The 55,473-nt window shown below is 62.1% G+C and carries 57 protein-coding genes and 1 tRNA gene (2 of these 58 only partly in view); 32 read left to right on the forward strand and 26 right to left on the reverse strand.

Annotation, left to right across the window (positions count from 1 at the left end):
• From IB265_RS05985 to hemB, 4 genes are all read right to left on the reverse strand, one after another.
• A protein-coding gene (locus IB265_RS05985) for a DMT family transporter (RefSeq protein WP_057252597.1) crosses the window boundary here: on the reverse strand, positions 1–606 show its 5' portion. The gene continues 291 nt to the left of window position 1, outside the view; 606 of the gene's 897 nt are visible here — the first part of the coding sequence; the start codon lies at positions 604–606; the stop codon falls past the left edge of the window.
• 3 nt (positions 607–609) lie between these two features.
• On the reverse strand, positions 610–1,398 hold the full coding sequence (locus tag IB265_RS05990; protein ID WP_057252595.1) for an arginyltransferase: 789 nt from the start codon (positions 1,396–1,398) through the stop codon (positions 610–612).
• Positions 1,399–1,538: 140 nt separating this feature from the next.
• On the reverse strand, positions 1,539–2,003 hold the full coding sequence (locus tag IB265_RS05995) for an RDD family protein (protein ID WP_057252593.1): 465 nt from the start codon (positions 2,001–2,003) through the stop codon (positions 1,539–1,541).
• Between the two features lie 147 nt (positions 2,004–2,150).
• The gene (hemB, locus tag IB265_RS06000; RefSeq protein WP_057252591.1) at positions 2,151–3,167 is read right to left on the reverse strand and encodes a porphobilinogen synthase; all 1,017 of its coding nucleotides are present in this window, start codon (positions 3,165–3,167) and stop codon (positions 2,151–2,153) included.
• 186 nt (positions 3,168–3,353) lie between these two features.
• Here hemB and IB265_RS06005 point away from each other — a divergent pair, with 186 nt between their 5' ends.
• The 7 genes from IB265_RS06005 (at position 3,354) to IB265_RS06035 (ending at position 10,073) form a co-directional block, all read left to right on the forward strand.
• Entirely contained in the window at positions 3,354–3,791 is a 438-nt protein-coding gene (locus IB265_RS06005) for a DUF6163 family protein (RefSeq protein WP_057252589.1), read from the forward strand.
• A gap of 130 nt (positions 3,792–3,921) precedes the next feature.
• On the forward strand, positions 3,922–4,434 hold the full coding sequence (gene ldtR, locus IB265_RS06010) for a transcriptional regulator LdtR (protein WP_057252587.1): 513 nt from the start codon (positions 3,922–3,924) through the stop codon (positions 4,432–4,434).
• A 600-nt stretch (positions 4,435–5,034) separates the two neighbouring features.
• The gene (locus IB265_RS06015) at positions 5,035–6,360 is read left to right on the forward strand and encodes a murein L,D-transpeptidase (protein WP_057252585.1); all 1,326 of its coding nucleotides are present in this window, start codon (positions 5,035–5,037) and stop codon (positions 6,358–6,360) included.
• A 184-nt stretch (positions 6,361–6,544) separates the two neighbouring features.
• Positions 6,545–7,840: a serine hydroxymethyltransferase gene (gene glyA / locus IB265_RS06020; RefSeq protein WP_057252583.1), complete on the forward strand. Its 1,296-nt coding sequence runs from the start codon at positions 6,545–6,547 to the stop codon at positions 7,838–7,840.
• Between the two features lie 10 nt (positions 7,841–7,850).
• Positions 7,851–8,324, forward strand: a complete 474-nt coding sequence (gene nrdR, locus IB265_RS06025; protein WP_034803756.1) for a transcriptional regulator NrdR — start codon at positions 7,851–7,853, stop codon at positions 8,322–8,324.
• Between the two features lie 19 nt (positions 8,325–8,343).
• Entirely contained in the window at positions 8,344–9,453 is a 1,110-nt protein-coding gene (gene ribD / locus IB265_RS06030) for a bifunctional diaminohydroxyphosphoribosylaminopyrimidine deaminase/5-amino-6-(5-phosphoribosylamino)uracil reductase RibD (RefSeq protein WP_192494659.1), read from the forward strand.
• Positions 9,453–10,073, forward strand: coding sequence for a riboflavin synthase (locus IB265_RS06035; protein ID WP_057252579.1), 621 nt, complete (start codon positions 9,453–9,455; stop codon positions 10,071–10,073). Before ribD ends, IB265_RS06035 begins: the two co-directional genes overlap by 1 nt.
• Positions 10,074–10,164: 91 nt before the next feature.
• Here IB265_RS06035 and IB265_RS06040 read toward each other — a convergent pair whose 3' ends face one another.
• From IB265_RS06040 to IB265_RS06050, 3 genes are all read right to left on the reverse strand, one after another.
• Complete coding sequence (locus IB265_RS06040) at positions 10,165–10,515, reverse strand: hypothetical protein (protein ID WP_057252576.1); 351 nt, start codon at positions 10,513–10,515, stop codon at positions 10,165–10,167.
• Between the two features lie 284 nt (positions 10,516–10,799).
• Positions 10,800–11,366 (reverse strand): GNAT family N-acetyltransferase, encoded by a 567-nt coding sequence (locus IB265_RS06045; RefSeq protein WP_057252574.1) that lies wholly within the window; start codon positions 11,364–11,366, stop codon positions 10,800–10,802.
• Positions 11,367–11,390: 24 nt separating this feature from the next.
• Positions 11,391–11,891, reverse strand: a complete 501-nt coding sequence (locus tag IB265_RS06050; protein ID WP_057252572.1) for a cupin domain-containing protein — start codon at positions 11,889–11,891, stop codon at positions 11,391–11,393.
• 537 nt (positions 11,892–12,428) lie between these two features.
• On the opposite strand from IB265_RS06050, the gene ribH reads away from it, so the two are divergent.
• From ribH to IB265_RS06070, 4 genes are all read left to right on the forward strand, one after another.
• The gene (gene ribH, locus IB265_RS06055; RefSeq protein WP_034803742.1) at positions 12,429–12,890 is read left to right on the forward strand and encodes a 6,7-dimethyl-8-ribityllumazine synthase; all 462 of its coding nucleotides are present in this window, start codon (positions 12,429–12,431) and stop codon (positions 12,888–12,890) included.
• Positions 12,887–13,369 carry a transcription antitermination factor NusB gene (gene nusB, locus IB265_RS06060; protein WP_113398386.1) on the forward strand — a complete coding sequence of 161 codons (483 nt, stop codon included), beginning with the start codon at positions 12,887–12,889 and terminating at the stop codon, positions 13,367–13,369. The genes ribH and nusB overlap by 4 nt, the downstream gene beginning before the upstream one ends.
• Before the next feature lie 5 nt (positions 13,370–13,374).
• Positions 13,375–14,604: an MFS transporter gene (locus tag IB265_RS06065; protein WP_246805867.1), complete on the forward strand. Its 1,230-nt coding sequence runs from the start codon at positions 13,375–13,377 to the stop codon at positions 14,602–14,604.
• Positions 14,605–14,800: 196 nt separating this feature from the next.
• Positions 14,801–16,936, forward strand: coding sequence for a sodium-translocating pyrophosphatase (locus IB265_RS06070; RefSeq protein WP_057252566.1), 2,136 nt, complete (start codon positions 14,801–14,803; stop codon positions 16,934–16,936).
• Between the two features lie 69 nt (positions 16,937–17,005).
• Here the strand turns inward: IB265_RS06070 and IB265_RS06075 are convergent, their stop codons facing one another.
• On the reverse strand, positions 17,006–17,515 hold the full coding sequence (locus IB265_RS06075) for an outer membrane protein assembly factor BamE (RefSeq protein ID WP_057252891.1): 510 nt from the start codon (positions 17,513–17,515) through the stop codon (positions 17,006–17,008).
• 138 nt (positions 17,516–17,653) lie between these two features.
• On the opposite strand from IB265_RS06075, the gene IB265_RS06080 reads away from it, so the two are divergent.
• The 6 genes from IB265_RS06080 (at position 17,654) to IB265_RS06105 (ending at position 22,192) form a co-directional block, all read left to right on the forward strand.
• Positions 17,654–18,193, forward strand: coding sequence for a ubiquinol-cytochrome C chaperone family protein (locus IB265_RS06080; protein WP_057252563.1), 540 nt, complete (start codon positions 17,654–17,656; stop codon positions 18,191–18,193).
• Between the two features lie 104 nt (positions 18,194–18,297).
• Positions 18,298–18,849: a DUF177 domain-containing protein gene (locus tag IB265_RS06085; protein ID WP_057252561.1), complete on the forward strand. Its 552-nt coding sequence runs from the start codon at positions 18,298–18,300 to the stop codon at positions 18,847–18,849.
• A gap of 201 nt (positions 18,850–19,050) precedes the next feature.
• Positions 19,051–20,109 carry a phosphate acyltransferase PlsX gene (gene plsX, locus IB265_RS06090; protein ID WP_057252888.1) on the forward strand — a complete coding sequence of 353 codons (1,059 nt, stop codon included), beginning with the start codon at positions 19,051–19,053 and terminating at the stop codon, positions 20,107–20,109.
• Between the two features lie 4 nt (positions 20,110–20,113).
• Positions 20,114–21,085 carry a beta-ketoacyl-ACP synthase III gene (locus IB265_RS06095; RefSeq protein WP_057252559.1) on the forward strand — a complete coding sequence of 324 codons (972 nt, stop codon included), beginning with the start codon at positions 20,114–20,116 and terminating at the stop codon, positions 21,083–21,085.
• Positions 21,086–21,177: 92 nt separating this feature from the next.
• Entirely contained in the window at positions 21,178–21,516 is a 339-nt protein-coding gene (locus IB265_RS06100; protein ID WP_057252557.1) for an integration host factor subunit alpha, read from the forward strand.
• A 139-nt stretch (positions 21,517–21,655) separates the two neighbouring features.
• On the forward strand, positions 21,656–22,192 hold the full coding sequence (locus IB265_RS06105; RefSeq protein ID WP_057252555.1) for a MerR family transcriptional regulator: 537 nt from the start codon (positions 21,656–21,658) through the stop codon (positions 22,190–22,192).
• A 305-nt stretch (positions 22,193–22,497) separates the two neighbouring features.
• On the opposite strand, the gene IB265_RS06110 is transcribed toward IB265_RS06105, so the two are convergent.
• Positions 22,498–22,662, reverse strand: coding sequence for a hypothetical protein (locus IB265_RS06110; RefSeq protein WP_093232207.1), 165 nt, complete (start codon positions 22,660–22,662; stop codon positions 22,498–22,500).
• A gap of 309 nt (positions 22,663–22,971) precedes the next feature.
• Between IB265_RS06110 and IB265_RS06115 the strand changes: the two genes are divergently transcribed.
• Positions 22,972–23,048, forward strand: a tRNA-Pro gene (locus IB265_RS06115).
• Between the two features lie 64 nt (positions 23,049–23,112).
• Here IB265_RS06115 and IB265_RS06120 read toward each other — a convergent pair.
• The 5 genes from IB265_RS06120 to IB265_RS06140 are packed head-to-tail and all read right to left on the reverse strand — an operon-like array spanning position 23,113 to position 28,925.
• Positions 23,113–24,306, reverse strand: coding sequence for a glycosyltransferase family 4 protein (locus tag IB265_RS06120; protein ID WP_192494660.1), 1,194 nt, complete (start codon positions 24,304–24,306; stop codon positions 23,113–23,115).
• 2 nt (positions 24,307–24,308) lie between these two features.
• The gene (locus IB265_RS06125) at positions 24,309–25,553 is read right to left on the reverse strand and encodes an O-antigen ligase (protein WP_057252406.1); all 1,245 of its coding nucleotides are present in this window, start codon (positions 25,551–25,553) and stop codon (positions 24,309–24,311) included.
• Entirely contained in the window at positions 25,550–27,112 is a 1,563-nt protein-coding gene (locus IB265_RS06130; protein ID WP_057252403.1) for an undecaprenyl-phosphate glucose phosphotransferase, read from the reverse strand. Before IB265_RS06130 ends, IB265_RS06125 begins: the two co-directional genes overlap by 4 nt.
• Positions 27,113–27,171: 59 nt before the next feature.
• The gene (locus tag IB265_RS06135) at positions 27,172–28,344 is read right to left on the reverse strand and encodes a glycosyltransferase family 4 protein (protein WP_057252401.1); all 1,173 of its coding nucleotides are present in this window, start codon (positions 28,342–28,344) and stop codon (positions 27,172–27,174) included.
• 5 nt (positions 28,345–28,349) lie between these two features.
• Positions 28,350–28,925 carry a polysaccharide biosynthesis/export family protein gene (locus IB265_RS06140; RefSeq protein WP_057252881.1) on the reverse strand — a complete coding sequence of 192 codons (576 nt, stop codon included), beginning with the start codon at positions 28,923–28,925 and terminating at the stop codon, positions 28,350–28,352.
• A 204-nt stretch (positions 28,926–29,129) separates the two neighbouring features.
• On the opposite strand from IB265_RS06140, the gene IB265_RS06145 reads away from it, so the two are divergent.
• Entirely contained in the window at positions 29,130–31,319 is a 2,190-nt protein-coding gene (locus tag IB265_RS06145) for an exopolysaccharide transport family protein (RefSeq protein WP_057252399.1), read from the forward strand.
• Positions 31,320–31,374: 55 nt separating this feature from the next.
• Here the strand turns inward: IB265_RS06145 and IB265_RS06150 are convergent, their stop codons facing one another.
• The 3 genes from IB265_RS06150 to IB265_RS06160 all read right to left on the reverse strand — a co-directional run bounded on the left by IB265_RS06150 (position 31,375) and on the right by IB265_RS06160 (position 33,759).
• A complete protein-coding gene (locus tag IB265_RS06150; protein WP_057252879.1) occupies positions 31,375–32,619 on the reverse strand; it encodes a GNAT family N-acetyltransferase in 1,245 nt (414 codons plus the stop codon).
• Positions 32,620–32,772: 153 nt separating this feature from the next.
• The gene (locus tag IB265_RS06155; RefSeq protein ID WP_057252397.1) at positions 32,773–33,513 is read right to left on the reverse strand and encodes a metallophosphoesterase; all 741 of its coding nucleotides are present in this window, start codon (positions 33,511–33,513) and stop codon (positions 32,773–32,775) included.
• Positions 33,514–33,546: 33 nt separating this feature from the next.
• A complete protein-coding gene (locus IB265_RS06160; protein ID WP_057252395.1) occupies positions 33,547–33,759 on the reverse strand; it encodes a DUF2842 domain-containing protein in 213 nt (70 codons plus the stop codon).
• Positions 33,760–33,933: 174 nt separating this feature from the next.
• Between IB265_RS06160 and IB265_RS06165 the strand changes: the two genes are divergently transcribed.
• Positions 33,934–35,037: a COX15/CtaA family protein gene (locus IB265_RS06165; protein WP_057252393.1), complete on the forward strand. Its 1,104-nt coding sequence runs from the start codon at positions 33,934–33,936 to the stop codon at positions 35,035–35,037.
• Between the two features lie 75 nt (positions 35,038–35,112).
• On the opposite strand, the gene argC is transcribed toward IB265_RS06165, so the two are convergent.
• From argC to IB265_RS06180, 3 genes are all read right to left on the reverse strand, one after another.
• Positions 35,113–36,045 carry an N-acetyl-gamma-glutamyl-phosphate reductase gene (gene argC / locus IB265_RS06170; protein ID WP_057252391.1) on the reverse strand — a complete coding sequence of 311 codons (933 nt, stop codon included), beginning with the start codon at positions 36,043–36,045 and terminating at the stop codon, positions 35,113–35,115.
• 151 nt (positions 36,046–36,196) lie between these two features.
• A complete protein-coding gene (gene speB / locus IB265_RS06175) occupies positions 36,197–37,159 on the reverse strand; it encodes an agmatinase (RefSeq protein WP_057252389.1) in 963 nt (320 codons plus the stop codon).
• A gap of 127 nt (positions 37,160–37,286) precedes the next feature.
• The gene (locus IB265_RS06180) at positions 37,287–38,078 is read right to left on the reverse strand and encodes a phenylalanine 4-monooxygenase (RefSeq protein ID WP_058329374.1); all 792 of its coding nucleotides are present in this window, start codon (positions 38,076–38,078) and stop codon (positions 37,287–37,289) included.
• Between the two features lie 115 nt (positions 38,079–38,193).
• Here IB265_RS06180 and IB265_RS06185 point away from each other — a divergent pair, with 115 nt between their 5' ends.
• On the forward strand, positions 38,194–38,667 hold the full coding sequence (locus IB265_RS06185) for an Lrp/AsnC family transcriptional regulator (protein WP_057252385.1): 474 nt from the start codon (positions 38,194–38,196) through the stop codon (positions 38,665–38,667).
• Positions 38,668–38,696: 29 nt separating this feature from the next.
• Here the strand turns inward: IB265_RS06185 and IB265_RS06190 are convergent, their stop codons facing one another.
• From IB265_RS06190 to IB265_RS06205, 4 genes are all read right to left on the reverse strand, one after another.
• Entirely contained in the window at positions 38,697–39,035 is a 339-nt protein-coding gene (locus IB265_RS06190) for an antibiotic biosynthesis monooxygenase (protein ID WP_057252383.1), read from the reverse strand.
• A gap of 104 nt (positions 39,036–39,139) precedes the next feature.
• On the reverse strand, positions 39,140–39,607 hold the full coding sequence (rpsI, locus tag IB265_RS06195; protein ID WP_057252381.1) for a 30S ribosomal protein S9: 468 nt from the start codon (positions 39,605–39,607) through the stop codon (positions 39,140–39,142).
• 2 nt (positions 39,608–39,609) lie between these two features.
• A complete protein-coding gene (gene rplM, locus IB265_RS06200) occupies positions 39,610–40,074 on the reverse strand; it encodes a 50S ribosomal protein L13 (RefSeq protein WP_057252379.1) in 465 nt (154 codons plus the stop codon).
• 225 nt (positions 40,075–40,299) lie between these two features.
• Positions 40,300–40,731 (reverse strand): PaaI family thioesterase, encoded by a 432-nt coding sequence (locus IB265_RS06205; RefSeq protein ID WP_057252377.1) that lies wholly within the window; start codon positions 40,729–40,731, stop codon positions 40,300–40,302.
• Between the two features lie 168 nt (positions 40,732–40,899).
• On the opposite strand from IB265_RS06205, the gene IB265_RS06210 reads away from it, so the two are divergent.
• Positions 40,900–41,721, forward strand: coding sequence for an enoyl-CoA hydratase (locus IB265_RS06210; RefSeq protein WP_057252375.1), 822 nt, complete (start codon positions 40,900–40,902; stop codon positions 41,719–41,721).
• Between the two features lie 12 nt (positions 41,722–41,733).
• On the opposite strand, the gene IB265_RS06215 is transcribed toward IB265_RS06210, so the two are convergent.
• The gene (locus IB265_RS06215; protein WP_057252374.1) at positions 41,734–42,570 is read right to left on the reverse strand and encodes a DMT family transporter; all 837 of its coding nucleotides are present in this window, start codon (positions 42,568–42,570) and stop codon (positions 41,734–41,736) included.
• Positions 42,571–42,749: 179 nt separating this feature from the next.
• Between IB265_RS06215 and IB265_RS06220 the strand changes: the two genes are divergently transcribed.
• The 7 genes from IB265_RS06220 (at position 42,750) to IB265_RS06250 (ending at position 50,781) form a co-directional block, all read left to right on the forward strand.
• Complete coding sequence (locus IB265_RS06220; protein ID WP_057252877.1) at positions 42,750–43,178, forward strand: CoA-binding protein; 429 nt, start codon at positions 42,750–42,752, stop codon at positions 43,176–43,178.
• Positions 43,179–43,382: 204 nt separating this feature from the next.
• Positions 43,383–44,666 (forward strand): O-acetylhomoserine aminocarboxypropyltransferase, encoded by a 1,284-nt coding sequence (locus tag IB265_RS06225; protein ID WP_057252373.1) that lies wholly within the window; start codon positions 43,383–43,385, stop codon positions 44,664–44,666.
• Positions 44,667–44,704: 38 nt separating this feature from the next.
• The gene (locus tag IB265_RS06230) at positions 44,705–45,100 is read left to right on the forward strand and encodes a hypothetical protein (RefSeq protein ID WP_057252875.1); all 396 of its coding nucleotides are present in this window, start codon (positions 44,705–44,707) and stop codon (positions 45,098–45,100) included.
• A gap of 108 nt (positions 45,101–45,208) precedes the next feature.
• Positions 45,209–45,613, forward strand: a complete 405-nt coding sequence (locus IB265_RS06235; protein ID WP_093232246.1) for a FixH family protein — start codon at positions 45,209–45,211, stop codon at positions 45,611–45,613.
• On the forward strand, positions 45,610–47,040 hold the full coding sequence (locus tag IB265_RS06240) for an efflux RND transporter periplasmic adaptor subunit (RefSeq protein WP_057252370.1): 1,431 nt from the start codon (positions 45,610–45,612) through the stop codon (positions 47,038–47,040). The genes IB265_RS06235 and IB265_RS06240 overlap by 4 nt, the downstream gene beginning before the upstream one ends.
• A complete protein-coding gene (locus IB265_RS06245; protein ID WP_057252368.1) occupies positions 47,037–50,225 on the forward strand; it encodes an efflux RND transporter permease subunit in 3,189 nt (1,062 codons plus the stop codon). The genes IB265_RS06240 and IB265_RS06245 overlap by 4 nt, the downstream gene beginning before the upstream one ends.
• 211 nt (positions 50,226–50,436) lie before the next feature.
• Positions 50,437–50,781 (forward strand): cupin domain-containing protein, encoded by a 345-nt coding sequence (locus tag IB265_RS06250; RefSeq protein WP_057252366.1) that lies wholly within the window; start codon positions 50,437–50,439, stop codon positions 50,779–50,781.
• A 38-nt stretch (positions 50,782–50,819) separates the two neighbouring features.
• Here IB265_RS06250 and IB265_RS06255 read toward each other — a convergent pair whose 3' ends face one another.
• A complete protein-coding gene (locus IB265_RS06255) occupies positions 50,820–52,058 on the reverse strand; it encodes a cytochrome P450 (RefSeq protein ID WP_057252364.1) in 1,239 nt (412 codons plus the stop codon).
• A gap of 204 nt (positions 52,059–52,262) precedes the next feature.
• On the opposite strand from IB265_RS06255, the gene IB265_RS06260 reads away from it, so the two are divergent.
• From IB265_RS06260 to IB265_RS06270, 3 genes are all read left to right on the forward strand, one after another.
• Complete coding sequence (locus IB265_RS06260) at positions 52,263–52,910, forward strand: VOC family protein (protein WP_057252362.1); 648 nt, start codon at positions 52,263–52,265, stop codon at positions 52,908–52,910.
• A gap of 162 nt (positions 52,911–53,072) precedes the next feature.
• Positions 53,073–53,930 (forward strand): endonuclease/exonuclease/phosphatase family protein, encoded by an 858-nt coding sequence (locus IB265_RS06265; protein WP_057252360.1) that lies wholly within the window; start codon positions 53,073–53,075, stop codon positions 53,928–53,930.
• A gap of 18 nt (positions 53,931–53,948) precedes the next feature.
• Positions 53,949–55,473, forward strand: partial view of a phospholipase D family protein gene (locus IB265_RS06270; RefSeq protein ID WP_057252358.1) — the 5' portion only. Its footprint extends 35 nt past the window's final position; 1,525 of the gene's 1,560 nt are visible here — the first part of the coding sequence; its start codon is at positions 53,949–53,951; its stop codon lies beyond the right edge, outside the window.

The raw sequence follows: 55,473 nt of genomic DNA on the forward strand, positions 1-55,473 counted from the left end.
CGAAGGGGACAGCATCAACAGAGCGACCGCTGCCGGGAAGATCGCCGTGACCAGCGGCACCAGCGCCATGTCGCGCTTGCTTGCGCGGCTGATCGTGATCGCGCTGGCAAGCAGGAAGGCGGAGGATGCTGCCATCGCATCGCCGAAGAGGTGGCCGCTTTCCAACCCGTCCTGAACGATCAATCCGACGCCGAACACCATGATCAACATCGTCACGAGCGTGGCGTTCGATGGTCGTTCCTTCAGGAAGATCCAGGACAAAATGGCGGCAAACATCGAGGTGAAGGCGAGGATGAAGACCACATTCGCCGTCGAAGTGTTGAAGACGGCGAGCAGGAACGTGCAGGAATTGATGCCGTAGAACAGGCCGACGACGAGCCCGGTCTTGCCCGGCAACAGTGAAATCTTCCGGCCGAACACGCGGTTGATCACGAACCAGGCGCCGAGCGCGATCACGAACGTCGACAGGCTGCGCACCGCGAGCAGCGACCAGACGTCGCCACCGGCGGAACGGATGAGCGGGATATCGAAGGAAAGGGCAAGGCCACCGAGGCCGGTGATGGCAAGGCCGCGCCGGTGCATCACGGCATCAGAAGATGAACTCAATGTCTAACCCGTTTTCGTAGGAGCGGCTTCCAAGGTGGCGTCTCCGCCTTCATAGCGTTCCCAGCCACGGGCCATAAGGTGTTCTTGCGGCAAAAATTTTGTTTTGTACCCCATCTTCCGCGATCCCTTGACCCAATAGCCAAGATAGACGTGGGGAAGGCCGCGCTCGCGGGCGCGACGAATGTGGTCGAGAATCATGAAAGTGCCGAGCGAGCGGTCCTCTCGCGCAGGGTCGAAGTAGGAGTAGACCATCGAAAGACCGTCGCCCATGCGATCGGTCAGCGCTGCTGCGATGAGCGGCCCGCGTGCTTTCTCGCTGATGCCGTCGCCTTCGACCCGCAGGCGATACTCGATGATCTTCGTGTGCACGTGCGTATCTTCGACCATCATTGCGTAGTCGAGCACCGACATGTCCGACATGCCGCCCTTCTGATGCCGGCGGTCGAGATAGCGGCGGAAGAGATTGTACTGTTCGCTGGAAGGCTCAGCCGGATACTCCGCCGAGATCACATCCTGATTGGTGGCAAGCACCCGGCGCATGGAGCGCGTGGGCTTGAACTCGTTGGCAAGAATGCGCACCGAAATGCAGGCGCGACAGGTCTCGCAGGCTGGGCGGTAGGCGATGTTCTGCGACCGGCGGAAGCCGCCCTGTGTCAGGAGATCGTTGAGTTCCGGCGCACGTTCGCCCACCATGTGGGTGAAGACTTTTCGCTCCATCTCGTTCGGCAGATAAGGGCAGGCTGCCGGCGCAGTCAGGTAGAATTGCGGAGACGGTGTGGTCTGTGTGTTCATCGAGTGCGGAGGTCACTCTGCGCGCGGTTGTTCATGACAATAGCATGGCGGAAGAATGGAAAACGTCAACTCACTCGTTTGCAGCTTCCGCCTCCTCCGTCCAGTTATTTTAGCGTTGCCGACAATGGGCCGCGTTCCGGTCAGTACATGTCGCGGCGGACCGTGACGGTGCCAATCAGGAGGTCGTGCAGCAGGCGGCTGCGGTCGGTAAAGAGGCCGATCAGCAGGATCAGCGGCGTCAGCAGAGCGTTGGCGATCCAGAAGATGACGAGGTGGACGATGGCGGTCAGGAAGTCCATCGGGCGCCCGTCTGTGCGGGCAATTGCCAGCCCCATCATGCGCATGCCGGGGGAGGCCTGTTCGCGGCCGCCAACCGTGAGGCCGAAATAGAGCATGGCGACGATCGCAAAGAGCGCCGGGTAAAGCATAAAGCCGAGGCCGAGCGTCAGGATGCCCAGGAAAAAGACGACGACCGCCGCCGGGATCCACAGAACCGCGATGATGGCGTAATCGAGCAGGAAGGCAAAGATGCGTCGCGACAGCACGCCCTGATAGGCGCGCCAGTCATTGCTCGGCAGCCTCAGGTCTTCGTTGTGCATGGTCATCCGTCTAAGCCTCGCTTGGTTGAATGCAGGATATGGGATGGTGATGCCTGCAAAACAAGGATTGGAGGCTCACCACAGCGCCGCGCGTCTTATCAGACGCGCAAAGGTCGCTGTAGAATTTTGATTTCCTGCAACAGAAGCCTGCGCTTAACGGCCTTTGGCAAGGATACGAGCCACCTCGACGGCGAAATAGCTGAGGATACCGTCGCAGCCGGCGCGTTTGAAGGCGAGCAGCGTTTCCAGCATCACCTTCTCGCCGTCGATCCAGCCGTTGGCGGCGGCGGCTTTGACCTGCGAGTATTCGCCGGAGACTTGGTAGGCAAAGACGGGCAGGCCGAAGGCCTCCTTCATGCGCCAGCAGATGTCGAGATAGGGCAGGCCCGGTTTCACCATCAGCATGTCGGCGCCTTCCTCGACGTCGAGGGCAGCATCGCGGATCGCTTCGGTGCCGTTGGCCGGGTCGATGTAATAGGTCTTCTTGTCGCCCTTCAAAAGGCCGCCGGTGCCGATCGCCTCGCGATAGGGGCCGTAGAACCCGGACGCGAACTTTGTCGCATAGGACATGATGCCGACATTCTGGTGCCCGGCGGCATCGAGCGCCTGGCGGATCGCGCCGATGCGGCCATCCATCATGTCGGAGGGGGCGATGATGTCGGAGCCGGCATCCGCCTGGGCGACCGCCGCCCTTGCGATCATCTCGACGGTTTCGTCGTTGACGATCTCGCCGTTGCGAAGGATGCCGTCATGGCCGTGGCTGGTGAAGGGATCGAGAGCGACGTCGGTGATGATGCCGATCTCGGGCACCGCTTTCTTGAAGGCCCGCGTCGCCTGATTGATCAGGTTGTCGGCAGCAAGGCTGTTGGAGCCGGTCTCGTCGCGCAGCCCCATGTCGATGTTCGGGAAGGTCGCAATCGCCGGAATGCCGAGATCGGCCGCTTCCTTGACCGCTTCCACCGCCTTGTCGATGCTCATGCGGTTGACGCCGGGCATCGCCTCGATCGGCTGGACGATGTTGCTGCCCGGCACGATGAAGATCGGCCAGATCAGATCGTCGACGGTCAGGCGGTTTTCCTGCACCAGTCGCCGCGTCCAGTCGGCCTTGCGGTTGCGGCGCATGCGGCGGTGGCCGGTGATCCTGTCCACAAGATTCGTCCTGTCGTTCATCGCGCCCACGCCTTTCCGGTCAAAATCATCGTTAGCCAAGCGCTTTATCATGGGGGGGCGGCAATTGGGAACCGCGCGCCGGGTGAACGAACTGCGGCATTTCTTCTCTTCAAAAAGATAGCTGCAGGAGAGGGGAAACTGCGATCCCGCTGGCGGATGAGGAAGAGCCGCCCTATCTTGCCGGCCATGCTTCATGATTCTGCCCATGTGCTGAAACCATCGCTGACCGAGATCCTCTTCGGTATCTTCCTGCGTCTGGTCTCTGCCTCGTGCATCTGGTTCGCACTTAACTACTGGGCCATGCTGATCGGCTTTTCCCATGGTGGCGCCGGGCGCTTCGATCTGTTGTCGCCGGAGTGGCGCGCGGCTGCGACGGCGCTCGCCGTCGTCTATCCCGTTGCGGCGCTCGGCCTCTGGTTGCTCGTCTCCTGGGGCCCTGTGGTCTGGGTGGTCGCAGCGGCGATCGAGATCGCCATGTATGAGTTCTATCCGGTGAGTTTCGGCGCCCGTCCTTTGCTGGTCGTGCTGCATGTGGCGGTTGCCGTCACCTTCGTTCTTTTCCGGGCGGCACTCGTCTTTCAGCGCTGGCGGCAGGCCAAGCAGGTAAGAGTTGATTCACCCTGAGACAGGCTCGTCAAATGGCAAGCTCTTGTTAAGGCTGCGGTTTAAGTAGAATTTTAGACGTATTCGATAGGGTCTCACTCAAGGCGGGCAGACAAACTGACACCGCCAAACAAAACAGTGAGGCAGTCAAATGAACACGAAGATGAAGCCGCAGGCGGCTCAGCCCCGAGACCCTCAGGAAGAAACCATCCGCGGTCTCTACATGGAATCCCTCCACCTCGTCGAGCGTCTGCACCGCCGTCTGCTCGACGTCATCAAGGACGAATTCGACCGTGAAGGTCGCAGCGACGTCAACGCCGTTCAGGCCCTGTTGCTCTTCAACATCGGCAACTCGGAACTGACCGCCGGCGAACTTCGCTCCCGCGGCTACTACCTCGGCTCGAACGTCTCCTATAACGTCAAGAAGCTCGTCGACCTTGGCCTGATCAACCACCAGCGCTCTCGCGTCGACCGCCGCTCGGTTCGTATCAGCCTGACGGAAGACGGCCAGGAAATCGCCGAAACCGTCGCCAAGCTCTACGAGCGCCACATCGGCTCGATCCAGAAGGTCGGCGGTATCGGTTCGGACGAGTTCACCCAGATGAACAAGCTCCTGCAGCGCCTCGATCGCTTCTGGAACGACTCGATCATGTACCGCCTGTAATCCAGGCCCTGCATAACTTTGTCCTTAGATCGAAGCGATCTAAGGACAAAGTTATGCAGAAACTCAATGTGGTACAGCGACCTTTGCGCGTCTGAATAGACGCGCGCCGCTGTAGAACCTCCAGTTCAAAGGTCGGGCGCAATCCCTGCGTGTCCGACCTTTGCCATTTGCCGGCTTCTCATCCTGTTGCGGAAAAGCCGCACCGCTTCGGCACGCCATTCCTGCGTTCGGCCGGCTTTCCAAACGGAAAGTATTAGAAAATCAAAATGTTGCCGCCTGCAGCTCGTCCGCCGGCTTATCCGTTGCGGCGAAAAGCAAAAGGCGTGCCATGTCGCCGTTCAACCTGTCCGAGACACGAATTGGCCATATTGCTGTGACAGCGACGACGACATGCGGTAGGTGCGGCCACGTGTTTTCTTGAGCGTGGATTCGTTTCGCGTTTCGCCTGCCGGATGAGGGTCCTCACTCGCGGTATCGTGAAATCTTGTGAGGGCAGGGTGGCTCGTTGGTTGACCTTTGTTAACCACGATCGTGTTAGGGCTCCGGCAACGTGCGTGCCAGCGCATAGGGCGCGTGCCAACGCATTGGGATGGTAGGAATATGTCGAAAAAGAATGGAATTGATGCATTCTCGCGCCGCGCCTTTCTGCGCTCGGCAGCAACCTTCGGCGCCGTGGCAGTTGCCGGCGCGGCAAGCGCACAGGACGCCCTGAACGAGATCATCAATTCGCCACGCCGCGGCTCCTGGGACGACCAGTACGACGCCAAGGCATCGCGCACCGCGACGACGGTCGTTTCGAACACGCCGGTCTTCGGCCCGGAAACGATCGCCCACGTGCAGCAGGCAATCTTCGACTACCAGAACATCGTTTCGCAAGGCGGCTGGCCGATGGTCCAGACCAGCGTCAAGCTCGAGCTCGGCGTCACGGATCCGTCGGTGCAGCAGCTTCGCCAGCGCCTGATGGTCTCCGGTGACCTGCCGCAGTCGGCAGGCGTCTCCTCGTCCTTCGATTCCTACGTCGAAGGCGCGGTCAAGCGCTTCCAGGCTCGCCATGGCCTCCCGGCTGATGGCGTCATCGGCGAATACACGCTGAAGGCGATCAACGTCGACGCCAACACCCGCCTCGGCCAGCTCCAGACCAACCTCGTTCGCCTGCAGTCGATGTCCGGCGATCTTGGCCGCCGCTACGTGATGGTCAACATTCCGGCCGCCTATATCGAAGCGGTCGAGAACGGCCGCGTGGCGCTGCGCCATACGGCGATCGTCGGCAAGATCGACCGCCAGTCGCCGATCCTCAACTCGAAGATCTACGAGGTCATCCTCAACCCCTATTGGACCGCGCCGCGCTCGATCATCCAGAAGGATATCATGCCGCTGATGCGCAAGGACCCGACCTATCTCGCACGCAACTCGATCCGTCTGTTCGACGGCAGTGGCGGCGAAGTGTCGCCGGAAACGGTCGATTGGAACGCCGAGAAGGCGCCGAACCTGATGTTCCGCCAGGACCCGGGCAAGATCAACGCGATGTCGTCGACGAAGATCAACTTCCACAACGAGCATCAGGTCTACATGCACGATACCCCGCAGCAGGGTCTGTTCAACAAGCTGATGCGTTTCGAGTCTTCCGGCTGCGTTCGCGTGCAGAACGTGCGCGATCTTTCGACCTGGTTGCTGAAGGATACGCCCGGCTGGTCGCGCCAGCAGATCGAGGCGACCATCAAGACCGGCGTCAACACGCCGATCACGCTCGCCGAGGAAGTGCCCGTGTTCTTCACCTACATCACGGCCTGGTCCGCAAAGGATGGCGTGGTGCAGTTCCGCGATGATATCTACCAGCGCGACGGTGCCACCGAGCTGGCGCTGCAGTCGCCCTATGGCGTCGAGCAGTCGCCCGGCTCGGTCGATCAGGACGCGCTGCCGCAATAAGCGAATTTGCGACACGGAATTCCTAAAGCCGCGCTTCCCCTGGGAGCGCGGCTTTTTCACGCGTCAGCCGCCGCGATATTTCGGCGCGGCAGATGGGGGAAATGACGCAAACCGCACAGCAGATATTGCTCTCGCCGTGCGAGGAAGCTAAAGAACTGCCACCCTTGAGAGGAGCCTCGCGCCGATGCTTGAACAGACCAATGACGCCTTCTTCACCCGTTCTCTGGCCGACAGCGATCCGGACATCTTTGGTGCGATCGAGAAGGAGCTGGGTCGTCAGCGCCACGAGATCGAGCTGATCGCCTCCGAGAACATCGTTTCCCGCGCCGTGCTCGAAGCCCAGGGCTCGATCATGACCAACAAATATGCCGAGGGTTACCCGGGCAAGCGCTACTACGGCGGCTGCCAGTTCGTCGATATCGCCGAGGAACTGGCGATCGAACGCGCCAAGAAGCTCTTCGGCGTCAACTTCGCCAACGTTCAGCCGAACTCCGGTTCGCAGATGAACCAGGCCGTGTTCCTGGCGCTCTTGCAGCCGGGCGACACCTTCATGGGCCTCGACCTCAACTCGGGCGGTCACCTGACGCACGGTTCGCCGGTCAACATGTCCGGCAAGTGGTTCAACGTCGTTTCCTACGGTGTGCGTGAAGACGACCACCTGCTCGACATGGACAACGTTGCCGAGCAGGCGCGCAAGCACAAGCCGAAGCTGATCATTGCCGGTGGCACCGCCTATTCGCGCATCTGGGACTGGAAGCGCTTCCGCGAGATCGCCGACGAAGTCGGCGCCTGGCTGATGGTTGACATGGCGCACATCGCCGGTCTCGTTGCCGGTGGCCAGCATCCGTCGCCGTTCCCGCATTGCCACGTCGCCACCACGACGACGCACAAGTCGCTGCGCGGCCCGCGCGGCGGCATGGTCCTGACCAACGACGAAGATGTCGCCAAGAAGATCAACTCGGCCGTCTTCCCGGGTCTCCAGGGCGGCCCGCTGATGCACGTCATCGCCGCCAAGGCTGTTGCTCTCGGCGAAGCGCTGCATCCGTCGTTCAAGGACTATGCGGCCCAGATCGTCAAGAACGCCCGCACACTCGCCGAAACGCTGAAGGCCAACGGCCTGGACATCGTCTCCGGCGGCACCGACAACCACCTGATGCTCGTCGACCTGCGCAAGAAGAACGCAACCGGCAAGCGCGCGGAAGCCGCCCTCGGCCGTGCGTTCATCACCTGCAACAAGAACGGCATCCCGTTCGACCCTGAAAAGCCGTTCGTCACCTCGGGCGTCCGTCTCGGCACGCCGGCCGGTACCACCCGCGGCTTCAAGGAAGCCGAGTTCAAGGAAATCGGCGAGCTGATCGTCGAGGTCCTCGACGGCCTGAAGGTCGCCAACTCCGACGAAGGCAATGCTGCCGTCGAGGCCGGCGTTCGCGAAAAGGTCCTCAAGCTGACCGACCGCTTCCCGATGTACGGCTACATGTGATCGGTCGCTCATGCGCTGCCCCTATTGCGGTTCTGAAGACAGTCAGGTGAAGGATTCCCGTCCTGCAGAGGACGGGAACGCCATTCGCCGCCGCCGGATTTGTCCGGATTGCGGAGGTCGTTTCACGACCTTCGAACGGGTGCAGTTGCGTGAACTGATGATCATCAAGAAGACCGGTCGGAAGGTTCCTTTCGACCGGGATAAACTTTTGCGGTCGTTCGAGATCGCGCTCAGGAAGCGCCCGGTCGATCGCGACCGCATCGAGCGGGCGGTCTCCGGCATCGTTCGGCGCCTCGAAAGCTCCGGCGAGACCGAGATCCCCTCGGAGGAAATCGGCCTGCAGGTGCTCGAGGCCCTGAAGAGCCTCGATGACGTTGCCTTCGTGCGCTACGCTTCGGTCTATCGCGATTTCTCGCATGCCGAGGATTTCGAGAAGGTCATCACCGAGATCAGCGCCAAGATCGCGCGCGATCCGGGCGAATAGGCGAAAGCTGGATAGAGCCATGGCAGGACCCACCCGTGAAGACGAGAGGTTCATGGCCGCGGCGCTGAGGCTGGCCCGCCATCATCTCGGACAGACTTCCACCAATCCCTCCGTCGCCTGCCTGATCGTCAAGGAAGGCGTCATCGTCGGCCGCGCCGTGACGGCGCGAAGCGGTCGTCCGCATGCGGAAACCCAGGCGCTGGCAGAGGCCGGAGAGACGGCGAGGGGCGCGACCGCCTATGTGACGCTGGAGCCCTGCTCGCATCACGGCAAGACGCCGCCTTGCGCCGACGCCCTTGTCGCATCCGGCGTTGCCCGCGTGGTGATCTCGATCCTCGATCCGGATGAGCGTGTCGCCGGGCGCGGCGTCGTGCGCCTGCGCGATGCCGGCATCATCGTCGATATCGGCGTTCTCGCTGAAGAGGGGCAGCACGCACTCGAAGCCTATCTCATGCGCCAGGTAAGCCGGCGGCCCTATGTGATTCTCAAGCTTGCTGTTTCCGCCGACGGCATGATCGGCCGTAAGGGGGCAGGGCAGGTCCGCATCACCAATCCCATCTCCCGCGGGCAGGTGCAAATGCTGAGAGCCGAGACGGACGCGATCCTCGTCGGGATCGGCACGGCGACGGCCGACGACCCGGAATTGACCGTGCGGCTACCCGGGCTCGAAAATCGCTCGCCGCTGCGCATCGTCCTCGACCGCCGGCTCGACCTGCCGCTTTCCTCGAAACTGGTGCGAACGGCGCGGGATGTTCCGGTGATCGTGGTCTCCAGTGACGGATCCGGCGGTCCGGACGCGGATGTCGATGACGGCCGGGCCGCACGCAAGGCGGCCCTGGAGGCCGCCGGCGTTGAGGTGCTCGAAGCCGGTTCGATTGCGGACCTTCTGACGGCCCTCGCCTCGCGCGGCATCTCCTCGCTGATGGTCGAAGGTGGAGCGGTCGCGGCGCGCGCCTTTCTCGATGCGGCCCTCGTCGACCGTATTCAGCTTTACACCGGGCCTGGGACGATTGGCGAAAACGGCATTGCATCCCCATTTGACCGTAAGTCCGTGCCGACCGGCTTCACGCGTGTCGCCGAAGCGCGCTACGGAGAGGATCTGTTCGAGGAATACGAAAGAGAAAACTGATGTTCACAGGCATTGTTACCGACATCGGCACCGTCGATGCCGTCACCCCGCTCAAGGAAGGCATCAAGCTGCGTGTTGCCACGAGCTATGATCCGAGGACCATCGACATGGGCGCCTCCATCGCCCATTCCGGTGTGTGTCTGACGGTGACCGCCCTGCCTGAAGCCGGCAGCAACGAGCGCTGGTTCGAGGTCGAGGCCTGGGAAGAAGCGCTGCGGCTGACGACGATTGCGGGCTGGACAAAGGGCACGCGGATCAACCTCGAGCGGTCACTGAAGATTGGCGACGAGCTCGGCGGCCACCTGGTCTCCGGTCATATCGATGACAAGGCGGAAATCCTCTCGGTGGAGTCGGAGGGCGACGCGGTGCGCTTTCGCCTGCGGGCACCTGAGCATCTGGCAAAGTTCGTGGCTCCCAAGGGCTCTGTCGCGCTCGACGGTACGTCGCTGACGGTCAACAAGGTCGATGGCGTCGAATTCGACGTGCTCTTGATCCGCCATTCGCTGGAGGTCACCACCTGGGGCGAACGCAAGGCGGGTGATTTCGTCAACTTTGAAGTCGACACCATGGCCCGTTACGCGGCGCGCCTGGCCGAGTTCCCGGCACCCAAACCGGCATGAGCGAAGTCTGAGATTCTTTGCCGAATATGTCTCAAAAAAAGCAAACCGGCCCCGATTGGGGGCGGTGGCGTTTTGAGAGGGCGGTTGCGGCTCAGCGCAGATAGAAGATCAGGCTGCCATCGGCCGCCTGTTCAGCGCCGGCGATGTTGTTCATCTCGACGTTCGGGCCCTTCAGCTTGGCCGCGAGCGGCTTGTTGGCGTGGACCGCAGCGTGCAAGGCCGAGATTTGCTTCGGCGTCGCTTCGTTGATCCAGGTCCGTGTCTGGCTCGTTTCCTTGAGCGTATCGACGTCAACGATGTTGAAGTGGTTGCCCTTGAAGTGGCGTACTGTCTGGTCGATATGCGCCGGCCAGTTCATCGCAGCGCCTGCCGCGTAGGAGATGCCGCCGAAGGAAAGGGCGGAGAGAGCAGCGATGACGGAAAGCTTGGCTATGCGGTTCATGGTCATGCTCCTTGGTTGCTTGCGACATCGCGACCGCCGGGCGCCGACCCGAACGGGTGACCCTTGTGGGCCTTGGAGACCGGTCACCATCTCGTGCCGCAGCGGCCAGCAGAGGTCGATTGCGGGTTGGGTCACCCGCATTGAGACGTGCTGGACGGTTTCGACTGATTGGGGCGGCGTTTCCTCGGCTTGGGGCGGGGGCGCGTCGTGCCAACGCCTAGAAAGCTGGCCCGGAATCTGGCCGTTTCCGCGGCGTAAAGGTCTGGAAAACAATTAAAAATTGTTCATGTTTCGGCGTGCGCACGCAACTTGTGCGTCGTCGTTGCCTTCTGATGGCGCTCGAACATGATCACGTGGTTGCCATGATAGGTCGTCCGCCAGAATTCCTTGAAGCCATGCTTCTCCGCAACCCGGATTGAGGCACGGTTGCCGACATCGATGATGCAGGTTTTGCGGAGCGTGGGGAACTGGTGATCGGCCCATTTCAGCGCCGCACTGACCGCTTCTGTCGCAAGCCCCTGGCCATGGGCCTTTGGTGAAAGCGCCCATCCGGTCTCCATCGTGCCTTCAAGCGAGGGCGTGATGGCGCGATGTACATCGTGAAACCCGGCTTCGCCGAGGAATGCTCCCGTTTCCCGATCCTGAATGGCAAAGAAGCCAAAGCCGAAATAGTGCCACATGCCCACCTGGCGCAGGAACCGCGTCCAGGATTGTTCACGCGTAAAAGGAACCCCACCGACATAGCGGATCACCTCGGCATCGCCGAACAGCGCTGCGTAGGAGGGAAAGTCGTCACGGCGATAGGGGCGCAGGATGAGGCGGTCTGTCTCGATGATAGGCACGCTATGCATGTTCGATCCTATGCTGTGGTGAACTCAGGCGCCCGGCTCGCCGTCCCAATAGTCGACAGTGTCTTCCGGTCTGCCGATGAAGCGGAATCGCCTCTGGCCATCAGCACTGCGCGTCTTGGCGAGGAACTTGCCCGAGTCCGGGTACTCGCAGATCTCGGTGGCCGCCATGGTCGAAATAGACAAGTATTTGAGCGCCACGCTGCCAGTGTTGATCAGGTGATGCGCCGTTTCCGGCCCGCCTGCAGGCGCGCCAAGAATGTCGCCCGGCCCAACCGCATGGCGCTCGTTGCCGAAGCGATACGTGCCTTCGCCTTCGAGGATGATGAAAAGCTCCTCCTCGACGTGGTGATTGTGGAACGGGCAGCCGGACTTGCCCGGCGGCACTTCGCCGTAGCCGATGCCGAGATCCTTAAGGCCCAGCAACGCGCCGAAGGAAGCGTCGCTCGATTCGAACCCTTCGCCTTTCGTCCAATGGTCGAGGTTGAGGGTCTTCGGATTGACGATCGGTTTTCGCGTTTCCGTCATGTCTATCTCCCTGACGCCGTGCATTTCGCAAGAAGCATCCACGGTCCGTTCCTATCCGTGTCGCGCGATCGAGGGAACGTCAACCGACAAGCGTCGAAATTGATAAACGTTACGTTGCTTATGCCTCGATTTTGCAATCCTATGACGGTAAATGCGGCGGCGGAGCGCGCTGTGTCGAGTAGAGCGAGGCGGGCATCTCGTAGCCGAAATCCGGTGCGAGCCCATCCATATCGAAGACGACCGCTCGAGGGGCACGGGGGAGGCGGATCGTTGATGGGGTCTCAAGCATGCGGATGCCTCGTTCAATTCCTGCCTGGTACCTGAACTTGCTGTTCCGCGTGGCAAACCGCAAGCAACCATGCGATTGTGTTCGAAGCCCGAACGGCAAGGATAGCCCTTCGGGCTTGGTATTCTGCCGCTGTTCGGCGCAGCAAAAGGCCGTTTGCGGCGGAATTTGCTTGCCATTCGGCGCCGGGCATGGTTTGACCGCCGCCTGCCGGTCGCAACCGGCGACGAACTCTCAAAGACAGGTGATCCATGGCAGAGACCACGGCAGCCCACATTCTGATTGTGGAAGCGCGTTTCTATGACGATATGGCCGATGCATTGCTCGACGGCGCCAAACATGCGCTGGACGCAGCCGGGGCCACCTATGATATCGTAACGGTCCCGGGCGCGCTCGAAATCCCGCCGGCGATCGCCATGGCACTCGACGGTGCTGACGAAGGCGGTACGGAATATGACGGCTTCGTCGCGCTCGGCATGGTCATTCGCGGCGAGACCTATCATTTCGATATCGTCGCGAACGAATCTTCGCGGGCCATCATGGATCTCGCCGTGAGCGAAAGCCTCGCCATCGGCAACGGCATCCTGACGGTCGAGAATGACGACCAGGCCTGGGCACGCGCCCGCCGGTCGGAAGGTGACAAGGGTGGCTTTGCTGCGCGTGCGGCGCTCACCATGATTGAATTGAAGAAGAAACTGGGCACGGAAAAGTGACGAAGACACCCTCGGATCAGCCGCTGAAGCAGGTCAACCAGCGCGGCGCCGCGCGCCTTGCCGCGGTGCAGGCGCTCTATCAGATGGACATTGGCGGCACCGGCGTGCTCGAAGTGGTTGCCGAGTACGAAGCCCATCGCCTCGGCCAGGACGTCGACGGCGACACCTATCTGAAGGCTGACGCCTCCTGGTTCCGCTCGATCGTCGCCGGCGTCGTGCGCGACCAGCGCAAGCTCGATCCGTTGATCGGTTCGGCGCTTCAGGACGACTGGGCACTGTCGCGGCTCGATTCTACCGTGCGCGCCATCCTGCGTGCCGGCACCTTCGAAATGCTGGAACGCAAGGACGTGCCGGTTCCGGTAATCGTCACCGAGTATGTCGAGATCGCCAAGGCCTTCTTCGAGGATGACGAGCCGAAGCTGGTCAATGCCGTTCTCGATCGTATTGCCAAGCAGGTTCGTAGCGAGTTCAGGAAGTAGAGTTTATGGTTGCGGTTGCTGCGGATGACATGGGGGCCACCCTTCGCGAAGCGCGCCGCAACGTTTTCCATCTGACTGCCGCGCAGGCCATCCTCGGCGTCGTCGGACCGATCTGCTTCTCCATCGGCGGTGTCGCCGGCTACCAGTTGCTCGCGGAAGACAAGTCGCTGGCAACAGCACCTCTGACCGCCTTCAACGTCGGCATGGCGCTTGGGGTCGTGCTGGTCGCGATGCTCTCGCGCCTGATCGGCCGCCGGTTTGCCTTCATGACCGGGACCGGGGTCGCTGCCGCAGGCGCGGCGCTCGCCGCCGTCGCGCTGTTCCGCGAAAGCTTCTGGCTCTTCGCCTTTGCTCTCGCGATGCTCGGCTCGTCGAACGGCTTCACCCAAAAGCTGCGTTTCGCCGCCGCCGATGCTTCCCCGTCGTTCTACAAACCCAAGGCGATCTCGCTGATCCTTGGCGGCGGTATCGTTTCGGCCGTGCTCGGCCCGCAGATCGTCATCTTTGCCGGAGACCTGTTTGCGCCCGTCGCCTTTGCCGGCGCTTTCGTCGTGCTGCTGCCGATCTGCCTGCTCGCGGCGTTCTTCTTCGCACCCCTGCGGTTGCCCGAACCGGGTGCGATGGTCAAAGATCACCACCATGAGGCCGTGCGTCCTCTCGGCGCGATCGTACGCAGCCAGCGCTTCGCCACCGGCATGGTCTGCGGCATCTCCAGCTATGCACTGATGACCTTCATGATGACCGGTGCTCCCGTCGAGATGGTGGTGGGCTGCGGGTTTTCGACCGAGCTCGCGACGCTCGGCATCCAGTGGCATGTGCTGGCGATGTTCGCCCCGAGCTTCTTCACCGGCTGGCTGATCAGCCGCTTCGGCGCCGAGCGTATCGTCGGCTGCGGCCTGCTTCTCCTGATGGCCTGTGCGACTGTGGCGCATATGGGCATCGAACTCTGGAACTTCTGGGGTGCGCTGGTGCTGCTCGGCCTCGGCTGGAATTTCGGCTTCATCGGCTCGACGGCGATCGTCGCCAGCAGTTACCGTCCGCAGGAGGCCGACAAGGTCCAGGCCTTCCACGACATCATCCTCTTCACCACCGTGGCGCTGTCGTCCTTTGCCTCAGGCAAAGTGCTGTCCGCCTATGGATGGGACATGCTGAACGCGGTCGTGTGGCCGGTCACCATCGTCTGCTTGGTACTTCTGCTGCTCCTGAAGCGCACACCGCGGAACGCTGCCGCCTAACTCCATTCTCCTGACACCTCAAAGCGGCCGGAGCGCCTTCTCACTGGCGTTTTCCGGGGCTTGACGATCTCCCGTTGCAACCGCACTCTGGCCGCGCCGTGGGGGGTGCTGCTTGAGGAGGTGGCGCGTGATTCGCGGTTTTGAGGGGCCCGTGGCCGGGAGTGAGTCCGCGGGTTGTAACGGAGGGTAATGCGAAATGACCATTTTGTTGGGCGTTATCGCATGCGGGTTGCTCGCGGTGGTTTATGCCATCTGGGCAACACAGTCGGTGATGGCCGCCGACCAGGGGAACGCCCGCATGCAAGAAATCGCAGGCTACATTCGTGAAGGGGCGCAGGCCTATCTCACGCGTCAGTACAAGACCATTGCCATCGTCGGTGTTGTCGTTTTCATCGCCGCTTGGGTTCTTCTTTCTCCCGCCGCCGCTTTCGGCTTTCTGGTCGGTGCGATCCTTTCGGGCGCTGCGGGCTTCATCGGCATGCATGTTTCTGTTCGGGCAAACGTCCGTACTGCCCAGGCGGCTTCCGTCAGCCTTGCCTCCGGCCTCGACATCGCTTTCAAGTCAGGCGCGATTACCGGCCTTCTCGTAGCGGGCCTGGCGCTTCTCGGCGTCTCCGTCTACTACGTCGTCCTCACGGCCGGCCTCGGGCATGAGCCCGCCTCGCGCGAAGTCATCGACGCGCTGGTCGCGCTCGGTTTCGGCGCTTCTCTGATCTCCATCTTCGCCCGTCTCGGCGGGGGCATCTTCACCAAGGGCGCCGACGTTGGTGGGGACCTCGTCGGCAAGGTGGAGGCCGGCATTCCGGAAGACGATCCGCGCAATCCGGCAACGATTGCCGATAACGTCGGCGACAATGTCGGCGATTGCGCCGGCATGGCGGCCGACCTGTTCGAGACCTACGCCGTCTCGGTCGTCGCGACCATGGTGCTGGCGGCGATCTTCTTCGCCGGCACGCCGGTGCTCGCGACGGTCATGGTCTATCCGCTGGCCATCTGCGCAGCCTGCATCATCACGTCGATCATCGGCACCTTCTTCGTCAAGCTCGGTACCAACAACTCGATCATGGGCGCTCTCTACAGGGGCCTGATCGTCACCGGCGTGTTGTCGATCCTCGGTCTCGGCGCAGCCACGTCCTTCACGATCGGATGGGGCACCATTGGTACGGTTGACGGCAAGGACATCACCGGCTGGAATCTGTTTTTCTGCGGCATTCTCGGCCTGATCGTGACGGCCCTGATCGTGGTGATCACGGAATATTATACCGGCACCAACAAACGGCCGGTGAACTCGATCGCCCAGGCTTCGGTCACCGGCCATGGCACCAACGTGATCCAGGGGCTTGCCGTCTCGCTGGAATCGACGGCCCTGCCGGCGATCGTCATCGTTGGCGGCATCATCTTCACCTACCAACTCGCCGGCCTCTTCGGGACCGGCATCGCCGTCACCGCCATGCTCGGTCTTGCCGGCATGATTGTGGCACTCGATGCCTTCGGTCCGGTGACGGATAATGCCGGCGGCATCGCGGAAATGTCGCATCTGCCGCCGGAAGTGCGCAAATCCACCGATGCGCTCGACGCGGTCGGCAACACCACAAAGGCCGTCACCAAGGGCTATGCGATCGGTTCGGCCGGTCTCGGCGCGCTGGTGCTCTTCGCGGCCTATTCGAACGACCTCCGCTACTTTGCGGCGAATGGTGACAAGTACCCGTACTTTGCCGATGTGGGCCAGATCTCCTTCGATCTCTCCAACCCCTACGTTGTGGCAGGCCTGATCTTCGGCGGTCTCATCCCCTACCTCTTCGGCGGTATCGCGATGACGGCGGTCGGCCGTGCGGCCGGATCCATCGTTGAGGAGGTTCGTCGACAGTTCCGCGAAAAACCCGGCATCATGGAAGGCACGGAGCGGCCGGACTATGGTCGCGCCGTCGACCTTCTGACGAAGGCGGCGATCCGTGAAATGGTCGTTCCCTCGCTGTTGCCGGTGCTCGCACCTATCGTCGTCTACTTTGGCGTGCTGCTTCTGTCGGGCTCGAAGGCCTCGGCCTTCGCAGCACTCGGCGCATCGCTTCTCGGTGTCATCGTCAACGGCCTGTTCGTGGCGATCTCGATGACGTCGGGCGGCGGCGCCTGGGACAATGCCAAGAAGAGCTTCGAGGATGGCTTCGTCGACAAGAACGGCGAGCGTCATCTCAAGGGCTCGGAGGCGCACAAGGCATCCGTCACCGGTGACACGGTGGGCGATCCCTACAAGGATACGGCCGGTCCGGCGGTGAACCCTGCGATCAAGATCACCAACATCGTGGCGCTGCTGCTTCTGGCCGTCCTCGCCTGATTGTATCGCTGAAACGAAAAAGGCCCGCGGAAGAGACTTCCGCGGGCCTTTTGCTTTGTGATGGGTGAACTACTTGCTGCCGAAGTCCTTGAACAGGCTCTTTGCAGCAGCCTGTCCGGCACCTGGTCCGCTCAACAGCTGGCCGAGGAAGCTCGTTTCCTTGCCGCCGGTCGGCGTCGTGCGCGACAGCATGTCGAAGACCTTGCCATCCTTCAGCGTATAGTGTGCGAGCTGGCTGACAGTACCTTCCTTGTCGAAGTAAACAGCAAGGATCGACTGGTCGACCAGCTGAGGCTTCATGAAGGCGACGGGACGCTTGCGGGTCTGCGAAATGTAGTAGAACACTTCGTTGTCGAAGGTCGCGGTCGTCGACGGGGTGCCGAGCGACAGGAGCACCTGCTCGCGGCTGGAGCCGACGGGAACGAGGTTTAGCGTTTCCTGGTCAACCACATAACCCTGATGAAGGACTTCACCGACATTGGCGGACTGGCAGGCTGAAAGGGTGAGACCGGCGATGGTAGCTACGGCCGCCACGCGGCCGAGGGTTTTAAAGTTTTTTCTCAAATACCGCTTCGTCAACGACAGCTCCCCTTGGAGAAACGATGGCAGATCCGCCATTGCAATTCGTGCCTGCTTCGGTAAACCAGCTTCGGCTGTCATGCAACAACGGGATGGGCGCTTGCGCGCATTTCGAGAAAGCCAAGCCCGAGCTTTGTGATGATTTTTGGACTGTTCAAAAGAAAAAGCGGCAATGCCGTGATTGTCGAGCGTCAGTATGCACTGCTGACGTCGGCCGCGCGCCAACCTTATCTCTACACCGACCTCAATGTGCCGGACACGGTCATGGGGCGGTTCGAGATGCTGTCGGCTATGCTGATCCTCTACTTCCGCCGCACCCGTGCTTCGGCAAGGCCCGGCCAGGAGATCGCGCAGGAGATCATCGACGCTTTCTTCGAGGACGTCGATCACTCGATCCGCGAACTCGGCGTGGGCGATGCCGGCGTTCCGAAGAAGATGAAGAAGCTGGCCGGCATGTATTACGGTCGCCTCGAGTCCTACGCGGCAGCGCTGGAAGCGAAGGATACGGCCGCCTTGGCAGCGGCACTCAAGCGTAACTTTCATCCGGAAGGCGGCGATGCAGCACCCTCGATGGAGGCGCTTGCAGCCTATCTGCTGACTGTCGAGGCGCACCTCGCCGACATTGCCGAAGAGGTTGTCGAGGCCGGTCAGTTGCAGATTCCATCCGCTGGCGTTTAATAGAGCGGTTATTAAGAGATATCAGCGCCGCGAGCGGGAACCCGGGCGGCAGCTGCATTCGCGACTGGGCGGCATCAATCGCCCTGGCGAGGAAGGATCCGATCATGAAAGACGATAGCCAGCCGGCCTTCTCCTATCCGGTGAAGGTGGGGCATATCTCGGCGAACGCTGTCAGCGTGCAGCTTTCAGCAAACGAGCGGGAAAGGGCGGCATTGGCGAAGCTCTGGGGCGTCAGGGACGTGCTGTCGCTCAGCGCAGAGTTGCAGATCGCGCGCTGGAAGAAGGATGGCGTCAAGATCAAGGGCGATGTCACGGCCCGCATCGTGCAAAGCTGCGTGGTGACGCTCGAGCCCGTCGAGGCCGACATCCATGAACCGGTCGAAGCGATCCTGGTTCCCGAAGGATCGCGGCTCGCCCGCCAGGCGAGCAACGACGGCGGCGAGATGATTCTCGACCCGGATGGTCCCGACATCCCCGACACGTTCACGGGCGACACGATCGATGCCGGCGTCGTCGTCAGCGAGCAGGTGGCGCTTGCCATCGACCCCTATCCGCGCAAGCCGGGTGCGGCTTTCGGCGAGCGAATCGAGAGCACCTCAGCGGACGACAAGAAGCCGAACCCGTTTGCTGTCCTGAAGGACTGGAAAAAGGACTGAGGCCGCGAAAGCCTCTTCTACAATTCGGTTGTCACGCAAAGGAAAAGCAGTATTTTGGCCCCAAACCGGCCAAAAGAGCCGTGAAGCGATCTGCCGCGTGCTTGGCTCAAGCGTCAGAAGCAATATGTTTCGTCATTGCGTCCCAGGTGAGTGCGCCACGACGGCACGTGTTGTGTGGCAGAAATGAAGGATAAGACACGCGTGGTCAGAATTTCACTTGACGTGATGGGTGGCGACTATGGTCCCGAAGTCGTCATCCCGGGTGCCGCAAGAGCGCTCGAACGTCATCCGGACATCAAGTTCGTGTTGTTCGGTATCGAAGCGCAATGCGCGGAACTCTTGGGAAAATATCCGAAGCTCAAGGCCAGCAGCACCTTTTACGATTGTGAAATCGCCGTGGCGATGGACGAGAAGCCGAGCCAGGCGCTTCGCCGCGGCCGCGGCAAATCGAGCATGTGGAAGGCGATCGACGCGATCAATGCCGGCGAGGCCGATGTCGTCGTTTCGGCCGGCAATACCGGCGCGCTCATGGCCATGTCGGTCTTCTGTCTGCGCACGATGCAGGGGATCCAGCGCCCGGCGATCGCTGCCATCTGGCCGACGCTGAAGGGCGAGAGCATCGTGCTCGACGTCGGCGCGACGATCGGTGCGGATGCGCAGCAACTCATGGACTTCGCGCTGATGGGCGGCGCCATGGCGCGGGCCCTCTTCGAGATCGAACGACCGATGGTTGGGCTTCTCAACGTCGGTGTCGAGGAAATCAAGGGACAGGAAGAGGTCAAGGAAGCTGGCCGCCTGATCCGTGAAGCCAATATCGATGGCTTTGACTATTACGGTTTCGTCGAAGGCGACGACATCGGCCGTGGGACGGTCGACGTCGTTGTGACCGAAGGCTTTTCCGGCAATATCGCGCTGAAGGCAGCCGAAGGCACCGCGCGCCAGATTGCCGAATATCTGCGCGCTGCAATGTCGCGCACCCTGCTTGCCAAGATCGGCTACATCCTGGCCAAGGGTGCGTTCGATCGCCTGCGCGAGAAGATGGATCCCAGGAAGGTCAACGGTGGTGTATTCCTTGGCCTCAATGGCGTCGTGATCAAGAGCCATGGTGGTGCGGATGCCGAAGGTTTCGCAGCCGCGATCGATGTCGGCTACGACATGGTGAAGAATGGCCTGAAGTCGAAGATCGAGTTCGATCTGGCGAAGTACCATGGTGCAGAACCGCCGCAGGCCCTTTCCGCCGGCATGAATGATGAGGTTTGAATAGATGATCCGTTCCGTCGTTCGCGGCTTCGGCGCAGCTTTGCCGAAGCGCGTTGTTACCAATCAGGAGCTGGAATCCAAGGTCGATACGTCCGATGAGTGGATTGTGCAGCGCACCGGCATCCGGCAGCGCCACATCGCCGGCGAGGGCGAAACGACCGCGTCGCTCGGCGAAGGCGCCGCGCGCGCCGCACTCGCCAATGCCGGGCTTACGCCAGATGACATCGACCTCATCATCCTGGCGACCTCGACTCCGGACAACACGTTTCCGGCAACCGCCGTCAATATCCAGGATCGCCTTGGCATGCGCCATGGCGCAGCCTTCGATATGCAGGCCGTTTGTTCCGGCTTCGTCTATGCGGTGACGACGGCCGACGCCTACATCCGCGGCGGTCTTGCCAAGCGCGTGCTGGTGATCGGCTCGGAGACGTTCTCGCGCATCCTCGACTGGAGCGACCGGACGACCTGCGTGCTCTTCGGCGACGGCGCCGGTGCCATCATCCTGGAAGCCCAGGAAGGCGAGGGTACGAATGCCGACCGTGGCGTGCTGACGGCGAAGCTTCGCTCGGACGGCGCCCATCGCGACAAGCTCTATGTCGATGGTGGTCCTTCGACCACGGGAACGGTGGGCCATCTCAAGATGGAAGGCCGCGAAGTCTTCAAGCACGCGGTCGGCATGATCACCGACGTTATCGAGGCAGCCTTCGAGGCGACCGGCACGACGGCCGAGGACATCGATTGGCTTGTGCCGCACCAGGCCAACCGTCGCATCATCGATGGCTCGGCCAAGAAGCTCTGCATCCCGCTCGATAAGGTTGTGGTGACAGTCGATCTCCATGGCAACACCTCCGCGGCGTCCATTCCGCTGGCCCTGAACACCGCGGCGGCCGATGGCCGGATCAAAAAGGGCGATCTCGTTCTGCTCGAAGCCATGGGTGGTGGCTTCACTTGGGGCTCCGTTCTGATACGCTGGTAAAAAATGCTGAGGCAACGCAGGCGCTTGACCACAATAGGCAAGGGCAATAGTCTTCGGTCGCTGATCGGCGTGCCAGACGTTGGTGGGGGAAGATGAGCGGAAAAACAGTAACACGAGCAGACTTGGCTGAGTCGGTTTTTCGCAAGGTAGGTCTGTCACGGACAGAGTCTGCCGAGTTGGTGGAAACCGTCATTGACGAAATATGCAACGCAATCGTGCGTGGCGAGAGCGTGAAGCTGTCTTCTTTCGCGACCTTCCAGGTCCGCGACAAGAACGAACGCATCGGGCGAAACCCGAAGACCGGCGAGGAAGTGCCGATCTCGCCGCGCCGTGTGATGACCTTCAAGGCGTCCAACGTGCTCAAGCAGCGCGTGCTGAAGGCCCATCTCAGCCGTAGAGCGAAGCAGAAGCCGGCATCTCCCGCGGCGTGAAGTCATGGCTTCAGCCACAAATGTGGTTGAAAACCCATCCATAAGCCGTTGAAATGGACCCGATTCGTGCCATCATCGGTATGATATCGGTTCATTGCGGCCCGCGAGCGTGAGTCGCGTGACATGGATTGGGAACCACATGGAAAAGAGCCCGGACGCTTTCCGCACCATCAGCGAGGTCGCCGACGACCTCGATCTGCCGCAGCATGTTCTGCGCTTCTGGGAAACCCGTTTCCAGCAGATCAAGCCGATGAAGCGCGGCGGCGGTCGTCGCTATTATCGGCCGGAGGATGTCGATCTCCTGAAGGGTATCCGGCATCTGCTCTATGATCACGGCTACACCATCAAGGGCGTGCAGAAGCTGTTGAAAACCAACGGCAACAAGTTCGTTGCCGCCATTGCCAGCGGCGATCTCGCAACCGTCGAAGCGCTTGCGGCGTCGAGCAACGAGGAGCCGGCACCGCCCAAGGCCGGCGTTTCGGAAGAAGATCAGATCGTCGGCCGCGCCAAGGCACCGGCGAGCCGCCGCTTCTTCTCGTTCGGCGGCGGCAGCGACGACGTGCCGGAAATCTCGCTCGGCAAATCGTCGTCCGTCGGCAAGGAAGACCGGGCGCTGCTGCAGGAGGCGCTCTACGATCTCCTGGAATGCAAACGCCTGCTCGATCAGGTGCGCTGAGAGTACCGCGGTCGCCTACCAAGCGCGTGCTCGTCCGACGAGGCGCCCCGCCTTCAAGACCATAGGAAAATTGACCGACGACGCAGGCGTGACGCTTGCGCGGTCGTGGGTCGCATAACAGTCAGCCGACGGTTCCGGCCGAGCAATCGGCGAATACTCGTTCGATCGTCAGTTTGTGAGATTGGCGGCTCGCATTCAAATGCTGCAGGCCCAAGGGAAGGGGCAAACCACGCATGCATTGACGTGAGCGACTGAGGGATGCCCACAGGGCCCGCGTTCTGTCGCTCACACTAAAGTTGCCGCGTTTAGTAGGACATACGGAAACCACCGGGGCTGGATGCGGAAACATCAGGCTGCGGATAGGGGCCGTTCCACTGCGCGTAGGTTGTGTTGGTCGAACCGGACGTCGCGCATCCGGACAGCGTCAGGACGACAAGTGCGGTTACGGCCATCAGAGATTTAAGAGGCATGGTCTACTCCTGAAAGGGAGGCTCCAGGCCTCAAGGGCCAGTACCAAACTGTCCCTCAAATCGGTTGTGATGGCAAGCTCACGTTACGTCAGGGGCAGCGTTTCCAACGATGTGATTTCAGGTTTGGTGAAGGTTCCATTGCGATCGAGGATCGCCGATCCATGGGCGATCTTCCGACAAAATGGACTTTTCTTCTGATCGACCCGCCGAGTGCCCGCAGCTTTTCCACGCCAGAGATTTCTTTTTCACGCCGAGTGCGAAATTCCCGCTTGCGCTCTAAGCGCTGGTTATATAGGGGTTTCCTCGGTTCGGAGCGTAGCGCAGCCCGGTAGCGCACTTGACTGGGGGTCAAGGGGTCGTGGGTTCGAATCCCGCCGCTCCGACCATTTTTCTCAATCCTCAATCCCCCATAGAGCGATTGATCTGTTTTTCATTTCCCTCTTTGCAGCGCTACTCCGCCGGCTGAAGGATAGCCGGTACGCGGCGTTTGGCGGCCGCCTTCTGATAGAGCGTTTCCGTTTGATCGAGCATCACGTCGAGGGTGAAGCGGTCTTTCAGTCTTTGCGCGATGGCGGACAGTTTTCCGAACGTTTCCGGTGTGGCGGCTTTAACCATCGTCTTGGCGAGCAGGGACGTGTCGTCACTGTTCGGCAGGATGAAGCCGTTCTGGCCATCTTCGATGACCGTGCGGGCACCGCCGATATCGGTGGCGATAATAGGCTTGCCTGCGGCCGCCCCTTCCAGCATCACGTAGGACATGGCTTCGTAGCGGCTCGGCATGACCAGAAGATCGAATGCCGGTGCGGCCTGCGGTCCGGTGAAGGCCGAGGTCAGGTGCATGCGGTTCTGCAATCCACTCTCGGCCATTGCCTTGCGCAGGCTCCTTTCGAGTTCGCCCGCGCCGACCATCACCAGATGGCTGTTTTTCACGGATGCGGCGACGCTCTTGAAAGCGGCGATCAGCCGCTCCGGCGCCTTTTGCGCCGAGAGGCGGCCAATGAAGCCGAAGACGAAGGCATCCGGCGCGATCCCGAAGCTGGCGCGAATCGTTTGCGCCATCTCGCATGAGGGCGGGGCAACGCCGTTGACGATCACCGACATCCGCTTTTCCGGCATGTTCAGCGACAACGCGTGACGATACTCATCCTCCGAAACGCAGATCAGATGGTCGGTGAGAAAACGGGCGAGGCCCCATTCGATCGTGCCGTAGATGAGGCGACCGGCGCGGCCGAGCGTCGGGTCGAGGGTCCGGAAGGCGTGCGGGGTATAGACACGCGGAACATGGGGGCCGGGCAGGCGCAGGCGCGTCAGCGCGCCGGCCTTCGAACTGTGGCCGTGGATGATGTCGAAATTGCCGCGGCGAATGAGGCGGCGCAATTCAAGAAAGCGGCCGATATCAGAAGGTCCCGGCGGGCGCTTCATATCGACGGCGTGGACGGCCGGCAGGCCGATTGCCTTCAATTCGCGCACGAAACCTTCCTCGGCGCGCACCGGCGAATAAACTGCCTCCACATGGTGCCCGCGCTCGTGCACGCCGCGGCAGAGGTCGAGGAAATGTCGGCCCGAGCCGCCGCCGCTTGGCTCCAGCACTTGGAGCAGGCGCAGGGGAAGGGCCGGGCGCCGGCCCGCAACGATGTGTTCCATGATCAGGAGCTCCAGCCGGCGCGTGCCTGCCGGCGATGGCGGTATTCGAGAGCGGCACATCCCCAGATGATGCCGAGGAGCAGGTAGAAATGGCGCCAGTGGTCGGTATCGATGACATTGCCGACGCCGACATGGCCGAGAACGGCGACCCAGGCGATCATCAGGTAGGTTTGCCAGGGGCGGTTGAGCAGCAGGAAGCGGAAGCCGAGCGAAAGCGTCCAGATGATCAGCGTGACATAGCTGATGAAACCGAGCCAGCCGTAGGACGTCAGCGACTTCAGCCAGACATTGTGCTCGTCTTCCGGGAAGATCGTGCTGAAGACCATCGGCCCGATCCCGAGCGGCTTCTCCATCGACATCAGGAAGCCCAGGCGATGGCGGTCGAAACGGCCGAGATGCCCGCCGTCATAATCCTGCACGAGCTGCGACCGGCTGGAAAAGAGGGTTGCGACTCGCTCGGATTGAAGGGCGACGAGAAGAGCGCCGACGACCATAAGCCCGCCGACGAGCGCCAGCACGAGGATCCTGAGGCGGAAGAGGCCGCTGCGTTCCTTGAGCAGCATGACGAAGACGAAGGCGACGACGCAGAAGAGATTGAGCGCCCAGGCCGCACGCGAAAACGACAGGAAGACACCGAGCGCGAGAACCATCAATGCGGCGATCTTCGGCGGTGCCTTCTGGATCGGCTGCGTCAGGATGCCATGGATCAGATACATGGCCGGCACCGAGAGAAACGGCCCGAATACGTTGGGGTCCTGAAAGGCGCCCTTGGCGCGGCCATAGAGTGTGAAGTTCTCCGCGCCCGGAACTGCGCCGAAATAGCCGAGAATGCCGAGCAACGCGGTAATGATGGCCGCTGCCACCCAGGCATTGAAGATCAGCCGCAGGCGCTCGTGGCGGTCTTCGATGATCGCGGCGTAGAACACCGACGATAGGGCAAGAAAGCCAGAGACCGCCATGTACATCGGGCCCTTGGTCAGGTCGACCATGACCGTCAAGGACAGGATGCCGCCCACCATGAACAGCGTCAGGAGCGCGAGCAGGGGAGCGACACTGCGGGAAATCTTGAGACCGAAGAGCGCCCACAGGCCAATGAGCGCGACCAGGAACAATTCATAGGGCGCGGGCTCGAAGATGACGAAGCCGGAGAGAAATACGGCGAACGCCACGAGCCCGGAGCCAAGCAGCGAGAGCGCCGCAAGCTGGGGACGCGCGATCGGGAACCGGCCTGTCTCGACGGTGCTCAATAGGCGTTCTCGGTGTTGAGAAGCCGGAACGGTGTCAGGAACAGGATCTTGAGATCGAAGAGCAGCGACCAGTTTTCGATGTAGTGGAGATCGAACGCCGTGCGCAGGCGGATCTTCTCATCATTGTCGATCTCGCCGCGCCAGCCATTGATCTGCGCCCAGCCGGTAACGCCTGGCTTGACGCGATGGCGAGCGAAATAGCCTTCGACGACGTCGGAATAGGTCCGGTTCTGGGTCTGCGCCGCGACGGCGTGCGGACGCGGCCCAACGAGCGACAGTTCGCCTTTCAGCACGTTGAAAATCTGCGGCAGTTCATCGATCGACGACTTGCGGATGAAGCGGCCGACCGGCGTGACGCGAGGGTCCCCCTTGGTCACGGCGTTGCGTGCCGAAGGGTCGCTCATATGCGTATACATCGAGCGGAACTTGTAGACCTCGATCGTCTCGTTGTTGAAGCCGTGCCGCTTCTGCTTGAAGATGATCGGGCCGGGAGAGGTGGCTTTGACCGCGATGGCGGCGCCCAACATGATCGGCCATAGGAGCACCACGGCAACCAGGCTGAAGAAGATGTCGAAGCCGCGCTTGGCGACCGAGTCCCAATCGGCGATCGGCTTGTCGAAGATGTCGAGCATGGGCACATCGCCGACATGGGAATAGCTACGAGGACGGAAACGCAGATTGTTGGCGTGGGCCGCGAGCCGGATGTCGACCGGCAGGATCCAGAGCTTCTTGAGGAGCTCGAGAATGCGTTTTTCCGCCGTCAGCGGCAGCGAGATGATCAGCATGTCGATGCGCGCCAGGCGCGCGAACTCCACGAGCTCGTTGACCGTTCCAAGTTTCGGATAGCCGGCGATGACGTTCGGCGAGCGGCGCTCGTCGCGGTCGTCGAAAATGCCGCAGATACGGATGTCGTTATCGGGCTGATCCTCAAGCGTGCGGATCAGGTCCTTCGCCGGCTGGCCGCCGCCGACGACAACAGCGCGGCGTTCCATCGTGCCGTTGCGGGCCCAGTGGCGAATGGAATAGGCGATGAAGGCACGTTCGGCGACGAGAAAGAGCGCGCCACCGACGAACCAGCCGCCGAACCAGACGCGGGAATATTGGTGGCCGGATTTCAGGAAGAAGAGGGCGATGGCAATCCCACCGAAGGCGACCGCCCAGGCCGCGAGAATGCGCGGCATCACGCGCAGACAGGCGCGCAATGCAGGGATCTGGTAGGTATCGGCGATCTGCATCGCGGCAACCGCCAGCGCCGAGCCTCCCATCAGTATCGCCAGATAGAGCGGCAATTGCTCGAAGCCCGGTTGAACGTAGAGCGCGTTGATCGCGTAGCCGATGGCGAAGAGCGCGCTGAACTCGAAGAGCCGCATCAGCCCCATGATCATGGCCGGCGAATAGGTGTCGGCCCGGAACTGTTCGGCGATTTGCCGCGCCAGCGGATTGAGTTCTGCAGACGGCTCGCCGCTCGGCATCTCGCCCGGCGCACGGGAGCGGATTTCCGAAATCTTCTTGCGAAGCGCTTCGGGATCGAATGAATCCGGGCGGTCAAACTTGTTCATGGCTGTCTTCCGGCGCTGAAGTCCCTCAGTCCGGATAGCAGAAAGCCACTAAGAAACGCTTACGTTGTAGACGACACGCTATCCGTGGACGGCTGGTAACGGCACAATTCCCGGTAGAGCTCTAGCATATCGGACGACATTACCGAAGCGGCGAATCGCGATTTGAATGTGTTCGGCTCAGGCATGACCCGCACCGCCCAGTCCTTCTCGCTGATCGAGCGCGCCATGATGGCGGCCAGTGACTGAACGTCGGCCGGTTCGGCGAGCGCGGCGCTGGCGGCCCCCAGTATTTCCGGGATGCCGCCGACACGGCTGGCAATGACCGGCTTTCTCGCCGCAAGCGCCTCGAGGACGATGTAGGGCATGGACTCGGCCCGCGAGGGAACGACGACGTTGCGCGCCAGCGTAAACGCCTCACGGGTCTTCATCGCCGGTTGCATCCTGATACGGCGGCTCAGACCTTGCTGCAGCATCAGTTCGCTATATTCCTGCTGCTGTGGGCCGTCGCCAATCATCAACGCCGAAAGCGGTCGCCCGACGAGGCGCTCGGTCCGCGCGAACGCCTCCACAAACAAATCGGGACCCTTCAGGTCCCGCATCATGCCAATATAGAGAAAATCGACAGCATCCGGCCGAGGGGCGATCACCTCGAACTCCCCGTCGTCGATCCCATTGTAGATCAGTTCGTGCCGTACACGTGGCGCACCGACCTTGGTGAAATAGGTCTGGCGCTCGAAGTCGCAGACAAAAACGAGCGCATCCGCGAGCCGCTCCTGAACCCGTTCCAGCGGGAAGACAAGCCGCCCGATCAGGGAGCGGCGGCGATAGTGGAGGCTCCCCCCGTGCGGGGAATAGAGGCGGGCTACGCGATACCTGTTGACCCGCAAGGCTGAACCGATGAGGCGGGCAATGGCGCCACCCTTGGCGCCGTGCCCATGCAACACATCCGGTCGCAAACTTCTGATTTCCTTGTAGCCGCGCCATAGCGCGGCAAGATCCGACGGCCCGACTGAGCGGTGAATCGGCATGCGAACGAGGCCGAGCGCCAGATAGGGCCGGATCTCGTCGAACAGTGAATCCTCGTGACTACCCCCGGTGGTGCTGTCGCAGAGAATGCCGACCTCATGGCCGGCGCGGGCGTGCGCCTCGGCAAGATCGCGCACATGGCGGAAAATTCCGCCGACGGGCGATCTGAAACAATGGATGATGCGCAGGGGACGCTGTTGCTGCATCGAGATCAGAACAGGCGTTCGCGGACGTAGATCGTATCGCCGGCGAGAACCGCGTCGGTGATCGGAACGCGGCCGGTGATGATGCGGCCGTTGATCTTGCGGGTAATGTCGGCGTTGGATTGGTTGGCGCGCGGCGAGAAACCGCCGGCGACGGCAATCGCATTCTGCACCGTCATCCCGGGCACGTAGGCATATTGTCCGGCCTGGCCGACTTCACCCATGATGAAGACCGAGCGGTAGCGATCGACCTCGATCGTCACGTCGGGGTCGCGCAGATAGCCCTGGCGCAACTTGGCAGCGATCATGCCTTCGAGCTCCGGCAGGGTCTTGCCGCGCGAGGCGACAGTGCCGATCAGCGGAAACGCGACGTAACCGGCCTGGTCGACCGTATAGGTGCCGCTGAGGCCGGCCTGTTCGAAGACGTTGATGCGCAGGCGATCGCCGCTGTCGAGGCGATAGGGCTGGATGGTGGCTTCGCTAAAAGCCTTCGGCGCCGGCTGGTAGCTTGTGCAACCGCTGAGCAACATCGACAGCACTGCCGCCGTGATCGCGAGACCTGTCTTGATAGCTGCGGTTGACATGCGGTTCATAGGCTCCGGAAACGACCCACCTTTTCAGACGTTATCGATCCGTTAGGGTTAATAGCCGGTAAACTCGCGGTAGAATTTTTGCGCCGTATCGCTGCAACGGGGAGGGGTTTATCACCCGGAGGTTGATCGTATTAACCCTTGCGTTACCATGTTCGTTTACCCTCCGGCAAAATTTGAGGGTTCGGAGCCAATAGCATGTCGGGAAGCGGCAGCGGTCAACAGGATGTGGATATCGACCTCGGCGCCCTGTTTCGCGCTGTCTGGGATCGGCGCGTCAAGGTGTTGCTCGCAACAGCCTGTGTGACAGCACTCGCCTTCGGTGCGGCAAAGATGATTGCGCCGGACTATCAGAGCGAAACCCGCGTGCTGATCGAATCGCGCGAGCCGGAGTTCAGCGGCCCCAATCAGTCTTCGCAGGCCGGCGCCGATCGTGTCTTCGACGAATCCGGGATCTTGAGCCAGGTGCAGGTGCTGCGTTCGGCGGACCTCATCAAGCAGGTCGCGCGCAATATGAAGCTCTATGAGCTGAAGGAGTTCGATCCATCGGCAGCACCCTCGGCGCTTTCGGATCTTCTCGTCATGCTCGGCCTCAAGAAGAACCCCTTGGAGATGCCGCCAGAGGAGAGGGTGCTCAAGGAATTCAACGACAAGCTCCAAGTCTATCAGGTCGAGAAGTCCCGCGTGATCGCGATCGCCTTCACCTCGAAGGACCGCCAGCTCGCGGCCGCCATTCCGAACGAAATGGCGAAGGTCTTCCTTACGTTGCAAAGCGGCGCCAAGCTCGACACCAATTCCGAGGCGACCCGCTGGCTGGAACCGGAGATCGCCAATCTGCGCGAGAAGGTGCGGGATGCGGAAGCGAAGGTTGCCGCCTACCGCTCTTCGTCCGATCTGTTGCCGACCGGCGAGACCGAGAATTTCGCGACGCGGCAATTGACCGATATTTCGACCGAGCTGACCCGGGTGCGCGGCGAGCGCGCCAATGCGGAGGCACGCGCTGCCGGCGTGCGCTCGGCCCTTGCAAGCGGCCGGGCGGCGGACACGATCACCGACGTCGTCGGCTCGCAGATGATCCAGCGGCTGAAGGAGACCGAAGCGAATCTGCAGGGGCAGGTTGCCGACCTTTCGACGACATTGCTGGATGGCCACCCACGCCTGAAGGCACTGAAATCGCAACTCGAAGGCATACGCGGACAGATTCGCAGCGAGACCCGCAAGATCCTGGCGAGCCTGGAAAACGAGGCCAAGGTCGGCGAACTGCGCGAGCGGCAGCTCGTCCAGCAGCTGAACGCGCTGAAGGCTCAGTCCGCACAGGCCGGCGAGGAAGAGGTGGGACTGCGTGCGCTGGAGCGCGAAGCGACCGCGCAACGTCAGTTGCTCGAGACCTATCTCGCACGCTACCGCGAGGCGACGTCGCGCACGGTGGAAAATGCGACACCCGCCGATGCACGTGTGATTTCAAGCGCGGTGGTTCCCACGAGCGCGAACTTCCCGAAAGTGCTGCCGATCACGATCGTTGCCGCCCTCGCGACGTTCCTGTTGAGCTGCGTCGTGATCATGCTTGGCGAACTGTTCAGCGGCCGGGCGCTGCGTCCGGTTTCGGCAACCGGCGAGCGGCTGGCACCGGTTCGCCCGCGGCCGGCCTTGGCTGCAAGCGCCACCGATATCCCGATCATGGCAGCGGATAGGCAGCCTGAAGTGGCGCCTGTCACCGAGGATAATGATGCAGTCGAACTGGTGCCGGCGGCGCAAATTCCGGCTGCAGATACGGACACCGTGGAGGCTGCCGCCGAACCGGACTTCTCGATCGAGGCGGTGGCGGAACATCTTCGCGCCACCGGCGCGCGTGTTGCGATTTCGGTGTCGCCGGGCGGAGACGAAGGATCGACCGCAACCGTGATGCTGGCGCGCTTGCTGGCTGAGGACGATATCAAGGTGGTGCTGATCGACCTGACCGGTTCGGCCTGCCCGACGCGCCTGATGGCGCGCTCGCCGCAGCTTCCCGGAATAACCAACCTGCTGGCGGCTGAGGTGCCCTTCACGGATACGATCCACGCCGACCGCTTCTCTGATGCACACGTCATTCCCCAGGGCGATGCGGATCCGCGGCAGGCGATGCGGGGCATCGAACGGCTGAAGATGATCATCGACGCCCTGACCAACGCCTACGATCTCGTTCTAGTCGAGTGCGGCCCGGCGGACGAAATGGCTGTCGAGAAGATTGCCGGCCGCGATGGCGCAGAGATCATCCTCTCGGCGCCGTCGGTCAGTGATGAGCGGATCGTCGAGGTTCTGACCGGTTTCGGTGCGGCCGGTTATCGCGACATCGTTCTCATGACCGGGCAGGCAGCCGATCCGGAGTATCCTGACCGGGATGCCGCCTAACCGACGACGGCGTGTCGAAAGCGAGAAGTCAACGCGGGCTGCTGCTGTTCGGCCTTCAGTCCCCGGTGCTTTGTGCACCGATTTTGCCTTGCCTGAACCGCCTCGCTCGCTGCAGGCGGGCGTAAACGGCCTTGTTCGACTTCGCCGCTGCCTTTGCGCGTACGACAAGGTGATGGCGCAGGGCGGCAAGGCGCCCCGGGAGGGTCACCGGTAATGTAATGTCACGCAACGGCGTCTCGATCGTGCACCAGGATCGCTTGTAGGGTTGGTCGCCGACACCGAAATCGAACAGGCGCACGCCTTGCGTCGAGAGGCGTTCGATCATCCGATAGAACAGCAATTCACCCGGACTTGCTTCGCCTGCCAGCGTCTCGTCGATCGAGCCGAATTGGCAGATGACATGGTCGCCCTTGAGCGAAATCCCGGCGACGGCAACGACCTGCCCGTCACGTTCTCCTCTAAGCCGGATGGCGTTGAGCTGCATGAGCTGTGGGTTGCCGTACTGATGGGAGGCAAGCGCATGGAAGAAGGCCTGTGTCTCGGCGTCCTGAAAGACGTCGGGAAGGCCGAGTGTTGCGAAGCGCGTCGCCTTCTGCCGGAAGAAGGTATCGAGCAACGCCTGCGCCTCGCCGGGGGTGCGGGCGATCACGTAGTCGTAGCCGCCCATCTCCGTCAGTCGTCGTTCGGAGATGCGCATCTTCTTGCGGCGGCGCTTGGCGTTGATCTGCGCCAGTGTGAGTTGAATGCTGCCGAGGAGGGGCAGCTGGAATGACGAATTGGGGTTTGCGACGCCTGGAAGTGCGGCAAAGGGGCTGACGCCGCCACGCCACTCGCTCGGCATCCGGTCGAGCATGACGACATCCGCAAGGCCGCGGAGCGCCGTTCGAATATCCCGGGCCAAGGCGTGGGCCAGTGCCGGAGTCATGACTGCGGAGGCGCCGTCGACAAAGAGCCCCGTGTTGAGGTTGCTGTGTTCCATTCCGATCAGGCGGGCTGTTCGAAACAGGCGCCCGTGCCTGAGTTCCAGCGGCAGAATGAGGAAAAGCTCGCCATTGAACGCAACGCGCAGCAGCAAGAGATCGCTTCCGTGCGTCTCTGCCCAGGCACGGCACCAGTCGTAGGCATGATGCAGCGAGTTGCCGGCAAGACCGTCGAGCGAACGCCATTCGGCCTCCAGCGGCTCCATGGCGCGGTGGATCGAAATATCGAAGCGGCGCGTGACATCGGACGGACCCACACGCATGGACGCGCGCGGGCGACGGTCGCCGGAGCCTTCCATGGTCAGATCGGAGTTCGTCATCGAAGGTGCCATCCGGTCCCTGTTGCCGAGCGATTGAACCTCAAGCCGGCTACGATCCGTTTAATGCGATAGCTCTTATGAACGGCATTTGAGAATAACCCGGGAACGCAGTTAGCAAAGCGTGAAGCGTTGCCGGGCCAGCGGCGCGGCCGTTCAGTCGAGAAAGCCCGTGGCCAGTGCCTTTGCCCATTCCAGCCGGTTGCGACTGGCTGCGAGCCGGGACATCGTCATCCAATCATAGGGAACGTTGCGGAACGTGACGCCCCATCCTGACGGCGTCTGCTCGACGACGGCGTAGCGTGCGTCCGGCGAACCCGCCTCGACCTTGTGCGGCACAGGTTGGTCGTCGTCATAACCTGGGCAGCCGACGCTGCCGGGATTGACGACGAGGCGGCCGTCTGAAAGGCGGACGGCGCGCTGGATATGCGTGTGCCCGCAAAGGATGACCGGATAATTGATGCCGGCGGCTTCAGCCTCGATTGCCGAACGCGGCGCCATGTGGACGGTGCCGTCGGTCGTCAAAGCCTCTAGCCAGTAGGTTTCATCGTTCGTCGGCGTCGCATGGCACAGGAAGAACGTTTCCCTGTGGACGTGCGCGACGGGCAGGGTGGCCAGCCATTCGCGGTGCTCCGGCTGCAATTCATCGTAGGCAGAGCGATCCGATAACCCCAGGTCCCGGGGGTCGACTGTCAACAGATAGCGATCGTGATTGCCTCGGATCGAGGGGATCGCGCGCTTCATGAGGATGTCGGCAGTGCGCGCTGCATTGAGCGGGCCGCTCACGTGATCGCCGAGGTTGACGATGTCGGTGATACCGAGCGCATCGATGTCGGCGAGAACGGCCTCGAGCGCGAGATCGTTGCCATGGATATCGGCGATGACTGCAAGTCTCACGGGCGTCTCCTCGAATGGCCGCTGCGCTTTGGCTCAGCGATCGCGAGCCGGCTTTTCCATCCATTTGATAATCAGCATGGCTGGCAATATCCAGAGCAGGCCGGTGAAGAAGAAGTAGGCCAGATGCACCCACCAGGGTGCGGCGCCGAGCAGCAGCGAGGCAAAGGTGACGGCAGCCAGTGCGTAAACGACGACGAGGATGATGATCAGGATCGTGCCGATCAGCTTTCTGAGGCGTACGGGCATTTCACTTCTTTCAGATGGCTTGCATGGGCGCGGACCGACCGCGACGGCATGCCGCAAAGGTTTCGGTCTTGTTTTGCATGCCGCTCTGGTGCAAATCAACGGCTTTCCGAAAGGTGCGACCGTTGATCCGTCCGGTCGCGCCGCCAACAACCCTGCGATACCAGAGGCAAAATAATGGCCGGCGTCGAAATGGCGACAGAACAGATGCTTCGAAACGAGATCGGCAAGACCGAGCGCAACCGCCGGCAGATCCGCGGCTGGCTCGCCGTCGTTATTTTCACGCTCTTTGCGCTCGTGCTTGTCGGTGGTGCAACACGCCTCACGGAATCGGGGTTGTCGATCACCGAATGGAAGCCGATCCACGGTGTGATCCCTCCGCTTTCGGCCGCCGAGTGGGAAGAAGAGTTCCAGCTCTATCAGCGCATTCCGCAGTACCAGAAGATGAACAACGGCATGACGGTTGACGAGTTCAAGACGATCTTCTGGTGGGAATGGGCGCATCGCCTGCTGGCCCGCACCATCGGGATCATCTTCGCTCTGCCGCTCGCGTTCTTCTGGCTGACCGGCCGGGTCGAGCGCAAGCTCCGGATGCCGCTTCTCGGCATCCTCGCCCTTGGCGGCTTTCAGGGTTTCATCGGCTGGTGGATGGTTTCTTCCGGCCTCGTCGAGCGCACAGAGGTCAGCCAGTATCGGCTGGCGACGCACCTCGTCATTGCCTGTCTGATCTTCGCCTCTTGTATGTGGATCTTCCGTGGGCTCAGTCCGCATTCCAACGACACGGCGCCCACGGATCGTTCGCGCAAGATGGCAATGATCATCGCCATCTTCAGCCTGTTCCAGATCTATCTCGGCGCGCTCGTCGCCGGCCTCGACGCCGGCTTCAGCTACAACACCTGGCCGCTGATGGATGGAGCGATCGTTCCGCAGGACCTGTTCCTGCAGCAGCCCTGGTGGATCAATCTGTTCGAGAATCCGAAGACGGTGCAGTTCGTTCACCGGATAGGCGCCTATGTGCTGTTTGCCTTCGCGCTGATGCACATGATTGACTCTCTGAGGGCTGCTCCTGAGACGACCCATGCGCGGCGCTCTGTGCTTCTGTTTCTGCTCGTCTCAGCCCAGGCGGTCATCGGCATCACCACGCTGGTGCTGCAGGTGCCGATCGGCTGGGGCGTGCTACACCAGGGCGGTGCCCTTGTCGTGCTCGGTTTCGCCATCGCCCACTGGCGCGGTTTCTACGGCGAATATCCGCGGCCGACGGCGATCGAGCTGCGCGACTGACGCGTGAAGAATGCCGAAATGACAAAGGCCCCGGCGGGATCGCCGGGGCCTTCTTTTTTCAGCTGCTATTGCCGATCAGGCCGACAGCATCAGGTCCATGTTCTGGACGGCCGCGCCCGATGCGCCCTTGCCGAGATTGTCGAGCAGGGCAACGAGGTTCACGTGATTGCCGCCGGCGGTGCCGAACACGAAGAGCTTCATCGTGTCCTTGCCGGCAAGCTCGGTCGCGTCGATGCGTGCGAGCTTCTCGCTTTCCGCAAGCGGTACGACCTCGACGATCGACTGCCCGGCATAGTGCTCGACCAGCGCCGAGTGGATCGTCTCCAGCGTTGCGCCGGCGGCAAGATCCTCGAGATAGAGCGGGACCTGGACGATCATGCCCTGCGCGAATTTGCCGACCGAGGGAGCGAAAATCGGCGCACGGTCGAGCAGGCCGTGCATCTTCATCTCGGGCACGTGCTTGTGCTTGAGCGGCAGGCCATAGAGGAAGTGCGGCGCGCTGATGTGGTCCGCATTGGTCTCGTCTTCCATCTGCGCGATCATCTGCTTGCCGCCGCCGGTGTAGCCGGAAACAGCGTTGACCGTGACCGGGTAGCCGTCGGGCACGATACCGGCCTGGCGCAGCGGCCGGATCACGCCGATCGCGCCGGTCGGATAGCAGCCGGGATTGGCGACGTGGCGTGCATCGCGGATCTTCTCCGGCTGCGCCTTGTCCATTTCGGCAAAGCCATAGGCCCAGTCCGGGGCGATGCGGTGTGCCGTCGACGTGTCGATGATGCGCACCTTGTTGTTGCCGGAAACCATTGAAACCGCTTCGCGCGACGCATCGTCCGGCAGGCACAGAATGGCGATGTCGGCGTCGTTCAGGAGATCTTCGCGCATCGTGGCGTTGCGTCGTTCCGCTTCCGGGATGGAAAGCAGTTCGAGGTCGCTGCGGCCGGCCATGCGCGTGCGGATCTGCAGGCCCGTGGTGCCGTGTTCGCCATCGATGAAGATCTTCGGTTTCATGATTTTCCCGTTCTGTCAGTGATTTACGGATAGTTCCGGAATCATTCTGGCATAAAATTGAATCAATTTCTCAACAGGCCGGCGGACCGCCGCCAGCCCTGTCAGTTCCTATACAAGCAGCCGCCCCTGGTCGCAACGGCGATACGGTTCTTCAGCGCAGCGGTGCGCGTTCCGCAAGTTTCTCCGCATGCAGTCCCAGCATGAACATGGCGACAGTGGCGCCCGCGATTGCGGTGACTTCGGCATGGTCGTAGGCGGGTGCCACTTCGACGACATCGCTGCCGACAATCGTCAGGGCGCCGAGCTTGCGCAGCACCGAGAGGATCTTGGCGCTCGACGGGCCGCCGGCAACCGGCGTGCCGGTGCCGGGCGCGTAGGCCGGGTCGAGGCAATCGATGTCGAAGGTGAGATAGGCCTTGCGTTCGCCGACCTGCCGGATGATCGTTTCGGCAATCTCGGCAGCACTCATTTCCTCGACGTCATAGCCATAGAGAATGCGAATACCGCAGTCTTCGGGTGCGTGGGTGCGGATGCCGATCTGGATGGAGGCGTCGGTATCGATCAGGCCCTCGCGCGCGGCACGTCCGACGAAGGAGCCATGATCGATCCGCCCCCGTTCGTCCGGCCAGGTATCCTGGTGTGCGTCGAACTGCACGAGGGCGAGGGGGCCGTGGATGGCCGCCTGCGCCTTCAGGATCGGATAGGTAATGAAGTGGTCGCCGCCGAGCGTCTGCAGATAAGCGCCGCTTCTGATGATTTTCACCGCTTCGCGCTCGATCGTCGCCGGCGTCTTCGAATGGTTGCCATAGTCGAGCAGGCAGTCGCCGTAGTCGATCGTCGCCATCGCGGCAAAGAGGTCGCGCTCGAAGGGGTACTGCGGATCGTTGTCGAAGATGGCGGAGGCGCGACGGATCGCCTGTGGCCCGAAGCGGGCGCCAGGACGGTTGGACGTGGCGGCATCGAAGGGAATGCCCCAGACGACGGCGTCGATACCCTTCAACTGCTTCGAATATTTGCGGCGCATGAAGGAGAGAATGCCGGCATGCGTCGGATCGGATGCCGCCGATGTGAGTGAGCGCGCCGTCAGCGCATGATCGATTGTCCTGTTGGCCATGTCCCGTCTCTGCTTCAGGGCGGGATGAAGAGAGCCGTGTGCTCGTATCCCGCTCTAACTTGTGGTGGCGAGACGTTGGACAATCGTCGCCGGCAAGGCAAGGCCCTGCCGGCCGATTCTTCCGCGATTACGAAGCCTTGGCTTCGTAGGTCGGGGCGAAGTCGCCAAGCGCCTTCGCTTCAGTGATGCGCGCGGCGATATCTTCCTCGATGATCGTTTCGAGCTGGGCGAAGCTGTCGATCACGTAATAGATAGGCTGCACGATATCGATGCGATAGGGCGTGCGCAGCACGGTCATCAGGTCGAACGGCCGGAACTCGACACCTGGTGTCTCCATGGCGTTGCGCGTCTCGTTCGGCGAAGAGACGATGCCTGCGCCGTAGCAGCGGCGGCCCTTTGGCGTGTTGATCAGGCCGAACTCGACGGTGAACCAGAAGATCCGGAACAGATGCCAGGAGTAACCTTTGCCGAGCGAAGCGGCCTTCTCGCCGAAGCGACGGACGAAGTGGGCGTAGCTCTGGTTGGTGAGCAGCGGGCAGTGCCCGAAGACTTCGTGAAAGATGTCGGGCTCTTCGATGTAGTCGATATGCTCACGCCGGCGGATGAAGGTCGCCAGCGGAAACTTGCCCTGGGACAGAAGCTCGTAGAAACGGGACGGCGGAATGAGCGCCGGCACGCCTTCGACGCCGAAGCCGGTGGTTTCCGCAAGACGGCGGTTCACGTCCTTCAGCTGCGGCACATGATACGGCCCCAGGTCGAGCGTCTTTGCTCCTTCCAGATATTCGTCGCAGGCCTTGTCAGCGAGAAGCTTCATCTGCCGCTGATAGAGCTCGCCCCAGATCGCATCTTCTTCCGGGGTGTAAAGATATGTGCCGTCAGGCTCCGGTAGCTTGGCGGTGTATGTGCTTTCCTTGGTCATGACGTCTCCTCATGTCGTCAGAACAACTCTTTCTGTTGCAATTGTATCGCTGATGGAGCGAGTATTTGTTTCAGAGTTGTCAGATCGTCGCCTGTTGGCGAGAGGAAATTTCGCTATGCCGCCCGATGTGAAGGAAAATTTCCAGCCGTTGCGCAAATTGTTGCGGCTGATTCAAGCCGATAGCGGTCAGTCGCTGTCGGAGCTGGCGGAAAAGGCGGGCATGTCGCAGAGCTCGGCTTGGCGGCGGCTGCAGGAACTGGAGACGGACGGGGTCATCCGTAAGCGTGTGGCGCTTCTCGACCCGGCAAAGCTGGATCTGAAACTCTGCATCATCGCTCACGTGACGCTGGAGGATCATCATGACGAGGCGATCGCAGCCTTCTCGGCGTTGGTGCGCGATCGGCCGGAGATCATGGAATGCTACGCTTTATCCGGCACCTTCGATTACATGCTGAAGATCCGGGCCACCGACGTCGAAAGCTACGATGCCTTCATGACGCGTTACCTGATGCGCAATCCGCACGTGCGCACGGTCGTTTCGAGCTTCGTGTTGCGTGAACTCAAGTCGACGACGGAACTACCGATCTGAAGCGGCCGGGAATGGCGACTGCCGGGGCCCTATGAGCGCTCGAACCCGTATTGCCGCTCGATCTTGCCGACGCGCACCTGGTAGTCCTCGTACCAGCGCTCGCGGCCGAGCCGCTGGGCGGTCAGATGCCGGACGTCACTTTTCCACGCCGCGATGCTCTCCTCGTCCGCCCAATAGGAATTGGTGATGCCGAAGCCATCAGCACCGCGCACGCTTTCGAGCCCGAGAAAACCTGGCTGTTCGCGCGCCAGCCTCTCCATCTCCGTGCCCATATTGTCGTAGCCGTGATCGCCGGCCGTCCGTCGCGAGGAGAATGTCACGATGTAGTAGGGCGGCTCTGGGGTCTTGGCGGCGGGGGAACTTGCCATGCTGTGCCTCGGAGGATCGATGCTGCGGGATATGGTGGGGGCGATGATAACAAAAAAAGGCGGAGCAAAGCCCCGCCTTTCCAAGTGTCGCAGTTTGGAAGCGATTAACGCTTCGAGAACTGGAACGAACGACGTGCCTTCGCACGGCCGTACTTCTTACGCTCGACCACGCGGCTGTCGCGGGTGAGGAAGCCACCGCGCTTCAGAACGGAGCGCAGGCCCGGTTCGAAGTAGGTGAGGGCCTTGGAGATGCCGTGACGAACGGCACCGGCCTGGCCGGAGAGACCGCCACCGGCGACCGTCGCGTCGATGTCGAACTGGCCGTCACGGGCAGCTGCGACGATCGGCTGCTGCAGGATCATCTGCAGAACCGGACGAGCGAAGTAGTCGAGGTACGGCTTGCCGTTGATGGTGATCTTGCCCGAGCCGGGCTTGACCCATACGCGGGCAACAGCGTTCTTACGCTTGCCGGTCGCGTAGGAGCGACCCTGGGCGTCGACCTTCTTGACGTGAACCGGAGCAGCCGGTTCCGCGGTCGTGGCGATGTCCTTGAGAGCGGAAAGGTCGGCCATTATTAGGCGCTCCTTGTGTTCTTGCTGTTCAGCTTGGCGACGTCGAGGACGGCCGGCTGCTGTGCTTCATGCGGGTGGTTGGCGCCTGCGTAAACGCGCAGGTTCTTCATCTGGCGACGGCCGAGCGGACCACGCGGAACCATGCGCTCGACGGCCTTCTCGATGACGCGCTCCGGGAAGCGGCCCTCGATGATCTGGCGCGCGGTGCGCTCCTTGATGCCGCCGGGGTAACCGGTGTGCCAGTAGTACTTCTTGTCGGTGTACTTCTTGCCCGTCAGAACTGCCTTCTCGGCGTTGATGACGATGACGTTGTCGCCGTCGTCAACATGCGGGGTGAAGGTAGCTTTGTGCTTGCCGCGCAGGCGGTTTGCGATGAGGGAAGCGAGGCGACCAACAACGAGGCCTTCGGCGTCGATGATGATCCACTTCTTCTCCACCTCTGCAGGCTTCTGAACGAAGGTTGCCATATCTAAACTCTTTCTTTGGACCCGGGCGGCGAACCGCCGGGCGTTTCTTGTTGCTTGGTTTTGCCCGGTTTCCCGGACAAAAGAAGAAAGCGGCCCTTGAGGACCGCGATCTGCGGCAGCTTATACGCAAGTGCGAAACAAGCGTCAAGAACGTGAAATCTGCGCGATGGAAATAAATATAAGTAAAAACAATAAGTTACATGTATGGTATTTCGTTACCACATTTTAACGCGGCGGAATCGAATAGGTCGCCGTTGCATGGGCCACGAGATCGTCGTCACCGACCTTGACGATCGATGCGTCGAGAACGGCGAGCCGCTTGCCGAGTTTGAGGATCCGGCAGGTGCATTCGAGCGGTTCCGGTTCCGGCTTGCGCAGGAAGTTGATGTTGAGATTGGTGGTAACCGCAAGCGCGACCGGACCGATATGGGCGATCAGCGCGACATAGGCGGAAACGTCCGCAAGCGCGAAGAGGGTGGGGCCTGAGACGGTGCCGCCCGGACGGATGTGCCTTTCGTTCGGATCGAGCCGCATGGTGGCAAAGCCTGGCCCCACCGCCGTGACGTGAAAGACCTTGCCATCGGTGTGGACCTGCGGAAAATCCGTGTCGAGAAACCGGTTGAGTTCGTCGACGGTCATGTTCGGCTCGATGGTCATTCATAGCATCCTTCAACATATTCGCCTGCCACCTGAAACCGGCCGACGGCCGGACGCAAGGCGGAAAAAGGTCTTAGACGGAACGCGTCGCCTGGTTCTCCGGTCAGCTTGCACCGCGCGCGCGTCCGGCGTACCACCAAGCCCGAGTAGAAGTTTCAGGAGAAAGAGATGGCCGAAGTGGTATCGTTCAAGAAGGAAGAGCCGAACGGCCTGCTGCTGCGCGAACGCTCCGGGCCGGTGCTGCGCCTGACGCTCAACAACCCGCCGGCCAATGTACTGTCTATCGCCATGATGGAGGCGCTGCACGCCGAGTTCGATGCGGTCGCCGCCTCCAAGGAAATCAGGGTTGTCGTGCTTGCCGCGTCGGGCAAGCTGTTTTCGGCGGGGCACGACCTCAAGGAAATGACCGCGCATCGCGAAGACGACGACCGGGGCCGGGCCTTCTTTGAACAAACGATCCGCCTCTGTGCCGATTTGATGCTGAAGATCACCCGGTTGCCGCAAGCCGTCATCGCTGAGATCGACGGGCTCGCAACCGCTGCCGGCTGCCAGCTTGTCGCAAGCTGCGACCTGGCGATCTGCACCGACAGTTCCACGTTCTGCACGCCGGGCGTCAACATCGGGCTCTTCTGCTCGACGCCGATGGTCGCGCTTACGCGTGCGGCGCACCGCAAGCAGGCAATGGAGATGTTGCTCACCGGTGAGACCATCGACGCCTCGACCGCCAAGGACTTCGGCCTCGTCAATCGCATCGTGCCGCAGCAGTATCTGCGCCAGGTGGTCGACAAATATGCGGCCGTGATCGCCTCGAAGTCGCCGCAGGCGCTGAAGATCGGCAAGGAAGCCTTTTACCGCCAGGCGGAGATGGACCTGCCGCAGGCCTATGACTACGCCGTCGGCGTGATGGTCGAGAATATGCTGGCTCGCGATGCCGAGGATGGCATCGGCGCGTTCCTCGGCAAGCGCATGCCGGAGTGGAAGGAAGACTGATCTGCGGCGTCGTCAGGCCAGCTTCAGCAGCAGCGCGCCGAGCGCGATGACGCAGGCAGCGGCAATGCGCCAGACGCTGACCGGTTCCTTGAGGAACACGACGGAGATCACCACCGCAAACAGGATCGACGTCTCGCGAAGGGCGGCGACGGTGGCGACCGGTGCCTTGGTCATCGCCCAGAGCGCCAGGCCATAGGCGCCAATCGATCCGGCGCCGCCGATCAGACCCCGCCACCAGTTCTTATAGACGTGGCGGGCGACCGGCTTGATGCCGCGGCGGGCAAAGGCCCAGGCGAAGAGCAGCACCGGCGGCAAGAGCGCCATCCACAGCGTGTAGGAAATCGCATTGCCCGATACGCGCGCGCCGATGCCGTCGACAAAGGTGTAGCTGGCGATGACGCAGGCGTTGAGGAGGGCGAGCACGATCGCGTGTTTTCCGCCCTTTCTGGACTCGAAGGCGAGCGTCAGCACGCCGACAGAGATTGTCAGAATGCCGAGCATCGTACCGAAGGTAAGCTGTTCGCCGATCAGCGCGCCGCTGGTGGCCGCGACGATCAAGGGCGCAGTACCGCGCATCAGCGGATAGACAAGACCGATATCGCCAGCGCGATAGGAGGCGGCGACGAGCTGGAAATAGGCGAACTGGAACAGGGCCGAAACCAGGATGTAGGGCCAGGCTTCCGGCTTCGGCAGGGGCAGGAATGGCAGGAAGGGGATGGCCACGGCGGCGGCCCCGAGCGCGATCATTGCTGCGTCGAGCGATTTTTCCGAGCCTGCCTTGACCAGGGCATTCCAGGTCGCGTGCAACAACGCCCCGAACAGGACGAGCGCAATGACTTCAAGCGGCAAGATGGAACCTCGGAAACGATGTGGCGGGCCTGGTGAAGCTTGTGGCGCCGCTCGCACGCAAATGCAACCGTAAAGTCTTGTATTGCGTCAGGGTCTGAGGCGCATTGCTGCACGAAGTTGACTTGGAAGGGAGCGGCCCCATTATACGGCCGTTTAATTAGATGGATCAAAAGCCCCACATGAATCACGACCCCTATCCGGACTACTATCTCGCCGACATCCTGCGCGAGACCAAGACGATCGCTCTCGTCGGTGCCTCGCCGAATGCCGAGCGGCCGAGCCATCGGGTCATGGCGTTCCTGTTGCGCAAGGGCTATCGGGTGATTCCGATCAACCCCGGCCATGTCGGCAAGGCCATTCAGGGCCAGACCGTCGTCGGCCGGCTCGCCGACGTGAAGGAACCGGTCGACATGGTCGATGTCTTCCGCGCCGCCCATGCCTTGCCGGCGCTCGTTGACGAGATCCTGGCGCTGGACACGCTGCCGAAGGTGATCTGGGGACAGCTTTCGGTGCGCCACGACGGCGCAGCGGCGAAGGCGGAAGCGGCCGGGATCAAGGTGGTCATGGATCGCTGTCCGGCAATCGAATATCCGCGCCTGATCGGCTGATCTCGGCCCGCAGAACGGCTGCGGCTTGCGCAACCGTCAGTTTCGTAAAAATCCTCTTTGACCGCACACGTAGGCTCTGGAATAGTGCCGCCACCTCCGCGCTGGGCCACGGAGGTTCGATAGCGGATCACACGCAGATTCAAGGTGATAGAGCGTCCTCGGCGCGCCGGCTGGCGGCCGCGCTCTGGTCATGGGAGGGACGAAATGACGAAAGACAACCCTGGTTTCAACACGCTCGCAATCCATGCAGGGGCACAGCCCGATCCGACCACGGGCGCGCGGGCGACGCCGATCTACCAGACGACGAGCTTCGTCTTCAACGACACCGACCATGCCGCGGCACTCTTCGGCCTCCAGCAGTTCGGCAACATTTACACCCGCATCATGAACCCGACCCAGGCGGTGCTGGAGGAGCGCATCGCGGCGCTCGAAGGCGGCACGGCTGCGCTGGCCGTTGCCTCCGGCCATGCGGCTCAGCTGCTCGTCTTCCACACGATCATGAACCCGGGCGACAATTTCGTCGCAGCCAACCGGCTCTATGGCGGCTCGGTCAACCAGTTCGGCCACGCCTTCAAGTCCTTCGACTGGCAGGTGCGCTGGGCCGATCCTGCTGACCCCGCCTCGTTCGAGGCGAAGATCGACCGGCGCACCAAGGCGATCTTCATCGAGAGCCTCGCCAATCCCGGCGGCACCTTCGTGGATATCGCCGCCATCGCCGAGGTCGCCCGCAAGCACGACCTGCCGCTGATCGTCGACAACACCATGGCGACACCCTATTTGCTGCGGCCGCTGGAGCACGGCGCCGATATCGTCGTGCATTCGCTGACGAAGTTCATCGGCGGCCATGGCAATTCGATGGGCGGTGTCATCGTCGACGGCGGTACCTTCGACTGGTCGAAGTCGGGCAAGTATCCGATGCTTTCGGAGCCGCGTCCGGAATATGCCGGTGTCGTGTTGCACCAAACCTTCGGCAACATCGCTTTCGCCATTGCCGCGCGTGTCCTGGGACTGCGCGATTTCGGTCCGGCAATCTCTCCGTTCAATGCCTTCATGCTCGTGACCGGCGCCGAGACCCTGCCGCTGCGCATGCAGCGCCATTGCGACAACGCGCTTGCGGTCGCCAAGTGGCTGAAGACGCACGACAAGATTTCGTGGGTCAACTATGCCGGGCTTGAGGACGATCCCAACCACGCGCTGCAGCAGCGTTATTCGCCGAAGGGTGCCGGTGCCGTCTTCACCTTCGGCCTCAAGGGCGGCTACGAGGCGGGCAAGCGCTTCGTCGAGGGGCTGGAAATGTTCTCGCATCTGGCGAACATTGGCGACACACGCTCGCTCGTCATCCACCCGGCCTCGACCACCCATCGGCAATTGACGCCCGGGCAGCAGGTAGCGGCCGGCGCCGGCCCCGATGTCGTGCGTCTGTCGGTCGGCATCGAAGACGTTTCCGACATCATCGCCGATCTTGAGCAGGCGCTGGCAAAGCTCTGATGCGTCGGCCGGTCGCAACTTTCCGTGACCGGCTTCCAATGAACGTCGCGCTATGCAAGCATAGCTGCATGTTCGCTGTCGTCGCGCTCCGGCGCTTTCTCTGTGTGTTGGCGTTGCTCGGGATCGTAATCGGTCCCGTGAGCGTCAGCACGGCTGCGAGCGCCATGGCCCTTTCATCCGACATGCAGATGGATGCCATGACAGGCCTGGACGACATGTCCTGCTGCCCGGAGCAGCAACCCGTTCAGAAGAACGATTGCGGCAATACGTGCCCTCTCGCACTCGTCTGCTCTTCCATCATCCTTGCGCACGGCAGCAAGGCCAATAGCTGGCGCGTCGATCTGTCGGCACGCGAACTGTCGCATCCGATGCTGCAGGAAAACCGTCTGCCGTCTGTTCTCGTCGAACCGCCGGCACGGCCTCCCAAAGCCTGATCTCACCCTTTGATCCGCTGGATTTGCTCTGCCCGAGATGGCGGAAGCATCCGACTATGATGATTTTTCAGGGATGCGGCCGATGTGCCCGTCCTGGGTGAGATTCTTATGACTGCAATCAAATCTTCTGCGAGAACACTGCTCGCATCGCTCTCCATTGCGCTGGTCGCAACTACCCAATCCCACGCCGCTGCGACGGACTACGAGTTCCAGCTCGTTCAGTCGGAGGTCGCGCAAGGCCCCGAGGCGACCGTCGCAGTCCGTCTCGTCGACAAGAGGACCGAAAAACCCGTCTGCGACGCCATAATCTTCACCACCCGAATGGACATGGCTCCGGAAGGCATGGAAGCGATGACCACCCCGGTCGAGGCCCTGCCGCCGACGGAGCCCGGTGTCTACCGCTTCAAGACGAACCTCAGCATGGAGGGCGGCTGGCGCTTCAAGCTGGCGGCAAAGGTCCAGGGTGAGGCCGAAACCGTCCAGGGCGAATTCGATCTGCAGGCGACGCCGTGAAGACCTTCAAATTCCTGCTCCTCGTTAGCTCCCTCGCCGTTGCCGGCGGGGGAGGCTACGTGGCGGGCACGCAAAGCCTTGCCACCCACATCAACAGGATCTTCTCCGAGCAAGCGCTCGGGGAAACCATGCCCTCTGCAGTCATGCCGACCGGCAAGGTCATCTACTATCGTAGTTCAGACGGTTCGCCGGAATACTCGGCCACACCGAGAGAGACCGCAGACGGTCGTGCTTTCGTTGCCGTGCGCGAGAGCGAGGACATCTCATTCGACACGGTGAAGAAAGCTGCTCCCCAAAAGGCTGAAGCCACGCCGACGGCGGGCGAGCGAAAAGTACTCTATTACCGCAACCCCATGGGCCTTCCAGACACCTCCAAGGTGCCGAAAAAGGACTCCATGGGCATGGACTATCTTCCCGTATACGAGGGAGAGGAGGCGGACAGCTCCGTCGTGAAGGTCTCGCTCGGCAAGTTACAGCGGACCGGGGTGAAGACGGCGACGGCAGAGAACGCCGTCGTCAGCCGCCAGGTGCGGGTGCCTGGAACGGTCACGTTCGACGAGCGCCTGGTGCGGATCGTCTCGATGCGCGCGAACGCATTCATCGAGGGCGTCGCCGATGTGACGACTGGCGACCGGGTGCGGAAGGGCGACGAGCTCTTCCACTTCTTCTCGAAGGACATCGCCAAGGCCGGGGCCGAATACGCCACGGAACTGCGCGGTGGTGGCGAGCCAGACCTCGACGTCGGCGGCGCGCTGCAACTGCGCAATCTCGGCGTGCCGGAAGAGACGGTCAAAGCGATCGCCCGGAGCCGGACGGTGCCCAGAAGCATCGCCTATCTCTCCCCGAGCGATGGCGTCGTCCTCGAACGCAGCGCGACGACCGGCATGATGGCCGAGGCTGGCGATGTCCTCTTCCGGATTGCCGACATGTCGAAGGTGTGGGTGATCGCGGACGTACCCGAATTCGATGCCGCGACCATCCGGCAAGGCGCGCATGCGACGGTCCGGGTGCGGAACCTGCCTGGCAAGACCTTCGAGGGCGCAGTCGATCTGATTTATCCCGAGCTTCAGACGCAGACGCGCACCGCCAAGGTGAGGATCGAGCTTTCCAACGCCGAGGGCCTGCTGATCGCGAACATGTACGCCGAAGTCGAGATCGCCTCCGGTGCCACCGCCCCGGTCGTCGCGGTGCCCAACAGCGCCGTTATCGACACGGGCGACCGACAGGTGGTGTTCGTCGACAAGGGCGAAGGCCGCTTCGAACCGCGTGACGTCGAGCTCGGAGCGCGCGGCGATGACCGAACGGAAATCAGGAAAGGCATTGAAGCCGGAGAGAAGATCGTCGTCTCCGCCAACTTCCTGCTCGACGCCGAGAGCAATCTCAATGCGGCTCTAAGCGCCCTCACTGCGGACGAGGTGAAACCATGATCTCGAACGTCATCGCCTGGTCCGCTCGCAATCTGGTGCTGATCATCGTTGGGGCCGCCCTCTCAATCGCCGCGGGTGTCTACTCGTTGCGTTCGCTTCCGCTCGACGCCATTCCCGATCTCTCGGATGTGCAGGTCATCGTCTTCACTGACTATCCCGGTCAGGCGCCGCAGGTGGTCGAGGATCAGGTCACCTATCCGCTGACGACGTCGATGCTGACGGTACCGCGGTCGAAGGTCGTGCGCGGCTTCTCCTTCTTCGGCATCTCCTTCGTCTACGTCATATTCGAGGACGGGACCGATCCCTATTGGGCGCGAAGCCGCGTGCTCGAATACCTCAACGCCGCCGCAAGCCGGCTTCCCGAAGGCGTCTCGCCGAGCCTCGGCCCGGACGCGACGGGTGTTGGCTGGGTCTACCAGTACGCCCTTGTCGCCAAGGAGCTGTCTCTGGCCGAACTGCGCTCGTTGCAGGACTGGGTCGTGCGCTTCGCCGCCTCGAAGTCCGACGGCGTGGCGGAAGTCGGGAGTGTCGGCGGCTTCGTCAAGCAGTACTCCATCGTCGTCGATCCGGCGCGTCTGCGCGCCCAGAACGTGACGCTGAAACAGATCGCCGACGCAGTGCGCGCCAGCAACCGCGACGTCGGCGGGCGGACGGTCGAGATTTCCGAGTTCGAGTTCATGGTCCGTGGCCGCGGCTACCTGCAGGGTATCAAGGATATCGAGAACATCGTGCTGATGACCGAAGGCGGCGCGCCGTTACGCCTCGGCGACGTGGCGCGGGTGGAGACGGTTCCCGATGAGCGGCGCGGCATCACCGAACTCAACGGCGAAGGCGAGGTCGCAAGTGGCATCGTGCTGCAGCGGGTCGGCGAGAACGCCCTCAACGTCATCGACAGCGCCAAGAAGAGCCTGGCGGCGATCAAGGATAGCCTGCCGGCTGGCACCGAGATCGTGCCCGTCTATGACCGTTCGGAGCTGATCAAGGCGGCGATCGAGACGCTCAAGGGCACGCTGGTCGAGGAGTCGATCATCGTCGCACTGGTGACGATCGCCTTTCTCCTGCATGTGAGGAGCGCGCTCGTCGCCATCATCATGCTGCCGATCGGTATCCTGATTTCCTTCATCGCGATGCGGGCGCTTGGCATCGGGGCCAACATCATGAGCCTCGGCGGCATAGCGATTGCCATCGGCGCGATGATCGATGCGGCGATCGTTATGATCGAGAACGCCCACAAACACCTGGAACGCGCGCCGCCCGACAAACCCAGAGCCGAAGTCCTGATCGAAGCGGCAAGCGAGGTCGGCCCGGCACTGTTCTTCAGCTTGCTGATCATCACCGTGTCCTTCCTGCCGATCTTCACACTGGAATCGCAAGAGGGGCGACTGTTCGGACCGCTTGCCTTCACCAAGACCTTCGCGATGGCGGCGGCGGCGTTGCTGTCGGTGACACTCGTTCCGGCGCTGATGGTCCTGTTCGTGCGCGGCCGGATCGTGCCGGAGCACAAGAACCCGCTCAACCGCTTTCTGATCTGGACCTACCGTCCGATCATTGCCGGCGTGCTGCGGGCGAAGACGATCACGATCCTGCTCGCGGTCGCGGCGCTCGCCGCAACGGTGTGGCCGGCGCGTCAGATCGGCAGCGAGTTCATGCCGACCCTCAACGAAGGCACGCTCATGTACATGCCGACGACCTTGCCCGGCCTGTCGGTGACCAAGGCGGCTGAGCTGATGCAGACGCAGGATCGGATCATCAAGTCCTTCCCCGAGGTCGAGACGGTCTTCGGCAAAGCGGGCAGGGCGCTGACTGCCACAGATCCGGCCCCGACGGAGATGTTCGAGACAATCATCACCCTGAAGCCGAAGTCGCAATGGCGGCCAGGCGTGACCATCGACAGCCTCAAGCGGGAGATGGATGCAGCTCTTCAGTTCCCCGGAGTCTCCAACGCCTGGACCATGCCGATCCGCGCCCGCATCGACATGTTGTCGACCGGCATCCGTACGCCCGTCGGCGTCAAGGTCTACGGAACTGACCTCAAGGAGATGGAGCGGGTGGCGCGCGACATCGAGACGGTACTGAAGGCCATCCCCGGCACGTCCAGCGCCTACGCCGAGCGTGTCATAGGCGGATACTTCCTCGACATCGTGCCGGACCGCACCGCGCTCGGGCGCTACGGCCTCAGCATCGGTGACGTGCAGGATGTCATCGCCACGGCGCTTGGGTCCGAGGTGGTCACCTTGACCGTCGAGGGAAGGGAGCGCTACGGCGTCGCCGTCCGTTATCCGCGGGCCTTCAGAAGCGATCCACAGTCGATCGCGCGCGACATCGAGGTCGCGCTTCCCGGCGGCGGAACGGTGCCCCTCGGTGCTGTCGCCGACGTCAAGCTCGAACGCGGTGCGACAACGATCCGGACCGAAAACGGCCAGCTCGCGGTCTACATCTTCGTCGACATCGCCGACCGCGATCTTGGCAGCTATGTCTCCGAAGCTCAGGAAGCCGTCGCGAAGAGCGTGTCGCTTCCATCAGGCTATTCGGTCGCCTGGAGCGGGCAGTACGAGTATCTGGAACGGGCAAAAGCGCGCCTCGCGATCGTCGTGCCACTGACCCTCGCGCTGATTTTCCTGCTGCTCTACCTGAACTTCAAAGCGCTGACCGAGACCCTCATCGTCATGCTGTCGCTGCCCTTCGCGCTCGTTGGCGGCATCTGGCTGATGTGGTGGCTGGGCTTCAACGCCTCGGTGGCGGTGGTCGTCGGCTTCATCGCGCTTGCTGGCGTGGCGGCAGAGACGGGTGTGATCATGCTGATCTATCTCGACCAGGCGCTTCGCGAACGCCGTGAGGAATGCGACCGCGAAAAGCGCCCCTTCACGCGGGACGACCTGCATCACGCGATCATGGTCGGAGCGGTGGAACGGGTGCGACCGAAGATGATGACGGTCGTGGCGATCATCGCAGGGCTGGTGCCGATCCTCTGGAGTACCGGGGCCGGATCGGAGATCATGCAGCGCATCGCCGTGCCGATGATCGGCGGCATGATCTCGTCGACGGTGCTGACGCTGGCGGTCATCCCGGCAATCTACGGCCTGGTGAAGGGCTGGCGGCTGCCAGCCCTAGCCGACACCCGGTCGCCGACGAGAGCGGCCAGCGCCGGGCTTCTGACGCCGATAGACGGCAGGATCCAGCGGTAGACGAGTGAAGGTTCAAGGTCGGATGGGGCAGGAGCCGAGTTGCTTCGAAATGCCGGTCCACGTCCGCCTCGATCGAGGAATGGCGGCACCAGCAGAACGGAGGCGGGAATATCCTCGAAAAAACAATGGACGTTGCCCCGGAGGTGTGTGACGAAACCAAATCTGAAACCCATGACGGGGGAGGTTGCAGTGCCTCCAGCAAAGGTGCCCAATGGCGAATATGCAGAAGTTCGATCTGTCTTCCGTCGAGCCGGAAACCGGCACGCCAGCTGCCGACCGGCTGATCTCCGGGGCGCCGCAATTCAGTACCTGGAACCTGGAGGAGGCCGATGGCGGCCTCTATGCCGGGGTCTGGGAATCGACGCCCGGCAAGTGGCGGATCGTCTATGAGGAGTGGGAATATTTCCACATCATCTCCGGCTATTCGATCGTCACGCAGGATGGTGGCGAGGCGGCGCATTTGCGCGCCGGCGACAGCATGATCCTGCGTCCGGGCTTCGAAGGGACCTGGGAGGTCGTGGAGACAACCCGCAAGGACTACGTCATCCGCTTGTGAGTGCCGAAGCGCCGGAGATTGGGCGGTCTTCGATGCAGCTACCAGACGAGGTCGAGACGCTCCAGGCCGTGGAAATGAAACGCGTCCTTCACCTCGGGCTCGTTCTTCAGCCGCATGTCCGGCAGCCGCCGAAACAGGATCGGCAGCGATAGATTGAGTTCAAGCCGGGCCAGCGGCGCCCCGATGCAGAAATGCAGGCCGGCCCCGAAGGAGACATTGGCGCCTTCATCGCGCGTCGGCCGGAACGCATTCGGGTCCGTGAACTTCTTCGGGTCGACATTTGCCGCCCCGAGCAAAAGGCCGATCTTGTCGCCCTTGCGAAGGGTGATGCCGTCTTCCAGCTCGACATCCGAGAGAGCGTAACGCTGGAAAATATGCAGCGGTGCCGCAAAACGCAGGCACTCCTCGATCGCCAGCCCCGTTGATGCCTCCGTGGCAAACAGATCCTCGGCGGAAGGTCCGGATTGCAGGATGGTTCTCACGGCATTGCCGATCTGATGCACAGTCGCTTCGTGACCGGCATTGAGGAGCAGGGCGGTGGTCGAGACCAACTCTGCCTCGGAAAGTCGTTCGCCATCCTTTTCCGAGGTGATCATGTGCGTCAGCAGGTCATCGGCGGGATTGCGGTGTTTCTCGGCGATGATCTCTCGCAGATAGGCGGCAAATTCGGCGGAAGCCTGGTTGGCGTCGAGTTCGGTCTCGTGGCTCGGGTTGAAGACATACATCCGGACCATGCGGTGCGACCAGTCGAGAAGATCGGGCGCCGCCTCGACCGGTATGCCGAGCATGCGGGCGATGATCGTCACGGGGATCGTTTCGGCGTACGTCTTGAGCAACTCGACCTCGCCGTCGCCTTCGAAACCATCGATAAGGGCGTGCGACAGCTGCTCGATATCCGGTCTCAGCTGTTCGATCTGCCTTGAGACGAACGCCCGGTTGACCAGGGTGCGCAGCCGCGTGTGTGCCGGCGGCTCGAGCTCCAGCAGCGAATGTTCCTCCAGCGCGTCGAAGTCCCTCAGATGTGGCTTCGGCGCCGACAGGCCGACCTCTTCGCGCGTCGCCACATGCAGGATCTGCCGACCGAAACGGCGGTCGCGGAGCAGCACGTTTACCTGGTCATAGCCTGCGAAATACCATTGTTGCCGCTCCTCCCAGAAGAAGGCCGGACATTGCGCGTGGATTTCGGCATAGGCGGCGAGCGGCTCACGGTAGAAAGCGGGATTGCGCGCATCGATAGAAACGCGCCTTTGGGCGCCGTCAATGGTTATGGCAGGCATGCAACGGGCTCTTTACAGAATTTGACCGACGTCTATTTCTACGGGAACCGGCGTTCAGCCGGCAAGTGCAGATATCCCTCCGGCCATCGGCATGGCGTTGACAGTGTCGGTAATGGTCGTCAATCTCCTGGCGCTGCGTAGGGCGCATCGGCAAGAGGCTGAAAGGGCACGCCCGCCTACGGGAGACACACCGTAGTTGCGCCCATGCCAAACCTTGAAAACCTGAAGAAGCAGGCGAAGCAGTACCTCAAATGGCATCGCGAACGGTACCATCCGGTCGCAGCGGAGATCAGGGCGGCCTTGCCCCGTTACCGTGACCTTGATGACGACGCCATTCTCAAGGCGGAGTTCAAGCTCGCCGACGCGCAGGAGCTGATCGCGCGCCAATCGGGATTCGATAGTTGGCAGGCGCTCAAATCAGGAGCCCTGACAATGACCCCGCACTCAAAACCCACCACATCGCAGCCGGTGCTGCAGTCGACCGCCGCTCAGCTGTTCGTTGCCGATATCAAGGCTTCGTGCGACTTCTACGCGGAGAAGCTCGGCTTTGCCGTCGATTTCGTCTACGGCGACCCGCCCTTCTATGGGCAGGTGATCCGCGACAGTGCCAGGCTTGCTCTGCGCCTTGTCTGCGAGCCGGTCTTCGTCGGCGACATCCGCCAACGCGAAGACTTGCTTTCGGCTGCCATCACGCTCGAAACCGTCAATGACATCAAGCAATTGTTCCTGACCTATCAGGCTGCTGGCGTACACTTTCACCAGCCGCTGCGGACAGAACCCTGGGGCGCCCGCACCTTCATCGTGCTCGATCCGGACGGAAATCTGATCCTGTTCGCAGGGCCGGCCGACTGATCGAGAGCGGCGAAAATGGACGCCGGCGATGCTCGTGCTGTCCCGGCATCCACCCGTTCGCTCCCGTATTGCAGTTGCGAAACAACTTCTGTTCTCCGCCCTTTTTCAGTGGCGCCCGGTGACCTATTTGCGCAATGATGCGGGCAGCAGGCAGGGAGCGGCATGGCAAAAAACCAGTCCAGTCTATCGGCGGGGATCGTGGCAGCGATCCGCAAGCGGCGTCCCACGGTCGTTCATCGCGAAACTGCGGTGAACCGCGGCGATATCGTCATCGCCTCCTACAACATCCATAAATGTGTCGGTACCGACGGCCGTTTCGATCCCGGGCGGACCGCCAATGTGATCGGCGAACTGGGCGCCGATATCGTTGCGCTTCAGGAAGCGGACCAGCGGTTCGGCGAGCGTGCCGGTCTTCTCGATCTCGAACATCTCCGGCGCGAGGCCCATCTCGTTTCGGTGCCGATCTCCGGCTTTTCGGCGAAGGGGCATGGATGGCACGGCAATGTGCTGTTGCTACGCGAGGGCGCCGTTTCCGATGTGAGGCAGCTGAAACTCCCAGGTGTCGAGCCGCGTGGCGCACTCGTCGTCGATCTCGACCTGAAGGTCGGCCCCTTACGCATCATCGCCGCCCATCTCGGTCTTCTCAGGCATTCCCGCGCCCAGCAGGCCGAGGCGATCCTTGAAGCGGCAGCCGGCGCGAACGGGCGGCCGACGCTGCTCATCGGCGATCTCAACGAGTGGCGCATGGGCCGGAGATCGTCACTGTCGTTCCTAAGTCCGGTTTTCGATCCGTCGCACGCCACGGTCGCGAGCTTCCCGTCGCGTTTTCCGCTGCTGCCGCTCGATCGCGTGCTTGGCAATCCGCACCACCTGGTAACGTCGGTCGCCGTGCATGACTCACCGCTTGCGCGGATCGCCTCGGACCATCTGCCGGTGAAAGCCTCCATCGCCTTGAAGGCTGCCCAACAGGATCACCGCGACGGAAATCGGGTTGGGGCCGGCCGTGCGGGGTCGGTCTGACGGCGAGGCGCGCTTTCGATGTTATCCTCCGTTCTGATCATCGTCGCCGCGATCGTCGGTGTGGTCGTGGCGGCCATCCTCTACATCTATGGCCGGTTCGGACGGCGCCCGCACGGGCTGCCGTCAACGGCACTTCCGGTGGCCGAGGCCGGTACGGAACTCGATCGGCTTATCATGCCCCTTCTTGCCGGCCGCCCGAACGCAAATGGCGTGGCGCTCGTGTCGGACAGTATCGAGGCCCTGGTAGTGCGCGCGCATGCGGCGCGGCGCGCCGGGCGCAGCCTCGATCTGCAGTATTATTACTGGAAGGATGATCTGACCGGTCTTCTGCTGGCCCGAGAGATTTTGGCGGCGGCCGACAGAGGCGTATGTGTCCGGTTGCTGCTCGATGACATCAACGCCGGCATTCATGATCGCATGTGCATCGCGCTTGACGCCCACCCCAATATCGAGGTGCGGCTCTTCAATCCCAGCCGGGCGCGGACCGACCGCTTTCGCCGCGGCTTCGAGATGGCGATCCGCGCCTTCAGCGCCACCCGCCGCATGCACAACAAGCTGTGGGTGGCGGATGGCCGGGTCGCAATCGCCGGCGGGCGCAACATCGGCGACGCCTATTTCGACGCCGCCGAGCTTTCCAACTTCCGCGACCTCGACGTCTGGATGGTGGGGCCGGTGCTGGACCAGGCGTCCGCCATGTTCGACCGGTACTGGAACAGCGACTCCGTCCTCCCGATCGCTGCACTGCGCACGCCACGCAAGCAATATTTGCCGGCGCTCCGTGAGGCCGTCGACGGGCTTGCCCGGACACCCGCGGGCCGGTTTTACATCGAGCGCGTCGACAAGGTTGCCCAGGAAACCGGCATCTATCACGGCACGCGGCGGCTTCACTGGAGTTCGCAGATCCGCCTGGCATCCGACCCGCCGGAAAAGGCGCTGATGCAGCGGCGCCAGAACTGGTTGCTGCGCGAACTCTTCCCGTTGATCGAAGCGGCGACGCGGGATTTGAGGATCATCTCTCCCTATTTCATCCCCGGCGTTGCCGGCACGCGAGAGCTTGCGGCCATCGTTTCGCGCGGAGCTCGGGTCGCGGTGCTGACCAACTCTCTCGCAGCGACCGATGTCGCAGCCGTTCACGGCGGTTACATCAAGTACCGCCGGAAGCTCATCCAGGCCGGCATCGCTCTCTTCGAATTGAAGGAGCAGGGCGACGTTGCCGAAGGGCACCGCATGACGTTGTTCGGGCGCCGCAATGCGAGCCTGCACAGCAAGGCTTTCGTGGTCGATGGCTTGAACGGGTTCGTCGGCTCGATGAACTTCGACCCCCGCTCCGCATCGCTCAATACGGAAATGGGTGTCGTCTTTGCCGATGCGGCTCTTGCCGGCGAGCTGGCCAGCATGTTCGAGGAGGAGACCTCGCCGTCGATCAGCTACCGGCTCGGGATGGACGGTTCACGGCTTGTCTGGCGTGATCGCGCCAACGGCTCCGAGCGGCTGTTGCGGCGCGAGCCGGATGCCAGCCTTGCCAGGCGGATGATTGCCAATC

Source organism: Ensifer sp. ENS10 (assembly GCF_014852025.1).
In the GTDB taxonomy this organism is placed as follows: Bacteria; Pseudomonadota; Alphaproteobacteria; order Rhizobiales; family Rhizobiaceae; genus Ensifer.

Excerpts from the sequence above, each read along its gene's own strand:
- ribD (WP_192494659.1), top strand. The coding sequence starts at position 8,344 with ATGGCAGGACCCACCCGTGAAGACGAGAGGTTCATGGCCGCGGCGCTG.
- IB265_RS06045 (WP_057252574.1), bottom strand. The coding sequence starts at position 11,366 with ATGCATAGCGTGCCTATCATCGAGACAGACCGCCTCATCCTGCGCCCC.
- IB265_RS06040 (WP_057252576.1), bottom strand. The coding sequence starts at position 10,515 with ATGAACCGCATAGCCAAGCTTTCCGTCATCGCTGCTCTCTCCGCCCTT.
- IB265_RS06105 (WP_057252555.1), top strand. The coding sequence starts at position 21,656 with ATGGAAAAGAGCCCGGACGCTTTCCGCACCATCAGCGAGGTCGCCGAC.
- IB265_RS06135 (WP_057252401.1), bottom strand. The coding sequence starts at position 28,344 with ATGCAGCAACAGCGTCCCCTGCGCATCATCCATTGTTTCAGATCGCCC.
- IB265_RS06185 (WP_057252385.1), top strand. The coding sequence starts at position 38,194 with ATGCCGCCCGATGTGAAGGAAAATTTCCAGCCGTTGCGCAAATTGTTG.
- IB265_RS06165 (WP_057252393.1), top strand. The coding sequence starts at position 33,934 with ATGGCCGGCGTCGAAATGGCGACAGAACAGATGCTTCGAAACGAGATC.
- rpsI (WP_057252381.1), bottom strand. The coding sequence starts at position 39,607 with ATGGCCGACCTTTCCGCTCTCAAGGACATCGCCACGACCGCGGAACCG.
- IB265_RS06245 (WP_057252368.1), top strand. The coding sequence starts at position 47,037 with ATGATCTCGAACGTCATCGCCTGGTCCGCTCGCAATCTGGTGCTGATC.
- IB265_RS06065 (WP_246805867.1), top strand. The coding sequence starts at position 13,375 with ATGGTTGCGGTTGCTGCGGATGACATGGGGGCCACCCTTCGCGAAGCG.
- rplM (WP_057252379.1), bottom strand. The coding sequence starts at position 40,074 with ATGGCAACCTTCGTTCAGAAGCCTGCAGAGGTGGAGAAGAAGTGGATC.
- IB265_RS06110 (WP_093232207.1), bottom strand. The coding sequence starts at position 22,662 with ATGCCTCTTAAATCTCTGATGGCCGTAACCGCACTTGTCGTCCTGACG.
- IB265_RS06230 (WP_057252875.1), top strand. The coding sequence starts at position 44,705 with ATGAACGTCGCGCTATGCAAGCATAGCTGCATGTTCGCTGTCGTCGCG.
- IB265_RS06190 (WP_057252383.1), bottom strand. The coding sequence starts at position 39,035 with ATGGCAAGTTCCCCCGCCGCCAAGACCCCAGAGCCGCCCTACTACATC.
- hemB (WP_057252591.1), bottom strand. The coding sequence starts at position 3,167 with ATGAACGACAGGACGAATCTTGTGGACAGGATCACCGGCCACCGCCGC.
- ribH (WP_034803742.1), top strand. The coding sequence starts at position 12,429 with ATGGCAGAGACCACGGCAGCCCACATTCTGATTGTGGAAGCGCGTTTC.
- ldtR (WP_057252587.1), top strand. The coding sequence starts at position 3,922 with ATGAACACGAAGATGAAGCCGCAGGCGGCTCAGCCCCGAGACCCTCAG.
- IB265_RS06100 (WP_057252557.1), top strand. The coding sequence starts at position 21,178 with ATGAGCGGAAAAACAGTAACACGAGCAGACTTGGCTGAGTCGGTTTTT.
- IB265_RS06265 (WP_057252360.1), top strand. The coding sequence starts at position 53,073 with ATGGCAAAAAACCAGTCCAGTCTATCGGCGGGGATCGTGGCAGCGATC.
- glyA (WP_057252583.1), top strand. The coding sequence starts at position 6,545 with ATGCTTGAACAGACCAATGACGCCTTCTTCACCCGTTCTCTGGCCGAC.
- IB265_RS06095 (WP_057252559.1), top strand. The coding sequence starts at position 20,114 with ATGATCCGTTCCGTCGTTCGCGGCTTCGGCGCAGCTTTGCCGAAGCGC.
- IB265_RS06150 (WP_057252879.1), bottom strand. The coding sequence starts at position 32,619 with ATGACGAACTCCGATCTGACCATGGAAGGCTCCGGCGACCGTCGCCCG.
- IB265_RS06120 (WP_192494660.1), bottom strand. The coding sequence starts at position 24,306 with ATGGAACACATCGTTGCGGGCCGGCGCCCGGCCCTTCCCCTGCGCCTG.
- IB265_RS06255 (WP_057252364.1), bottom strand. The coding sequence starts at position 52,058 with ATGCCTGCCATAACCATTGACGGCGCCCAAAGGCGCGTTTCTATCGAT.
- IB265_RS05990 (WP_057252595.1), bottom strand. The coding sequence starts at position 1,398 with ATGAACACACAGACCACACCGTCTCCGCAATTCTACCTGACTGCGCCG.
- IB265_RS06005 (WP_057252589.1), top strand. The coding sequence starts at position 3,354 with ATGCTTCATGATTCTGCCCATGTGCTGAAACCATCGCTGACCGAGATC.
- IB265_RS06070 (WP_057252566.1), top strand. The coding sequence starts at position 14,801 with ATGACCATTTTGTTGGGCGTTATCGCATGCGGGTTGCTCGCGGTGGTT.
- argC (WP_057252391.1), bottom strand. The coding sequence starts at position 36,045 with ATGAAACCGAAGATCTTCATCGATGGCGAACACGGCACCACGGGCCTG.
- IB265_RS06015 (WP_057252585.1), top strand. The coding sequence starts at position 5,035 with ATGTCGAAAAAGAATGGAATTGATGCATTCTCGCGCCGCGCCTTTCTG.
- IB265_RS06205 (WP_057252377.1), bottom strand. The coding sequence starts at position 40,731 with ATGACCATCGAGCCGAACATGACCGTCGACGAACTCAACCGGTTTCTC.
- IB265_RS06145 (WP_057252399.1), top strand. The coding sequence starts at position 29,130 with ATGTCGGGAAGCGGCAGCGGTCAACAGGATGTGGATATCGACCTCGGC.
- IB265_RS06050 (WP_057252572.1), bottom strand. The coding sequence starts at position 11,891 with ATGACGGAAACGCGAAAACCGATCGTCAATCCGAAGACCCTCAACCTC.
- IB265_RS06235 (WP_093232246.1), top strand. The coding sequence starts at position 45,209 with ATGACTGCAATCAAATCTTCTGCGAGAACACTGCTCGCATCGCTCTCC.
- nrdR (WP_034803756.1), top strand. The coding sequence starts at position 7,851 with ATGCGCTGCCCCTATTGCGGTTCTGAAGACAGTCAGGTGAAGGATTCC.
- IB265_RS06260 (WP_057252362.1), top strand. The coding sequence starts at position 52,263 with ATGCCAAACCTTGAAAACCTGAAGAAGCAGGCGAAGCAGTACCTCAAA.
- IB265_RS06220 (WP_057252877.1), top strand. The coding sequence starts at position 42,750 with ATGAATCACGACCCCTATCCGGACTACTATCTCGCCGACATCCTGCGC.
- IB265_RS06130 (WP_057252403.1), bottom strand. The coding sequence starts at position 27,112 with ATGAACAAGTTTGACCGCCCGGATTCATTCGATCCCGAAGCGCTTCGC.
- IB265_RS06210 (WP_057252375.1), top strand. The coding sequence starts at position 40,900 with ATGGCCGAAGTGGTATCGTTCAAGAAGGAAGAGCCGAACGGCCTGCTG.
- speB (WP_057252389.1), bottom strand. The coding sequence starts at position 37,159 with ATGGCCAACAGGACAATCGATCATGCGCTGACGGCGCGCTCACTCACA.
- IB265_RS06180 (WP_058329374.1), bottom strand. The coding sequence starts at position 38,078 with ATGACCAAGGAAAGCACATACACCGCCAAGCTACCGGAGCCTGACGGC.
- IB265_RS06140 (WP_057252881.1), bottom strand. The coding sequence starts at position 28,925 with ATGTCAACCGCAGCTATCAAGACAGGTCTCGCGATCACGGCGGCAGTG.
- IB265_RS06085 (WP_057252561.1), top strand. The coding sequence starts at position 18,298 with ATGAAAGACGATAGCCAGCCGGCCTTCTCCTATCCGGTGAAGGTGGGG.
- IB265_RS06225 (WP_057252373.1), top strand. The coding sequence starts at position 43,383 with ATGACGAAAGACAACCCTGGTTTCAACACGCTCGCAATCCATGCAGGG.
- IB265_RS06035 (WP_057252579.1), top strand. The coding sequence starts at position 9,453 with ATGTTCACAGGCATTGTTACCGACATCGGCACCGTCGATGCCGTCACC.
- IB265_RS05995 (WP_057252593.1), bottom strand. The coding sequence starts at position 2,003 with ATGACCATGCACAACGAAGACCTGAGGCTGCCGAGCAATGACTGGCGC.
- IB265_RS06250 (WP_057252366.1), top strand. The coding sequence starts at position 50,437 with ATGGCGAATATGCAGAAGTTCGATCTGTCTTCCGTCGAGCCGGAAACC.
- IB265_RS06160 (WP_057252395.1), bottom strand. The coding sequence starts at position 33,759 with ATGCCCGTACGCCTCAGAAAGCTGATCGGCACGATCCTGATCATCATC.
- IB265_RS06080 (WP_057252563.1), top strand. The coding sequence starts at position 17,654 with ATGATTTTTGGACTGTTCAAAAGAAAAAGCGGCAATGCCGTGATTGTC.